This is a genomic window from Paenibacillus sp. MB22_1, assembly GCF_047200555.1.
Classification (GTDB): Bacteria; Bacillota; Bacilli; order Paenibacillales; family Paenibacillaceae; genus Fontibacillus; species Fontibacillus phoenicis.
Map to the genome: position 1 here is coordinate 1,207,653 of NZ_JBLADV010000001.1, position 57,671 is coordinate 1,265,323.

General features: G+C 50.4%; 51 protein-coding genes and 4 pseudogenes (2 of these 55 cut by a window edge). 41 read left to right on the forward strand and 14 right to left on the reverse strand.

Features of this window, described 5'->3' with window-relative positions; all coding sequences use genetic code 11:
• Nucleotides 1-587: the 5' portion of an LLM class flavin-dependent oxidoreductase gene (locus ACL02P_RS05585; protein ID WP_260070788.1), read on the reverse strand. Its footprint begins 484 nt before the window's first position; only the first 587 of its 1,071 coding nucleotides appear in the window; its start codon is at nucleotides 585-587; its stop codon lies off the left edge, out of view.
• A 131-nt stretch (nucleotides 588-718) separates the two neighbouring features.
• On the opposite strand from ACL02P_RS05585, the gene ACL02P_RS05590 reads away from it, so the two are divergent.
• Nucleotides 719-1,072: a winged helix-turn-helix transcriptional regulator gene (locus ACL02P_RS05590; RefSeq protein ID WP_009226006.1), complete on the forward strand. Its 354-nt coding sequence runs from the start codon at nucleotides 719-721 to the stop codon at nucleotides 1,070-1,072.
• A 61-nt stretch (nucleotides 1,073-1,133) separates the two neighbouring features.
• On the opposite strand, the gene ACL02P_RS05595 is transcribed toward ACL02P_RS05590, so the two are convergent.
• A complete protein-coding gene (locus ACL02P_RS05595; protein WP_260070789.1) occupies nucleotides 1,134-3,293 on the reverse strand; it encodes an alpha-amylase family glycosyl hydrolase in 2,160 nt (719 codons plus the stop codon).
• A gap of 473 nt (nucleotides 3,294-3,766) precedes the next feature.
• On the opposite strand from ACL02P_RS05595, the gene ACL02P_RS05600 reads away from it, so the two are divergent.
• Nucleotides 3,767-5,338: a carbohydrate-binding protein gene (locus tag ACL02P_RS05600; RefSeq protein WP_009226008.1), complete on the forward strand. Its 1,572-nt coding sequence runs from the start codon at nucleotides 3,767-3,769 to the stop codon at nucleotides 5,336-5,338.
• Nucleotides 5,339-5,391: 53 nt separating this feature from the next.
• Here the strand turns inward: ACL02P_RS05600 and ACL02P_RS05605 are convergent, their stop codons facing one another.
• Both ACL02P_RS05605 and ACL02P_RS05610 read right to left on the reverse strand, forming a co-directional pair.
• Nucleotides 5,392-5,874: an N-acetyltransferase family protein gene (locus ACL02P_RS05605; RefSeq protein WP_412836927.1), complete on the reverse strand. Its 483-nt coding sequence runs from the start codon at nucleotides 5,872-5,874 to the stop codon at nucleotides 5,392-5,394.
• A gap of 98 nt (nucleotides 5,875-5,972) precedes the next feature.
• Nucleotides 5,973-6,191 (reverse strand): helix-turn-helix domain-containing protein, encoded by a 219-nt coding sequence (locus ACL02P_RS05610; protein ID WP_009226010.1) that lies wholly within the window; start codon nucleotides 6,189-6,191, stop codon nucleotides 5,973-5,975.
• A gap of 142 nt (nucleotides 6,192-6,333) precedes the next feature.
• On the opposite strand from ACL02P_RS05610, the gene ACL02P_RS05615 reads away from it, so the two are divergent.
• Nucleotides 6,334-6,489 carry a DUF6809 family protein gene (locus ACL02P_RS05615; RefSeq protein ID WP_412836928.1) on the forward strand — a complete coding sequence of 52 codons (156 nt, stop codon included), beginning with the start codon at nucleotides 6,334-6,336 and terminating at the stop codon, nucleotides 6,487-6,489.
• A 68-nt stretch (nucleotides 6,490-6,557) separates the two neighbouring features.
• Here ACL02P_RS05615 and ACL02P_RS05620 read toward each other — a convergent pair.
• Nucleotides 6,558-7,238: pseudogene (locus tag ACL02P_RS05620) on the reverse strand (transposase); the annotation flags it as partial.
• 197 nt (nucleotides 7,239-7,435) lie between these two features.
• On the opposite strand from ACL02P_RS05620, the gene ACL02P_RS05625 reads away from it, so the two are divergent.
• Nucleotides 7,436-8,584: an ISL3 family transposase gene (locus ACL02P_RS05625; protein WP_412837322.1), complete on the forward strand. Its 1,149-nt coding sequence runs from the start codon at nucleotides 7,436-7,438 to the stop codon at nucleotides 8,582-8,584.
• Between the two features lie 126 nt (nucleotides 8,585-8,710).
• Here the strand turns inward: ACL02P_RS05625 and ACL02P_RS05630 are convergent.
• From ACL02P_RS05630 to ACL02P_RS05645, 4 genes and pseudogenes are all read right to left on the reverse strand, one after another.
• Nucleotides 8,711-9,253 (reverse strand): annotated as a pseudogene (locus ACL02P_RS05630) (transposase); the annotation flags it as partial.
• A 185-nt stretch (nucleotides 9,254-9,438) separates the two neighbouring features.
• A complete protein-coding gene (locus ACL02P_RS05635; protein WP_009227136.1) occupies nucleotides 9,439-10,698 on the reverse strand; it encodes a trypsin-like serine protease in 1,260 nt (419 codons plus the stop codon).
• Between the two features lie 274 nt (nucleotides 10,699-10,972).
• Entirely contained in the window at nucleotides 10,973-11,452 is a 480-nt protein-coding gene (locus ACL02P_RS05640) for a hypothetical protein (protein ID WP_157273566.1), read from the reverse strand.
• A 201-nt stretch (nucleotides 11,453-11,653) separates the two neighbouring features.
• Nucleotides 11,654-13,299 (reverse strand): annotated as a pseudogene (locus ACL02P_RS05645) (IS1634 family transposase).
• A 181-nt stretch (nucleotides 13,300-13,480) separates the two neighbouring features.
• Between ACL02P_RS05645 and ACL02P_RS05650 the strand changes: the two are divergent.
• Nucleotides 13,481-13,711: a hypothetical protein gene (locus ACL02P_RS05650; protein ID WP_009227133.1), complete on the forward strand. Its 231-nt coding sequence runs from the start codon at nucleotides 13,481-13,483 to the stop codon at nucleotides 13,709-13,711.
• A gap of 136 nt (nucleotides 13,712-13,847) precedes the next feature.
• Here the strand turns inward: ACL02P_RS05650 and ACL02P_RS05655 are convergent, their stop codons facing one another.
• Nucleotides 13,848-15,041 carry a transposase gene (locus tag ACL02P_RS05655; RefSeq protein WP_016311143.1) on the reverse strand — a complete coding sequence of 398 codons (1,194 nt, stop codon included), beginning with the start codon at nucleotides 15,039-15,041 and terminating at the stop codon, nucleotides 13,848-13,850.
• A gap of 159 nt (nucleotides 15,042-15,200) precedes the next feature.
• Here ACL02P_RS05655 and ACL02P_RS05660 point away from each other — a divergent pair, with 159 nt between their 5' ends.
• The 22 genes and pseudogenes from ACL02P_RS05660 (at nucleotide 15,201) to ACL02P_RS05765 (ending at nucleotide 37,759) form a co-directional block, all read left to right on the forward strand.
• Entirely contained in the window at nucleotides 15,201-15,446 is a 246-nt protein-coding gene (locus ACL02P_RS05660) for a hypothetical protein (RefSeq protein ID WP_127576060.1), read from the forward strand.
• Complete coding sequence (locus ACL02P_RS05665; RefSeq protein WP_127576059.1) at nucleotides 15,443-15,820, forward strand: retropepsin-like aspartic protease; 378 nt, start codon at nucleotides 15,443-15,445, stop codon at nucleotides 15,818-15,820. The genes ACL02P_RS05660 and ACL02P_RS05665 overlap by 4 nt, the downstream gene beginning before the upstream one ends.
• Before the next feature lie 114 nt (nucleotides 15,821-15,934).
• Nucleotides 15,935-16,216, forward strand: coding sequence for a hypothetical protein (locus tag ACL02P_RS05670; protein WP_412836929.1), 282 nt, complete (start codon nucleotides 15,935-15,937; stop codon nucleotides 16,214-16,216).
• A gap of 161 nt (nucleotides 16,217-16,377) precedes the next feature.
• On the forward strand, nucleotides 16,378-17,130 hold the full coding sequence (locus ACL02P_RS05675; protein ID WP_412836930.1) for a sugar phosphate isomerase/epimerase family protein: 753 nt from the start codon (nucleotides 16,378-16,380) through the stop codon (nucleotides 17,128-17,130).
• 178 nt (nucleotides 17,131-17,308) lie between these two features.
• Nucleotides 17,309-18,175: an AraC family transcriptional regulator gene (locus ACL02P_RS05680; RefSeq protein WP_009226548.1), complete on the forward strand. Its 867-nt coding sequence runs from the start codon at nucleotides 17,309-17,311 to the stop codon at nucleotides 18,173-18,175.
• Nucleotides 18,176-18,337: 162 nt separating this feature from the next.
• The gene (locus ACL02P_RS05685; RefSeq protein ID WP_009226549.1) at nucleotides 18,338-19,411 is read left to right on the forward strand and encodes a Gfo/Idh/MocA family protein; all 1,074 of its coding nucleotides are present in this window, start codon (nucleotides 18,338-18,340) and stop codon (nucleotides 19,409-19,411) included.
• An 18-nt stretch (nucleotides 19,412-19,429) separates the two neighbouring features.
• The gene (locus ACL02P_RS05690; RefSeq protein ID WP_009226550.1) at nucleotides 19,430-20,140 is read left to right on the forward strand and encodes a ThuA domain-containing protein; all 711 of its coding nucleotides are present in this window, start codon (nucleotides 19,430-19,432) and stop codon (nucleotides 20,138-20,140) included.
• A gap of 25 nt (nucleotides 20,141-20,165) precedes the next feature.
• Nucleotides 20,166-21,134 carry a sugar phosphate isomerase/epimerase family protein gene (locus ACL02P_RS05695; RefSeq protein WP_085170310.1) on the forward strand — a complete coding sequence of 323 codons (969 nt, stop codon included), beginning with the start codon at nucleotides 20,166-20,168 and terminating at the stop codon, nucleotides 21,132-21,134.
• A gap of 13 nt (nucleotides 21,135-21,147) precedes the next feature.
• A complete protein-coding gene (locus ACL02P_RS05700) occupies nucleotides 21,148-22,185 on the forward strand; it encodes a Gfo/Idh/MocA family protein (protein WP_009226552.1) in 1,038 nt (345 codons plus the stop codon).
• 582 nt (nucleotides 22,186-22,767) lie between these two features.
• A complete protein-coding gene (locus ACL02P_RS05705; RefSeq protein ID WP_412836931.1) occupies nucleotides 22,768-24,423 on the forward strand; it encodes an ABC transporter substrate-binding protein in 1,656 nt (551 codons plus the stop codon).
• 61 nt (nucleotides 24,424-24,484) lie between these two features.
• Entirely contained in the window at nucleotides 24,485-25,408 is a 924-nt protein-coding gene (locus ACL02P_RS05710; RefSeq protein WP_009226554.1) for an ABC transporter permease, read from the forward strand.
• A 10-nt stretch (nucleotides 25,409-25,418) separates the two neighbouring features.
• Nucleotides 25,419-26,300, forward strand: a complete 882-nt coding sequence (locus ACL02P_RS05715; protein WP_036646363.1) for a carbohydrate ABC transporter permease — start codon at nucleotides 25,419-25,421, stop codon at nucleotides 26,298-26,300.
• A 45-nt stretch (nucleotides 26,301-26,345) separates the two neighbouring features.
• A pseudogene (locus ACL02P_RS05720) lies at nucleotides 26,346-27,475 on the forward strand (glycoside hydrolase family 88 protein).
• Nucleotides 27,476-27,727: 252 nt separating this feature from the next.
• Nucleotides 27,728-30,100, forward strand: a complete 2,373-nt coding sequence (locus ACL02P_RS05725) for a helix-turn-helix domain-containing protein (protein WP_260071573.1) — start codon at nucleotides 27,728-27,730, stop codon at nucleotides 30,098-30,100.
• Nucleotides 30,097-31,767: an ABC transporter substrate-binding protein gene (locus tag ACL02P_RS05730; protein ID WP_412836932.1), complete on the forward strand. Its 1,671-nt coding sequence runs from the start codon at nucleotides 30,097-30,099 to the stop codon at nucleotides 31,765-31,767. The genes ACL02P_RS05725 and ACL02P_RS05730 overlap by 4 nt, the downstream gene beginning before the upstream one ends.
• A gap of 114 nt (nucleotides 31,768-31,881) precedes the next feature.
• Entirely contained in the window at nucleotides 31,882-32,823 is a 942-nt protein-coding gene (locus ACL02P_RS05735; protein ID WP_412836933.1) for a glycosyl hydrolase family 28-related protein, read from the forward strand.
• Entirely contained in the window at nucleotides 32,753-34,540 is a 1,788-nt protein-coding gene (locus ACL02P_RS05740; protein WP_412836934.1) for a discoidin domain-containing protein, read from the forward strand. Before ACL02P_RS05735 ends, ACL02P_RS05740 begins: the two co-directional genes overlap by 71 nt.
• Nucleotides 34,541-34,708: 168 nt before the next feature.
• On the forward strand, nucleotides 34,709-35,629 hold the full coding sequence (locus tag ACL02P_RS05745; RefSeq protein WP_412836935.1) for a hypothetical protein: 921 nt from the start codon (nucleotides 34,709-34,711) through the stop codon (nucleotides 35,627-35,629).
• 51 nt (nucleotides 35,630-35,680) lie between these two features.
• Nucleotides 35,681-36,025: a substrate-binding domain-containing protein gene (locus tag ACL02P_RS05750; protein WP_412836936.1), complete on the forward strand. Its 345-nt coding sequence runs from the start codon at nucleotides 35,681-35,683 to the stop codon at nucleotides 36,023-36,025.
• 44 nt (nucleotides 36,026-36,069) lie between these two features.
• The gene (locus ACL02P_RS05755) at nucleotides 36,070-36,219 is read left to right on the forward strand and encodes a hypothetical protein (protein WP_412836937.1); all 150 of its coding nucleotides are present in this window, start codon (nucleotides 36,070-36,072) and stop codon (nucleotides 36,217-36,219) included.
• Nucleotides 36,201-36,500, forward strand: a complete 300-nt coding sequence (locus tag ACL02P_RS05760; RefSeq protein WP_412836938.1) for a hypothetical protein — start codon at nucleotides 36,201-36,203, stop codon at nucleotides 36,498-36,500. Before ACL02P_RS05755 ends, ACL02P_RS05760 begins: the two co-directional genes overlap by 19 nt.
• On the forward strand, nucleotides 36,497-37,759 hold the full coding sequence (locus ACL02P_RS05765; protein ID WP_339299031.1) for an MFS transporter: 1,263 nt from the start codon (nucleotides 36,497-36,499) through the stop codon (nucleotides 37,757-37,759). Before ACL02P_RS05760 ends, ACL02P_RS05765 begins: the two co-directional genes overlap by 4 nt.
• A 126-nt stretch (nucleotides 37,760-37,885) precedes the next feature.
• On the opposite strand, the gene ACL02P_RS05770 is transcribed toward ACL02P_RS05765, so the two are convergent.
• Nucleotides 37,886-38,629 (reverse strand): GT-D fold domain-containing glycosyltransferase, encoded by a 744-nt coding sequence (locus ACL02P_RS05770; RefSeq protein ID WP_412836939.1) that lies wholly within the window; start codon nucleotides 38,627-38,629, stop codon nucleotides 37,886-37,888.
• Nucleotides 38,630-38,832: 203 nt separating this feature from the next.
• Here ACL02P_RS05770 and ACL02P_RS05775 point away from each other — a divergent pair, with 203 nt between their 5' ends.
• The 4 genes from ACL02P_RS05775 to ACL02P_RS05790 all read left to right on the forward strand — a co-directional run bounded on the left by ACL02P_RS05775 (nucleotide 38,833) and on the right by ACL02P_RS05790 (nucleotide 42,264).
• Nucleotides 38,833-39,522 (forward strand): glycosyltransferase, encoded by a 690-nt coding sequence (locus ACL02P_RS05775; protein WP_412836940.1) that lies wholly within the window; start codon nucleotides 38,833-38,835, stop codon nucleotides 39,520-39,522.
• Nucleotides 39,523-39,558: 36 nt separating this feature from the next.
• Complete coding sequence (locus ACL02P_RS05780; RefSeq protein ID WP_009226573.1) at nucleotides 39,559-40,299, forward strand: class I SAM-dependent methyltransferase; 741 nt, start codon at nucleotides 39,559-39,561, stop codon at nucleotides 40,297-40,299.
• Nucleotides 40,300-40,423: 124 nt separating this feature from the next.
• A complete protein-coding gene (locus ACL02P_RS05785) occupies nucleotides 40,424-41,452 on the forward strand; it encodes an ATP-binding cassette domain-containing protein (RefSeq protein WP_323076606.1) in 1,029 nt (342 codons plus the stop codon).
• On the forward strand, nucleotides 41,449-42,264 hold the full coding sequence (locus tag ACL02P_RS05790; RefSeq protein ID WP_009226575.1) for an ABC transporter permease: 816 nt from the start codon (nucleotides 41,449-41,451) through the stop codon (nucleotides 42,262-42,264). The genes ACL02P_RS05785 and ACL02P_RS05790 overlap by 4 nt, the downstream gene beginning before the upstream one ends.
• A gap of 68 nt (nucleotides 42,265-42,332) precedes the next feature.
• On the opposite strand, the gene ACL02P_RS05795 is transcribed toward ACL02P_RS05790, so the two are convergent.
• The 3 genes from ACL02P_RS05795 to ACL02P_RS05805 are packed head-to-tail and all read right to left on the reverse strand — an operon-like array spanning nucleotide 42,333 to nucleotide 44,503.
• Nucleotides 42,333-43,511, reverse strand: coding sequence for a MalY/PatB family protein (locus ACL02P_RS05795; RefSeq protein ID WP_036646379.1), 1,179 nt, complete (start codon nucleotides 43,509-43,511; stop codon nucleotides 42,333-42,335).
• 54 nt (nucleotides 43,512-43,565) lie between these two features.
• Nucleotides 43,566-44,138, reverse strand: coding sequence for a beta-class carbonic anhydrase (locus tag ACL02P_RS05800; RefSeq protein WP_009226577.1), 573 nt, complete (start codon nucleotides 44,136-44,138; stop codon nucleotides 43,566-43,568).
• A gap of 41 nt (nucleotides 44,139-44,179) precedes the next feature.
• The gene (locus ACL02P_RS05805; protein ID WP_009226578.1) at nucleotides 44,180-44,503 is read right to left on the reverse strand and encodes an iron-sulfur cluster biosynthesis family protein; all 324 of its coding nucleotides are present in this window, start codon (nucleotides 44,501-44,503) and stop codon (nucleotides 44,180-44,182) included.
• 142 nt (nucleotides 44,504-44,645) lie between these two features.
• Here ACL02P_RS05805 and ACL02P_RS05810 point away from each other — a divergent pair, with 142 nt between their 5' ends.
• From ACL02P_RS05810 to mutL, 10 genes are all read left to right on the forward strand, one after another.
• The gene (locus tag ACL02P_RS05810) at nucleotides 44,646-46,163 is read left to right on the forward strand and encodes a carboxypeptidase M32 (protein WP_412836941.1); all 1,518 of its coding nucleotides are present in this window, start codon (nucleotides 44,646-44,648) and stop codon (nucleotides 46,161-46,163) included.
• A 196-nt stretch (nucleotides 46,164-46,359) separates the two neighbouring features.
• Nucleotides 46,360-47,361, forward strand: a complete 1,002-nt coding sequence (locus ACL02P_RS05815) for an ABC transporter substrate-binding protein (protein ID WP_036646375.1) — start codon at nucleotides 46,360-46,362, stop codon at nucleotides 47,359-47,361.
• A gap of 34 nt (nucleotides 47,362-47,395) precedes the next feature.
• Nucleotides 47,396-48,175 carry an ABC transporter ATP-binding protein gene (locus ACL02P_RS05820; protein WP_009226581.1) on the forward strand — a complete coding sequence of 260 codons (780 nt, stop codon included), beginning with the start codon at nucleotides 47,396-47,398 and terminating at the stop codon, nucleotides 48,173-48,175.
• A gap of 90 nt (nucleotides 48,176-48,265) precedes the next feature.
• A complete protein-coding gene (locus ACL02P_RS05825) occupies nucleotides 48,266-49,012 on the forward strand; it encodes an ABC transporter permease (RefSeq protein ID WP_085982556.1) in 747 nt (248 codons plus the stop codon).
• 273 nt (nucleotides 49,013-49,285) lie between these two features.
• Nucleotides 49,286-49,777, forward strand: coding sequence for a hypothetical protein (locus tag ACL02P_RS05830; RefSeq protein WP_009226583.1), 492 nt, complete (start codon nucleotides 49,286-49,288; stop codon nucleotides 49,775-49,777).
• A 460-nt stretch (nucleotides 49,778-50,237) separates the two neighbouring features.
• Nucleotides 50,238-51,233: an aromatic acid exporter family protein gene (locus ACL02P_RS05835; RefSeq protein WP_028540110.1), complete on the forward strand. Its 996-nt coding sequence runs from the start codon at nucleotides 50,238-50,240 to the stop codon at nucleotides 51,231-51,233.
• Nucleotides 51,234-51,297: 64 nt separating this feature from the next.
• Nucleotides 51,298-51,843: an outer spore coat protein CotE gene (gene cotE, locus ACL02P_RS05840; protein WP_016312022.1), complete on the forward strand. Its 546-nt coding sequence runs from the start codon at nucleotides 51,298-51,300 to the stop codon at nucleotides 51,841-51,843.
• A 145-nt stretch (nucleotides 51,844-51,988) separates the two neighbouring features.
• The gene (locus ACL02P_RS05845; protein ID WP_412836942.1) at nucleotides 51,989-53,509 is read left to right on the forward strand and encodes a putative amidoligase domain-containing protein; all 1,521 of its coding nucleotides are present in this window, start codon (nucleotides 51,989-51,991) and stop codon (nucleotides 53,507-53,509) included.
• 74 nt (nucleotides 53,510-53,583) lie between these two features.
• Nucleotides 53,584-56,439: a DNA mismatch repair protein MutS gene (gene mutS, locus ACL02P_RS05850; protein WP_009226587.1), complete on the forward strand. Its 2,856-nt coding sequence runs from the start codon at nucleotides 53,584-53,586 to the stop codon at nucleotides 56,437-56,439.
• Nucleotides 56,440-56,810: 371 nt separating this feature from the next.
• Nucleotides 56,811-57,671, forward strand: partial view of a DNA mismatch repair endonuclease MutL gene (gene mutL / locus ACL02P_RS05855; protein ID WP_412836943.1) — the beginning only. It continues 1,242 nt past the right edge of the window; only the first 861 of its 2,103 coding nucleotides appear in the window; the start codon lies at nucleotides 56,811-56,813; the stop codon falls past the right edge of the window.

Sequence of the window (57,671 nt, forward strand, 5' to 3'; positions counted from 1 at the left end):
CTGGCCGGACTTCCCCCAACCGCTCGCCAAATCGGCAGGGAGCCGCTTTGCGGACGAGGGATGATCTTGGCATTTCGTAATGGGGCGCGAAACTCTCCGCTCCAGTTGACGATCTGTTGTTCATTGATCAACCGCAGAAGATCGAATTTCTCTTCGAATAATTCCTCGTAATCGTGAACATCGTAACCTAACAAATCAAATAGTCCAACTCTGGAGGCGCGCCCTGCCACGATTTCTACCCGGCCGCCCGAGATGAGGTCGATCGTGGAAAAATCTTCATACACGCGCACCGGATCCGAAGTGCTAATGATGGTGGAGGTGCTGCCGAGCTTGATTTTGCTCGTGGCTTGAGCAATAGCGGCAAGCACCACTGTGTGCGCTTGGGTTGCGAAATATTCCTGGTGGCTTTCTCCGACACTGAAAAAGTCCAGTCCCGCTTGCTCAGCAAGCTTGGCGTACTCGATGATTTGCCGAATTCGTTCTTGGGCTGAAATTCGTTGTCCATTATTCGGATCGGGCAAATGATCGCCCAAGGTGTATATGCCAAACTCCAGGCCTTTGCTGGGATCAATACGGTATTGGTTCACGAAAATTCACCCCTTGTTTTTTGGTGATGTAGATGTTGTCTATGCACTAATTATAATTTGCTTACGAAAATATAGTAAGTACGCACTTTTTAGTGGTATAGTTACTTATAAGAAACCAAGGAGGTTGTGCTATGGAGAAGATACCTGAGCTTTGTCGCGTCGGTGACGCTTTGGAAATTTTGGTGGGAAAGTGGAAGCCGGTGATTTTGTTGGTGTTACTGCAAGAAGGCACGAAAAGATTCAGCGACTTAAAGCGCAAGCTGCCAGACATTTCACAAAAAATGCTGACTCAGAAGCTGCGTGAATTGGAGGAAGAGGGAATCATCGAACGGATCGTCTATCCCGAGGTTCCGCCCCGTGTAGAGTATTCGATTACGGAGTGTGGAAGAAGTCTGGAGCCGCTTCTAGACGCAATGCACAGTTGGGGGGTAAGCCATGTGCAGCGGAAGGAGGAGAACCATCGGCAGGTAATTGAAGAGAAATAAATGAGCAGATAAAGAACGAGCAGCCAAGGAATGATCCAAGGCTGCTCGTTTTCAATGCTTCTTATGGCTGCCAGTTGACCTCAACCGTGCCGACACCGCTCGTTGGCGTTGTGAAGCTGTGGTTCGCGCCGCCTTCCCAGGTCACGGCTGTCCCGTTCTTTTTAATAAACTTGAACTCCAAGGTTGTTCCGGCTGGCACGCTAACATCGTAGTACCAGGTCGGATACGTCCTGATGATCTGATTAAAGAACGGACCCATCGCTTTGTTCGGATCCCAGTTGCCAAGTTCGGCGATGTTGCCTGTAAGGTAGACATTTTCGCCTAATTGTGTGTTGGCATTGTTGATGATGAAACGGACCGAGACTTGATCCCCTGTCAGCAGGTTAAAGCTGCTGTAGCTGTTGCTGTCTACGGAGGAAGCGCTGCGGACTTTGATGTTATATTGCCCTGGGGTGATTGCCGGAACCGTCACTTGGATCTGGGAATCTTCCCACTGCAAAATCTGGCTGCCGGTGACTGCCGTCGTGCCAAAGAAGACCGTCCCTTTCGTACTGCCAAAGCCTCGGCCATCAATCGTCAGCGTCGTGCCTGCTTTGCCCAGGTCCGTTCCGATATTGCCAATCACCGGTGCGGACTCGTTCGCTGCAAATTGCCATACGGCGACGGCCCCTGCAGGCAGGTTAAAGGCGGAGACGGCTCCCGTGGAACTTACCGTAATACTGCCGCCGTTAAGCAGTCCGCTCAACTCGTCTGCGTAAGTACCGGCCGGAAGGGAGGTCTGCAAGCCGGTGATCGAGGTGGCGTTGGTTGTGCTGCGGTTAATTGCGACTAGCGCTACGCTGCTGCCGAACTTACGCTCGAAGATAAATACATCATTATTGATCCAGCGTTCCTGCGTACTTCCATATGCCAGTGCCGGATTCGATTTGCGAAGCGGTGCCAGCTTGCCGATGACCTGATAGGCGGTGGTTGAAGTTGAAAATCCACTCATAAAACCACGGTTGGCCGGATCCCCGTTACCCGTCATATATTGCTCCGTCCCGTAATAGATGGCCGGAACGCCGCGTGACATCAGCGTGAAGGCCAACGCTTGCTCCAAGCGACGGTCATTATTACCCAGCTTAAAACGATCCATATCATGGTTGTCGATAAACGTGACTTGGTCATGAATATGTTTGTAGTTAGCTGCTGTTGTGGTTAGCATGTTATTTAAACCGTACATATTATCTGAATTGTCGCGGAAGACCTGCCGGACCTTTTGCCCAAATTGGAAGTCGAGCAGACTCATCCCGGATTCATTGGCGAATCGGATGTTGTTCGGATCATTTTCGCCAACGCCAAGGAACCATTCCCCAAAGGTAAACACCGGTTTATACCCTGCGATCGAAGCGACCCAGTTTTTCTGCCAGCCCTCCGGCATATGCTTCACCGCATCCACCCGGATGCCATCGATCCCCATATTCAGCCAGAGCTTAATCGCGTCCTTGAAGTAAGTATCCGTTACGTTGTTGTGGTGATTGATGTCGGCCAGATCATAAAGATTCCGATAGATGCCATCCTCGAGCGAGGAGAAATTCGTGCCCTGATTATGATGGAAAATTCCGTTGGTGTCCCCCGTGTACCCAGCGATCAGGTTGCCATTATCGTACAGCCGACCGTTCTCGGCGAAGGAAGGTTGTGTCTCCGAAGCAGGGGAGGTGTGGTTAGGTGCGAAATCAATAATGATCTTGATATTGTGGGCATGTGCCGTGTTGATGAGCTCCTGAAAATCGCTCATGCTGCCAAACGCCGGATTCGTCCGTTTGAAGTCGCGAGCCCAATACCCGTGATAGGATGTGCTGTTGACACCGGAGTAGTCGATGACGCTGTAAATATTTTCGACCGGTTGAGAGATCCATAAAGCGCTTACACCCATTCCGGCAAAATAACCCTCGTTAATCTTGTTAATGATTCCCCGCCAGTCTCCCCCGCAATAAAGCTTCAGATTCGTACAGCCGGGAGAATAGGCCGCGCCGGATGGATTGTTGGAAGGATCTCCATCCGCGAAGCGGTCGGTCACGATTTGATAGATTACATCGGTTGAGAAGCCCTGTTTGTTAAGAACCGACGTATCGGGAGCGGCGCTTACCGTAGGTACGGCGATTGAGGGGATGAGCCATGCTGTAAAGAGACAGGTGGAAGCAAGCAGTGTGATAATAGATTTTTTTAAAAACGGTTTCATAGATCAAACCACCTTTCCAGCTTATTCTACTGTTCTGAACATAGACATCATTTGAACTTCAAGCCAACCGCTGTAGGATCGTTCGGTTCCTCCTTTCCCGCCGCTACAAAACAAAAAACCCCGCAATCTTCAACGGAAGATTACGGGGTTGTTCCTGATAGGGAGGATCAGGAAAGCAGCGCCCTCAAATTGTGGGATCAACTACCATCCTTATGTCATCATAGATGGCAAAATAAGGATGTAATTTCATATTATATCAAGGCGCCAAAACTGTCAAATCCTAGGTTTTCTCTCTTATTTTCCTCGTTTCGCCGCAATCCTCAAAGTCTTAAGTCTATTCATTCTCAAAATCTATAAAAAATATACAAAATCTAGCAGGAAATATGGATGAATATGTTAAATAAGATATCTATTGCAATCTCACATTTTATGGTATTTGGGAGATTGACGATTCAAGCGAAGGAGGAAGATTTATGGTTCAGGCCAGATTTTTATGGAGGACAAAGATTTGGTTGCTTGCCTTAGCTCTCGTAGTTCCGCTGCTTTCAATCTTAGCGTATGTTGACGGCAAGCAGGTTGGAGCAGCAGGAGAGCGAATACTCGTAGGATATTGGCATAATTTCGATAACGGTTCTACGAATATTCGGCTGCGGGATGTTTCACCGGATTTTGATGTCATTCAGGTTGCGTTCGCTGAACCGATTGGAGGACCCACCAGCGGGAATATGGCATTTACGCCGTATAATGCTTCCGTCAACGACTTCAAGGCGGATATCCGTGAGCTGCAAGGGAAGGGCAAAAAGGTCCTCATTTCCGTGGGCGGCGCCAATGGAACCGTGGACCTGTCTACGGAGCAAGCGCGGCAAACTTTTGTTCAGACGATGAAGAGTATTATCGATACTTACGGTTTTAACGGGCTGGACATTGATCTTGAAGGAAGCTCTTTATCCTTAAACGGGGGAGATGTGGATTTTCGAAATCCGACGACGCCGAGAATCCTGAATTTGATTTCCGCTGTACGTGAAATTTTGAACAGCTATGGTCCGGACTTCATGTTAACCATGGCGCCGGAGACGGCTTATGTTCAGGGCGGTTATGTAGCCTATGGCGGTCCTTGGGGCGCTTATCTGCCGGTCATTTACGCCGTCCGGGATCAACTGGATTATCTCCATGTGCAGCATTATAACTCCGGTCCGATGACCGCTCTAGACGGCAGGACTTACGTTCAAGGTACGGCAGACTTCCAAGTGGCTATGGCTGAAATGTTGCTGCAAGGATTTAATGTCGGCGGTAATGCGAACTATAAGTTTCCGGCTCTTCGCCCGGACCAACTGCTCATCGGCCTTCCGGCGACGCAAGCGGCGGCGGGGGGAGGTTATACGACGCCAGCTAATGTACACAAGGCATTGGATTACCTGATTAAAGGCCAATCGTTTGGCGGAAGCTATACCTTACGTCAACCGCAAGGTTATCCCGGCTTTAAAGGGTTGATGACCTGGTCGATCAACTGGGACAAGGCGGCGAACTTTGAATTTTCTCGGTCTCATCGTGCGTATTTAGACAATTTGGGGACGAACCCAGGGCCAGGTCCAGATCCGGACCCCAATCCAACTCCCGACACAACGCCGCCAACCGCCCCAACTCAGCTTCGGGTCACCGCGGTTACGCCAAACAGTATTACTCTGGAGTGGGCGGCTTCCACTGATAATGTGGGCGTTGTTGGTTATACCATCTCCTATGGTTCCAGCAGCGTGAATGCGACGAATACCACGGCAACCATTAGCGGATTGTCACCGAACACGACGTATATTTTTACCGTCACAGCGAAAGATGCTGCCGGCAACGTCTCCTCAGGAGCTATTGTCCAAGGGACAACCGCGCCGTCCGACTCTCCGGGCGAAGCCCAACCTTGGCAACCTTGGGTATCCTATAACGTCAACGACCAAGTATCCTACAACGGAAGCATTTATATCTGCATTCAAGCCCATACGTCTCTTCCGGGATGGGAGCCTGCGAATGTGCCTGCTTTGTGGAAGTTGAAATAAGGGAGCAAGAGAAACCCACGTCTTGGATTAAGGCGTGGGTTTCGTTTTTGGATCTATATCAAATCAAGTTTCATTGTCCAGGAGGTTCCGGAGATCCCAAAGTAGGTAAAGCCTAATTTCTGATAGAGTTCCACGGCAGGAGTATTGGTTGGGTCAACGCTTAGGGACAGCGAACGGTATCCGTCAAGCGCTGCTTGCTTGATGATTTCATTCATTAAAATCCTCCCGATTCCCATCCCTCGAAAATCCGGATGTATAGCGATCCCGAGTTCCGGCGTCTCGTTATCGACGTAGCCATACCCTGGATTCGTTTCGTCGAACAGTCTATACCATACCGCCCCCGCAAGTTGATCGTCCTTCACGGCGACGAAAGCTCGGTCTCCTTTTCGCCCCCAACCTTCGTGATACTTCTTCAGATGCGGCGCATTCAATAGCTCATCCTTCGGCGGCTTCCCCTGAGGGATATGAATCGACTCGTAGTGCATATCCGTGAAGAAATCGAACTCATGGGGTTGCAGCGGTCTGATTGTAATCATGGGTTCACCTCGGGGTGTGGGTTTGGTAATACAGGCTCAAAAATCTCTTGCGTAAGTGCAGCATCAGAGTATTAAAAGCGGTATTCACGAGTACATAGTTATTTTTCATTAGAACGCTTTGAGTTGTTTGTTTGACCCAGAATGTAATCAATACTAACGTTGTAGAAATTGGCTAACTTAATCAATACAGAGCTCGGAACATCCAAGTTCCCGTTTTCGTACCGCGAATAGGTTGCTTGTGAAATGTTTAAATGCTCAGCTAATTGCTGCTGTGTCAAATCTCTATCTACTCTTAAATCCCTTATCCTCTTATACATTCATATATCACCCATGCTAAGTTTACTCTATGCGAAAATTGCATATTGAGATTTATGCATTTTTCGCATAAAATCTATTCATATACCAAATATTTCAAAGGAGATTGATTATAGTAACTTCGCACTTGAAGGGGAGAGAGGTATGAAAAGTATTGTAGAAGAGATATTCTACGGCAACTTGAGACCTGAAGAACGAATTGTTCCTAGAGATCCCGACTATCGACCACTAAATAGAGTGTTTTGCATAATTCCGTTTCAGAGAAGAAGCGATAGCATATTCACTGTCGTTAAGGGGTAATTTTCGAAAATGGTATTATATGGATGAAGAAAAGGGCAGACTTGCAGAATTTTAGAACAGCTCGTTTTTTAAGCGGCAGCCCGTTTTGAATGATGAGAAACGGCGAGCGCAGATGCAAGCAGAACAATGGCATTCAAATACTGGTGAGTTGTGACTTTCTGAATGCCCCGGACATGTGCGGCGTCTGCCGTCAAATAGGTTTTCAATCGGGAGTTGCAGCGTTCTACGCTGGTTCGTTCATTGTAAAGTTCCTTCCAACGCTTTGTATCCCGATGAGGGATGCTGTATCGCCGGAGATCATCCTTCGCATTTACTTTGACGACCATTCCATAGTTTGAAGACGAGCAGGCAGCCATGCCAAGCGGACAGTCGACTTTACCCGTGGCATGCGGGCAGCGAAATTTATGCATATCGCCGTCAACTCCCCAGTATGTCATCGCATAACCCATGGAACAGCACGGTGTTCCGTTCGAGGTCATGCCAGCAGGCGGTTCCTTCTCCCCCCGAAGATTAAGGGGAATGATGGCTTGTGCCTTGACGTTGCGGGCGGCCTCATAAACTTTCATTTGGTCGTAGCCCGCATCGAGTATGAAAAATCGTGTGCTCGTCCTGGACGCTGTTTTCTCGATCAGGCCCGGCGCCATTTCTCCATCATTGACATGCGCCGGCGTTACTTCCAAGGCGATCGGCAATTCACTTTTCGTATCGACCGCCAGATGAATTTTGTAACCAAACCATGTGATTTTATTGCGCTTCCTCGCTATAGTTCATGGCTAATGTCTGCTTAATAGAAATTTAGTCAATACTGCTCTGTAAGATGATTAATAGGGCGGGATGACTAGTGTGGACTACATTAAGCAGTAGTGACAATATGATTTCAGAGATGTTCAAAGTGGCGTTACAGTTGGAAGAACCATGGAAATTGACGCATGTTGAGTTTGACGATATGGATCAAGCTTGGCACCTGTTTATCGACTTTGCACGAGGAGCAACCTTCGCTTGTCCCTTATGCGGGATCGCTTGTAAAGCATATGACTCCGAGAAGAAGACCTGGCGACACTTGGACTTCTGGAATTGGAAAACATATATGCACGCCAGAATGCCACGAGTAAAATGCAAGGCGTGTAACAAGATAACGCAAGTATCGGTGAAGTGGGCCAGACCGCTTTCTCATTTCACTTTGCTCTTTGAAGCATGGGCGATGCGATTGATGGCGGAAATGCCCGTCAATGCGGCAGCCCGTGAGCTGAGAGAACATGACACACGGATGTGGCGCATCTTCCATCACTACGTCGATAAAGCGATGGCAGAGCTTGATATATCCAAGGTGAAACGGATTGCGATTGACGAGACGTCATCTAGGCGAGGGCACCGCTACATTACCCTGTTTGTTGATGTTGATCGCAAAACCGTGCTGTTTGCAACTGAAGGCAAAGGAATGGATACGTTGGAGCGCTTTAAGTCGTATCTGACAACAAAAGGTGCTGCCGCGCAGCAGATTGAAGAAGTATGCTGCGATATGTCACCCGCCTTTATTCGAGGGATTGAGGAATATTTCCCTGATGCCGAGATCACCTTTGACAAATTTCATGTGATGAAGCTGGTGGGCGAAGCCCTAGATGAGGTTCGAATTCAAGAGCAGAAGCAAATGCCAGAACTGAAGCGAACGAAATACATCTGGTTGAAGAACGAAGCAAACCTCAAAGCGGAGCAGAAAGAAACCTTACTGCGCCTAAAGGACAGCAACCTGCAGACTGGGCGGGCTTACCGTCTTAAGCTGGCCTTACAGGATCTCTGGACTACCCCGCATATTTTGGCGGATGTGTATTTGCGGGAATGGATCGGCTGGGCCACTCGATCAAAGCTCTCGCCCATGATTAGCTTAGCCAAGACGATCAAGCAACATGAGGAAGGCATATTACGCTGGTTCCACAGCAAGATGACGAACGGTTTGCTCGAAGGTATTAATAGTCTGGTGCAAGCAGCCAAACGGCGAGCCAGAGGTTACCGCAACGTAGAAAATCTGATCGCCATGGTCTACATGACCGCGAATAAGCTCCGACTTCCAACGCTCGGAGCACGCCGAGCTCAATAACCCTTACCGCCTTAATACCACGCTTCAGAGATTGAAACAGCGGTCAAGTGCTCTTCATGAGGGCTGTTTCAATCTCTGAAATTCTCTTAGAGGCGGAAGGGTTATAAAACTAATATTTGCGCCTCTACCCACCCAGTAGAGCGAAGAGCCTTTATTGCCGAAGGAATCAATTTTTGCGCCCCAGTTCGCATTACCCGTTTGCTCGCTTTTGCGTTTGGGCTGCTTTTTCTCGTAAGCGCGGAGAGCGGCGCTGTCTATGGCGACGTTACTGCCTTCTATGATACCTTCCTGCTGACAGCGTGTGACCAAATCCTCAAAAAGCCGTTTTGCCAAGTCCTTTCTCGTCAGTTCTGAGAAAACTCGGCTTAATGTGGATATGGAAGGAGCTTCTCGATCCAGCGGAAGACCACACTGATAACGAAACCGGAGATCCGTATCCAAACGCTTATGCAACCCTGAAAAGGTACTTATTCCTTCAAGCGGCGCAGCCAAGAGTGCTCGTAGAATACCTTGTCTGCAGTATCCCTCAGCGCCTCGGGGTGAACGGCTTCTCAGTTCCTTGGCATACGGTCTCAGATCGAGAGAACTGAAGAAGATCGGCAATCTCTCCTTGGGTTGAATTTTTAAAAGTTCTTCGAAGGAAAACAGACATTCTTGGAGAATATACAAAGTGACTTCCTCCATCCTTGAGGTTTTTGGGTTTAGTCACTTGAAAACTTCTCCAAGTTGGGGTGAAGTCCCTTTTTTATGTCCGAAAATCCTTACGGCTCAAGGCCTCAGATTACTGCAAAACGCTCAATATAAAAAATCGTCAGCCAAAAATTCGGCTGACGATTTTCGTCATAATCCCGTATTTAGTTGTTCGGGTCAACTGCTTTTCTTGTATCACTAGTATAAAGTGTTACAGAACCTCCAGCGGACAATGCCGGTCCGATTTTCGTAAAATATCCCCATGTTCCTTCCGGGTCTCCTGATACATTTCTTCCGGATACGATACCAATCAATTCAGTCGTTCTATATGCATTAAATACAATTCCTCCGCTGTCTCCACCTAAAACCAAACCGCCACCATCTTTTTTTGCTTGTATCATATCATTGAGAGTAATGGAACCATATGTCACTGGCGTACTTGTATTGGTAACAGTTCCACACGTGACTCCAGTGGTATAACCCGACTTACAAATCAACTGACCTTTCAGCACAGTCGATGTGGTTGTGTACTTATTATCATATTCTGCGTTGGCAGTATCATTGTAATAATATTTATTTCCAATATACTTGCTAGTATTCGTTAGCAAAATTAAGCCAACATCTGTTCCACCATCACGATACGCCGAAAAGTGCTGTGTTCCAATATTTGCTCCCCCTTGGGTAACTGTACTGCCTACACTAGTGATACAATGTCCTGCTGTAATAAGAAATTCTCTTGTATCTTTTGTAGCCGTCGCTGTTGTACTACATGGCCCAGAGGAAATTTTTATTCCACCACCCATTTCAGTAAATTCTGCATCTCTCGCTTTAGCGGGTTCATTAACAATGACTCCTTTTTGAACTTCTACTAAATCACCGTATTCCGATGTTAATTGTGCCGAAAATTGTTCATCAATTTGATCGATAAACAATTTAACCTTTTGTTCTTTTACATCTGTTTCAATTGAAAAAGTTTTCGGCGCAAACCCTTTATAACCAGTTTTCAATTTTCGAAGTACATCATTTTCGACAGCAAGTAATTCATTTTTTGAATATTTAACTTTCTGCACTGTAAGTAGATTTGCGGGAATAGCTTCCTTTACTTCATTAATAAATGAAGCCGTTCGGGCATCCTCTCTTGAAACGGCAGCTACAAACTGAAATTTTGGTTCGTTTTCGATATAAAACTCTCCTACTTCATTGAAACCTTCTGGACTCCCATAATGTCTGTTAATAATGTTGAAAATAGAATCAAGATAAGTTTTCTCGTACTGGAGTTGCTCTTTCTGTTTCTCATTTAACGGCAAGACGACGTTTTCGTTTTCACTAGGTGGATTTACGTGATTGCTGTCTTCTGCAAATGCAACTGACTGAAATGCTAGAACAACAACAAGAATCACTGATAAAAAATACTTCTTCATCATTTCCTCCTCCTAGATAATGGAATAAGTCCTTTCTGTTTCTAGTATTATACAAACGCCTCCTAATTTGAATAGTGAATAACTACTAATATTATGGGATTTTGTTACTAGGCTCGAATGGCTCTGAAAGGAAATGGTTTTATGTAAAATAGTAGGTCTTTTCTGGAATTACGTTTCCAGAGGAAGAGGAACAACGACACAAATTAGGAGGAGATAAGATCTCCCCCTTCAAAAATTATCTTGCGTTCATTTTCGACACCACATTTTCATTGAAACATTAGTGTTTTAGTTGATATTCCTTCTCGACCCGGTCAATCAGTTTGTTCAATTTCTTGTGATTTTCTGGAGGTTCAAGTTTGAAAAACACCCCTGAATCGAGAACCTTAAAAAACTGACCATTCCCACCGAACTCAAGCGCTTTTACGGATCCGTCCTTCATGTTAAGTTTAACTAAACGATAGTAATCCGCTGTAGCATTTCCGGTAAGATGAGTTGAGTTATTCAAGAGGCTTACAAGATTATATATGTCCGTCTCCGCATCGATCACTCCACTAACCGGGTCGTTCACACCAGTGGAAATAGTCACACTAGAAATATCCTCTTTCTTTATCATAAATTTTTCCTCATTTGAGTTAATTGCACCTTGAGGCGAAGAATTGGTATTAGGCGTTTTTGACAACGGTAAATTTCCACAGGAAGCTAAAAAAATTGAAACAATTGATATTATTGCAATGGCAAGCAAATTGCGTTTCCCCATATCCTCATCCCCCATGTCTTATTTGAATGTTTGCACTACCTTTTGACGGATTAATTCCTCTATATGTTGCATCCTTGTTTGTAGTCAAGTCGGGTACCCGGATTCGACAGTCTGTAGATGCACTAACCGCCGTAAGCCCAGTCAGGACAAGGGAAACAGCGATTGTGGATAATTGCGTGTGGTGCCTACGGATTTCGGATATCAAATCAGCGAAATATCCCATATTTTCCGGGGTTCTTCAATTTTCAGGGCAGAAACAATTGCTCGATGTTCGTCCGTCAATTCGGTTCGTTGGCACAGCTTTCCGGCGTCGAGTCGGTATTCGATCAAATGCATCGTCTGCATAGACGAGCGCACTTCGCGCCATGTTTTGCCGGTCTGGTTCTCGATGATTCGGATGAGCATGAGTCCGAGCCAGCATAACAGGACATGAGCCCGAATCCGCTCCTCCTTGCGGTGATAAACAGGACGCAACTCCAGAGATTGCTTCAGCGTTCGAAAGGCTGCTTCCACCTTCAGAAGCTGCTTGTAGCCGAGTGCAACGTCTTCGTAGACAGCGTGTCATCCGATGTTCGCAGCAAGTACTTGCCATCCAGACGTTCCATCGCTTTGACGGCATTCAGGTCAATGCGCAAATTGCCGCGTTTGTCGATTTTCAGATACCGCCTGAAAGTCGGGTGGCTGTGCAATCGGCAATGCGCCTTCGTATGCGCTTCGCCATCGAGCTCTTTCAGCCGGTTCAATTCTGCACGCAATCGCTCCAGATGTTCTTCACGCTTGGCTGCATCCCGCTTGGCTTCTTCCGGATTACGGACCAGCACATAACGTGTCCGAGCTTCACCGTCGCCGATCACGACCTCCTTGACTTCCAGATTGTCGCAAATCGTCTTGAAGCGTCCGGGATGGGCAAGAGCCGCTTCGACCGCCGGTTTCCCCGACGTCATCTTTTCCCCCGCGATGTAATGTCCGCCGGTTTGCTGAAGCACGCGCAAGTTGTCTTCGGAACAGAAGCCGCGGTCGACGACCGTAATGACGCGTCCTAACTTCCAACCGGTCAAGTCTTTCTTGACTTCCGGGATCACGGTCATGTCCGACGTGTTGCCCGGCCAGACCCAGCAACGGATCGGAATGCCGTCGCGGGTAACGGCGAAGCCAATGACGACTTGCGGCAAGTCGGGGCGATGGTCTTTGGAGTATCCGGTTTTCCGAAAGTCGTTCTCTTCCGATTCTTCCGTTTCAAAGTACGTGGAGGTGGTATCGAAGAAGAGCAAGTCGACTTCGAGATTCAGCAAATCCGCAACGGTGTGAAATACTTCACGCTGAATCGCTTCATCCGACTCCAGCAGGAAATCCATTGCCCGGTAGCCATGCTGGACCTCGAATGTCGACAGATCGGGGATCACGACTTCTCGATCGACCCAGTCCTCGACCGCCAGTTTGCTACCGGGATCCAATACGCGATTGGCCACCATCGCAAAGATCGCACGCTCTACCGGCATGCGGAATTCCCGATCTGTCAACCGACTGGTTATTGCCTCTCCAATACCAAGCTTCTTCCAGAGCTGATCAAGCAGCCACGTACCGCCAATGGCTTTCGAAGTCAACATCGTAACGGAGGCAGACCGGGTTTGCTCGGAGCCGGAAGGAAGCGGCTCACCGATAAAGCGGTGAATGCTGGCCGCGAGTCGCTTCAGACCTTCGAAGTCTAACTCATCAGCGCGGCCAAAGTGGTACAGCACCTTGGCTTGCGGCGTGCCGGTAACCGGATTGCGCTCATTGTGGGCGAGTTGGACATAACGGGTAATTGTCCCATTTTTGTTTTTACGAGAAATTTGTCGTATGTACATAGCTACATGATACAATGTATACTACAAGAAATACAACGAAAAAGTCGACTTATCCACAGAAATTTAGTGCCTACAGTTTTTCGCGATTTCGAACGATTTAGTGCCTGTGGAGAAGTCTGAAAACCAGCGTCAAATCAGCATTCTTGTTATCCACAGCACCCGAATGGGTGCCTACTTTTAGGTGGATACTGTCGAACCCGGGGTTAAATATGAGGATAAATGGGTTGAAAGAAATCTTTTGTATGTAGCGATGAGCAGACCAACTCATTTGTTTGCTTTTGCAATGAACTCTGATTTTATCTCAGAGGAACAGATCAATACGTTTAAGCAAAAGGGCTGGAATATTATGTATGCAGAAGGTGAGCAAGCAGTATTACAAAATGAAAATGGTTTAGAAATGGTTCATATCTAATTTGAGTGTTTTGCATAATTCCGTTTCAGAGAAGAAGCGATAGCATATTCACTGTCGTTAAGGGGTAATTTTCGAAAATGGTATTATATGGATGAAGAAAAGGGCAGACTTGCAGAATTTTAGAACAGCTCGTTTTTTAAGCGGCAGCCCGTTTTGAATGATGAGAAACGGCGAGCGCAGATGCAAGCAGAACAATGGCATTCAAATACTGGTGAGTTGTGACTTTCTGAATGCCCCGGACATGTGCGGCGTCTGCCGTCAAATAGGTTTTCAATCGGGAGTTGCAGCGTTCTACGCTGGTTCGTTCATTGTAAAGTTCCTTCCAACGCTTTGTATCCCGATGAGGGATGCTGTATCGCCGGAGATCATCCTTCGCATTTACTTTGACGACCATTCCATAGTTTGAAGACGAGCAGGCAGCCATGCCAAGCGGACAGTCGACTTTACCCGTGGCATGCGGGCAGCGAAATTTATGCATATCGCCGTCAACTCCCCAGTATGTCATCGCATAACCCATGGAACAGCACGGTGTTCCGTTCGAGGTCATGCCAGCAGGCGGTTCCTTCTCCCCCCGAAGATTAAGGGGAATGATGGCTTGTGCCTTGACGTTGCGGGCGGCCTCATAAACTTTCATTTGGTCGTAGCCCGCATCGAGTATGAAAAATCGTGTGCTCGTCCTGGACGCTGTTTTCTCGATCAGGCCCGGCGCCATTTCTCCATCATTGACATGCGCCGGCGTTACTTCCAAGGCGATCGGCAATTCACTTTTCGTATCGACCGCCAGATGAATTTTGTAACCAAACCATGTGATTTTATTGCCGAAGGAATCAATTTTTGCGCCCCAGTTCGCATTACCCGTTTGCTCGCTTTTGCGTTTGGGCTGCTTTTTCTCGTAAGCGCGGAGAGCGGCGCTGTCTATGGCGACGTTACTGCCTTCTATGATACCTTCCTGCTGACAGCGTGTGACCAAATCCTCAAAAAGCCGTTTTGCCAAGTCCTTTCTCGTCAGTTCTGAGAAAACTCGGCTTAATGTGGATATGGAAGGAGCTTCTCGATCCAGCGGAAGACCACACTGATAACGAAACCGGAGATCCGTATCCAAACGCTTATGCAACCCTGAAAAGGTACTTATTCCTTCAAGCGGCGCAGCCAAGAGTGCTCGTAGAATACCTTGTCTGCAGTATCCCTCAGCGCCTCGGGGTGAACGGCTTCTCAGTTCCTTGGCATACGGTCTCAGATCGAGAGAGCTGAAGAAGATCGGCAATCTCTCCTTGGGTTGAATTTTTAAAAGTTCTTCGAAGGAAAACAGACATTCTTGGAGAATATACAAAGTGACTTCCTCCATCCTTGAGGTTTTTGGGTTTGGTCACTTGAAAACTTCTCCAAGTTGGGGTGAAGTCCCTTTTTTATGTCCGAAAATCCTTACGGCTCAAGGCCTCAGATTACTGCAAAACGCTCAATTAAGAAAAATTATTGGAGGAATTAACTTATGAAATGGGATGAAGTTAGAGCCATTTATCCAAATCAATTTGTTAAATTCGAAGTTCTCCAATTCAATAAAATTGACGATAAAGAAGTTGTTTCTGAAGTAGCTGTAATTGGACCTGTTCGTGACGAAGATGCTACTTATGAACTACTAAATAGCAAGGACAATACTTTGGTTTATCATACATCCAATGACAAGATTATTGTAAGGATTAGAAAAAGTATTGGGTTAAGGAGCAAGATAAAATGAAATTTGAATATCGAGATGGATTGCTCTTTACGACAATTTTACTTTCTTATGAAGGCCGCTCAAAGACGATTGATAATATCGTGATTGACACGGGAGCGAGTCACACATTAATTTCACAGGATGCTGTTGATGATTTAGGCATTCGAGTGCAGGCTGGGGATGAGATATATACCAGCTATGGAATTGGTGGAAAAGAGCATTCTTATGTTAAGAAAGTAGACTCCATTCAGATAGCTGAACTTAAAATAGAGAATGCATTCATTGACTTTATGTCGTTTCCATACGAGCACATTAATGGATTACTAGGACTTGATATATTAATGGAAGGAAAATTCAAAATTGACCTAAACACCTTAGAACTTCGTCTGCAATAAAGATGGAAGTTTTTTTGTTTTTGACGGTCGTCGGAACAATAGTATTCATTAATCGATCATTCTTTATTAATCATTCTCAAACTTGTATGATGAAGAAGAAAGGAGGAGCTTAGAATGGAGCGACCAAGGGAATTTGATCAGGAGACCGCACTGCAGCAAGCGATGGAATTGTTCTGGGAGAAAGGATTTGAGCGAACCTCCATTCAGGATTTGGTCGATCGGACTGCAAATGTAAAAGCACCAAAAGCAAGTCCTGCGGATATTGCGAAGATTGCCATCGACGGTGTTGAAGCAGACAACTACGAAATTGTCGCCGATGAATTTAGCCGTAACGTGCAACGTGACTTTGCTGGCGGCGTACAAGCTTTGTATCCCCAATTATTCCAACAAAATTAATATAAGGAAGTTCATGATATTCGGCTGCAACAAGGATTTCTTGTTGTGGCCTTTTATCATGTCGGTTATGAAAGCGCATTATTCAGGAGCTTTTCGGAAGAAAGCGGGAAGAATGTGGGAGGTGATTTCGCTATAATGGACTCGTGAAAGGAGGAGGTTCGATGAAACCCCAAATTGCCTTGCAATTATGGAGTATTCAGGATGCATGTAAAGCGGACTTTTATGGAGCGCTCAAAAAAGTAAAAGAAAGCGGTTATGACGGCGTTGAATTTGCCGGTTATCATGGGAAAAGTGCTGCTGAAGTCAAAGGTTACTTAGAGGAACTGGGATTGCAGGTCGCGGCTTCGCATCTTTCTTTTGAGGCTTTGGAACGAGATTTCGAGGGGACGTTGGCCTTCGAGAAGGAAATTGGAAATTCTCGGATTGTGATCCCCTATGCCAGCTTCCAGACCTTAGAAGCTTGGCACGCCTTCATTGAGGAAATGGAGGAGGTCGCAAAAAAGGCGGCAGAGGAAGGCTTCGAATTTTACTACCATAATCATGCCAATGAACTCACGGAGATCCCCGGCGTGGACATTCTGGATGAAATGGTGCAACGTACGGAACAAATCGACCTGGAAGTAGATCTATACTGGCTGGCGGATGCCGGTTTGGACGCGTTCTCATGGTTAGAGATGCATAAGGATCGGATTGGTCTTTTTCATATGAAAGATATGCAGGATTCTCCTCGGGAAAGCACGGAAATTGGTTCCGGTGTCCTGCCGATGAAGGAATTCGTCCATTTCGCCAAGGAGAACGAAATCCCTTGGTTAATTGTGGAGCAAGAGGAGTTTCAGAACTATCCGCCGCTAGAAGCTACAGCGATCGATTGTCAGCGGCTTCGGGTGATGGTTGATGAGGTCCATTCAGAATAGAAGGAATTATAGCAACCCACCTTAAGCTAGAAGCGGAAGGTGGGTTTTTCATGGACTTCCCTAACCATAAGTGTAAAAAGTAAAGGTAGATGCCGCTCTCGGGTTGTCCGGATGAGTTAAGCCCCTTATAATCATACTGAACAGGACAAAATCCAACGTACAGGGAGTCATCAGGGTTATGAGCGAGTACTTGGAAATCCCGGAGTTTCAGGATTCCATTTTGTTTCGAACGTTCCTAAATGACGGAATGACGATTGTCTATCCGCATTGGCATAAAGAAATTGAAATCATCTATTCCCGCAAAGGCAAGGTGAACATCGGCGTTCGGGAAGAGATCGTCCAGTTGGAGGAAGGGGAGATCTTCTTTTTCCCTAGCGGGGAGGCTCATTATTTCTTGGCTTCGCCAGAGAGTGAACGGTATGTCTATCAGTTTAATCTGAAACTGTTTGATGAGAGAACCCTGCGCATTTCAGAGGACTCCTTATTAAATCTCTTTGAAACCGGCGAGCCGCTTAGCCGCAACTGGCCGCAGGGGTTAGCCCAGAAGGCGACGGAGCTGTTAATTCATTTATATGAAGTCGAACAGACAAAACCGATGGGCATGAATTATTTGACCCTCGGATATCTGTACCAATTAATCGGCGAGTTTTATTTGCATTTGCCAAGACGCCAAACTTCGAACTTGCCCAGCAAGCGATCCACGATTCAGCACAAAGAAACCTTGGATTTGCTGAATCAAGTCTTTGAATATGTGGAAAATCGTTATCGGGAAGTGATTACCCTAGAAGACGTGGCGAAATTCGTGGGCTTTAGTCCGTACTATTTCACTCGATTCTTTAAGGCGAATACGGGGCAGACGTTCATGCAGTTCCTGACGGAGTATCGGATCAATCAAGCAAAGTTTATTTTGGCCAACGAAAATATCCCTATGGCGGAAGTCGCCGATAAAGCCGGCTTCGCCAGCGTCAAAACGTTCCATCATGTGTTTAAAGATGAGGTTGGACAATCGCCGCTGCAGTATCGCAAAAATCTAATAGAGTCTTAAAGATCAAGGGCTTTTACGAGTTTATTCTCGGTAGAAGCCCTTGTTTGTTTTTTGAACCGGAGGGCAATATTCGGGAGTATCATGCGAGGAAATTGGGAAGAAAGCAGTTATAAATTTGGCTATAATGAATTCGACAATAGAAACGCTTTCAGGAGGGATAAGATGAAACTAAAAGTTGGTATTATCGGATGCGGTGGGATTGCAAACGGCAAGCATATGCCGGCTCTTTCCGAGGTGAAAGAAGTAGAAATGGTAGCCTTCTGCGATATTGTCGTGGAACGTGCGGAGGAAGCGAAGAAGAAATTTGGTACTGCGGATGCGCAGGTTTTTGATAACTATGAAACGATGTTAGCGAATACCGATTTGGATGTCGTTCATGTATGTACGCCAAACTCCTCGCATGCGGTCATTTCGATTGCAGCGATGGAAGCGGGCTGTCATGTGATGTGCGAGAAACCGATGGCGAAGACGGCTGAAGAAGCGAGAAGCATGGTCGAAGCGTCCAAGCGGACCGGCAAGAAATTAACGATCGGTTATCAGAACCGGTTCCGGACGGATTCGAGATATTTGCACCAAGTTTGTGAAGAGGGCGGTTTGGGTGAAATTTATTTTGCTAAAGCTCATGCGATTCGTCGCCGCGCGGTACCAACTTGGGGCGTATTCCTGGATGAGGAAGCGCAAGGCGGAGGTCCATTGATCGACATCGGTACCCACGCGCTTGACCTGACGCTCTGGATGATGAACAACTACAAGCCGAAGTACGTGGTGGGGAAAACGTATCATAAATTGTCCCAAACGAAAAATGCAGCGAATGCATGGGGACCTTGGGATCCGGAAAAATTCACTGTAGAAGACTCCGCATTTGGTTTTGTCGTGATGGAAAACGGGGCCACCATCTTCCTGGAATCCAGCTGGGCGTTAAACAGCCTGGACGTAAAGGAAGCAAAAACGACGCTGTGCGGAACCAAAGCAGGCGCCGATATGAACAATGGCCTGACCATCAACGGGGAAGACCACAGCCTGCTGTATGAGAAGAAGATCGAGCTGCAAACCGGCGGCGTTGCTTTCTACGACGGTGCAGGCGAAAGACCGGAGGTGCTTGAAGCCCAATCCTGGATTCAGGCGATCCTAAATGATACCGAGCCTGTCGTGAAACCGGAAGAAGCCTTGGTGGTTACGGAAATTCTAGAGGCGATTTACAAATCCTCGAAGACCGGCGAGCCGGTATACCTATAAGATCAAGGAGCGATATCCATGATTCAAGTCACCGTATGGAACGAATATCGGCATGAGAAGACCAATAAAGTCGTTCAAGAAGTATATCCGGAAGGGATTCACGGGCAAATTGCAAAGTTTCTCCGTGAGGACCAATTCAAAGTGAAGACGGCAACGTTGGACGAACCAGAGCATGGCTTGACGGAAGAAGTATTAGAGGATACGGATGTCCTGATCTGGTGGGGGCATATGGCCCATGATGAAGTTCAGGATGAAATCGTGGAACGCGTGCATAAGCGGGTGCTGGAAGGTATGGGGCTGGTTGTGCTGCATTCGGCACATTTCTCCAAAATTTTCAAGAGACTCATGGGAACCTCTTGCGACCTGAAATGGCGGGAAGACGGGAAGCATAGCCGCATTTGGAACGTGAACCCGAGCCACCCGATTGCCGAAGGTATCGGCGATTTTATCGAGTTGGAGAAGGAAGAGATGTACGGGGAGCATTTTGATATTCCGGCACCGGACGAGCTGATCTTTGTCAGCTGGTTCCCTGGAGGCGAAGTGTTCCGCAGCGGTTGTACGTTCCGGCGGGGGAACGGGAAGATCTTCTATTTCCAACCTGGCCATGAAACGTATCCGAGCTATTATAACGAGAAAGTGCAGAAGGTCATTAAGAACGGGATCCGCTGGTGCGCTCCAACCCAAAATCTGTATCCCGTTTACGGCCACTATGAAGCACGTGAAAAATAAGGTAAACCATTAGGAGTGAAGAGCGATGAAACTGGGTGTATTTACACCATTGTTTAATCATTTAAGCTTTGAAGAGATGATTGAGGAAGTGGCCAAGAAAGGATTGCAGACGGTTGAAATCGGGACCGGCGGTTATCCGGGCAACGCTCATTTGGATATTGATCAATTGCTGGCCAGCAGCGATGCGAGAAAAGAATATCTCGCCAAATTAGCGGACAAAGGCCTCGAAATTTCTGCGCTTAGCTGCCACAACAATCCGATCTCCCCGATCCCAGAAGTGGCTGCCGAGGCGGACACCTTGCTGCGCAAAACGATTAAACTGGCCAGCTTGCTGAACGTTCCGGTCGTCAACGGATTCTCCGGCGTATCGGGCGGGAAACCGGGGGATACCCAAGTGAACTGGCCGGTCTTGCCTTGGCCAACGGAATACGATGACAACTACAATTACCAATGGGAGCAGAAGCTGATCCCGTATTGGAAGGAGATCAACAAGGAAGCGGAAGCGGCCGGCGTGAAAATCGGGATCGAACTCCATGGCGGCTTCCTGGCTCATACGCCATACACCATGTTGAAATTGCGTGAAGCAACCGGTAAAGCGATCGGCTGTAACCTGGATCCAAGCCATTTGTGGTGGCAAGGAATTGATCCGGTTGCTGCGGTTAAGATCCTTGGGGAGGCTGGTGCGATCCACCACTTCCATGCGAAGGATACGTATCTGGATCAGGATAACATTAATATGTACGGGTTAACGGATATGCAGCCTTACGGCAATGTGAAGACGCGTGCCTGGACGTTCCGTTCGGTAGGCTGCGGCCATGACCTGAAGGTATGGTCGGATATCATCTCCGCATTGCGCGTATATGGATATGATTATGTGCTCAGCATCGAGCATGAAGATCCGATCATGTCGGTGGATGAAGGCCTCACTCGTGCCATTACTAACTTGAAATCCATCATGATCCATGAGCAGCCTTCTGCCATGTGGTGGGCGTAAAGGAGCAAGCAAGATGTCGAAGATCAACTTTGCCGTCATCGGCTATGGCGGGATGGGCTCTTACCATGCCCACAACCTCATTCCGGCAGAAAGCTCTCGCTTTCATGTCGTGGGAACCTATGATATTTCCGGAGAAAGACAGCAAATCTCCAAGGGCAAAGGCCTGCATATCTATGGCAGCCTGGAGGAAGTATTAGCCGATAACAACATCGAAGCGGTCTTAATCGCGACCCCTAATGATTCCCACAAGGAAATTGCGATTCGCTCGATGCGGGCCGGCAAACATGTCGTTTGCGAAAAGCCGGTGGCGATGAATACCGAAGAGCTGGATGACATTTTGGCGGTGGCTGAAGAGACGGGCAAGGTCTTTATGGTTCACCAAAATCGGCGATGGGACCCGGACTTCCTTATCATCCGCCAGTTGTATCAGAACCGGACGATTGGGGAGATTTTTCAAATCGAATCCCGCGTTCAGGGGGCGAACGGCATTCCAGGCGATTGGCGTCATTTGAAAAAGCATGGCGGCGGCATGCTCCTGGACTGGGGCGTCCATCTGCTGGACCAACTGCTGTGGCTGGTCGATAGCCCTGTGCAAAGTGTATTTTCCGATTTGAGCTATATCTTAGGTGATGAAGTCGATGACGGATTCATGTGCTACATTACTTTTGAAAATGGCGTGAAGGCGCTGGTCGAAGTCGGCACCACCAACTATACCAAGCTTCCGCGCTGGTACGTGAAAGGCCTTGAAGGGACTGCGAAGATTAACGACTGGGATTTGTCCGGCGAAATCATCGCGGCTACCGGCCGTGAGGATGTGGCGGCTCCAACCCCAATCCAAGCGGGCGTGGGACTCACCAAGACGATGGCGCCTCCTTCGGAGGAAGCTACGGAGAAATTGGCTTTCCCTGAACCTAAAGCAGATTTCGTACCGTTCTATCAGAACTTCTATGAAGTCGTACGCGAAGGCGCTGAGCCGATCGTGAAGAATCAGGAAGTTCGCAAGGTGATGAAGCTGATGGATGATATTTTACAGTCCTGTCATAAGGGATGACCATATAACAACACTAAAGGCTAGCCGTTCGCGGTTAGCCTTTTGCTGCTTGAATACATCTCGCAAGTTCTCGAATGCTCAATAGCGGTTCAAGTCTTTAAAGAGGGAGAAAAAAGCCTTAAACGTCGAAACCGTATTGTTTTGGGTCGTTCCAACAGGGACGGAAACGTCGGGAGAACGGGAACTCATCGGTTATGATCTTGACGGAAGCGACGGTTGGTTATTCACGTGGGACTTTGGCAGTCGCAGTATGCATGACCGTATCGTAGTTCAAGCCTTGGGCAGTGATCAGACATCCCAAGCTCAACAGATGATTTTGGTTACCGCCGAGTGAATTTGGATCGCGTGTTAGAGAACTTTGTTAAGAAATATTGTGGGGAACAAAATTAAGGTAGAAGCTCACTGAACCTAAGCGTTCGGTGGGCTTTTTTACATAGATCATCAACCGCATTTCATAAATCATCAATCTGCCCCAAACGAAATCAACATGCCATTGGAGGTTTTGCCCATAGGCCGCCCTGTGGATTGTTCGTATGCTGAGGATGGGTTAACTCCCATCACAATTCATGGAGGGGAAGGTATATGAAGACAAAATCCTTAGCCCGCTGGGTCTCAACCGGCCTAGCCATCGGCTTGCTTAGCACCATGCTGCTGGCATGCTCAAACGGGGGGCAGACAAACAGCGCAAAATCCAATGAAGGGGGAACAGATGCTGGCGGCAACACCTCGGTCACCGAAACGGGGGCGACTTATCCAATCCAAACCGATAAGAAGCTAACGTATTGGGGGGATTTGACCGGGAACCTGATCGGGATTGTGAATTCCCATAACGATGTTCCATTCTTTCAGAAGTGGCAGGAAAAAACCGGGGTTCCGCTCGAATTTACGGCACCGCCGGCAGGTCAAGCCCGCGAGGCGCTGAACGTCATGCTGGCATCAGGCGATCTGCCGGATATGATCGAATACAACTTCATGAGTTTTCCCGGCGGCCCGGAGAAAGCGATCAGTGACGGGTATATTTTGCGTCTGAACGATCTGGTCGACAAGTACGCGCCCAATCTGAAGAAGTATTTAGAGGAGCATCCAGATATCGATAAGATGGTGAAAACCGACAGCGGCAGTTACTACGTCTTTCCGTTTATCCGGGGCGATGAGTATCTGCAGGTCTTCCAGGGGCCGATGATCCGCAAGGACTGGCTAGATGAACTTGGACTGCCGGTGCCGGAAACAATCGACGAATGGACGACCACGCTCCGTGCGTTTAAGGAGAAAAAGGGAGCTGCCGCTCCGCTCTCGCTGGTCAGCAAGCCGCGCTTCTTTAATGAATCCTACAACGGAGCGTTCCTGGGTGCATATGGGGTGACTCAAGGGTTTTACCAAGAAGACGGGAAGATCAAGTTTGGTCCTGCGGAACCCGGATTCAAGGAGTATTTAAGATTGTTCCAATCTTGGTATAAAGAAGGGCTGCTCGATAAAAATATCGCGACGGTCGATGGTAAAGCGCTCGACAGCAACCTTGCTTCCGGAGCAACGGGTGCCACGATCGGCAACGCTGGCGGCGGGATGGGAAAATGGCAGCCGTTGATCGAGGCGAACGATCCGAAAGCAGTGCTTGTGGCAGCTCCTTATCCGGTGCTGAACAAGGGCGAGAAGCCCAAATTCGGGCAGCGGAACCAACCGTACTCCTCTGAAGGCACGGTCGCGATTACAACGGCCGCCAAGGATCCGGAGTTGGCAGTACGGATGCTGGATTACGGGTACAGTGAGGAAGGCCATATGTTCTTCAACTTTGGGGAAGAAGGCGTCAGCTACGAGTTGGTGGACGGATATCCGAAATACACCGACTTGCTCATGAAAAATCCAGATAAACTCGCGCCGGCGCAAGCGATTTCGTTATATGCCCGCGGCAGCTACAACGGACCGTTCGTACAAGACAAACGGTATGCGGAGCAATTCTTCGCCCTGCAAACCCAGCGGGATGCGATCGAAATTTGGAAGAACACCGATGTCGCGAAATACCAATTGCCGCCGATTACGCCAACGCCGGAGGAAAGCTCGGAATATGCCACGATTATGAACGACATCAACACGCTGGTGGATGAGATGACGATCAAGATCATTTTAGGGGAAGAATCCGTGGACCAATTTGAAAGCTATGTAGAAAAAATGAAGTCGCTTCGCCTGGACCGCGCCATCGAGATTCAAACTGCAGCGCTGGAGCGTTACAACAATCGATAAGGAGCATACGGGAGGGCGTATAGGCCCTCCCGATTTGAAATGAGGTGAACCCCTAAAGCGCATGAATAAACCCGTTTCCTTCAAACGCCGGTTGATCCGGGACTTTCGGTTAAACAAATATTTGTATCTCATGATGATTCCCGTTATCGCCTACTACGTGATTTTTCATTACGGTCCGATGTATGGCGCAATCATCGCTTTTAAGGATTTTTCCCCGGTTAAGGGGATCTTGGGGAGCGACTGGGTTGGTCTCAAGCATTTCGAAGAGTTCTTCGGGAGCTACTATTTCTTGCGAGTTCTCAAAAATACCGTACTCATCAGCTTATATACGCTGATCTTTGAGTTCCCCGCGCCGATCATCCTGGCTTTGCTGATCAATGAAGTGCGCCGCCGCCGCTTCAAACGGGTCGTGCAGACCATTACGTATATGCCGTATTTTATCTCCTTAGTTGTGATCTGCGGCATCATTACGGACTTTACGAATGCGGACGGCCTAATTAACCGGCTGTTTATGCTGCTTGGGTACGATGGTCAAGCGATGCTGCAGAAGCCGGAGCTGTTCCGGCCGATCTACGTGTTGTCGGAAATCTGGCAACGCATCGGCTGGGAATCGATCATCTATATTGCCGCGTTGATGAGCATCGATCTCGAGCAATACGAAGCCGCTCGAATTGACGGGGCCAGCCGGCTGAAGCAAATGTTCTATATCACCCTACCCGGCCTGGTACCTGTCATCACCATCATGTTTATTTTGCGGATTGGGAACTTGCTGAACGTTGGTTTTGAAAAAATCATTTTGCTCTACAATCCGATCACCTACGAAACGGCGGATGTTATTTCCACCTTTGTGTACCGCAAAGGGTTGCTGGAATTCGGCTGGAGCTATAGCTCGGCCGTGGGATTATTTAACTCGGTGATCAATCTCGCGCTGCTCATCTCCGCGAACTACATCAGCCGCAAAGTGAATGAAAACAGCTTATGGTGAGGTGGAAGCGATGAAGACGGAAAGCGGTTGGATGGATCGATTATTTAATGTGGTGAATTATACCCTGCTGATTTTGCTCGTGATCGCGACCTTGTATCCGTTGGTCTATGTTCTGTTAGCCTCCCTTAGTGATCCGGCGCGCCTGTTGGCTTATAAAGGACTGCTTTGGAAGCCGGTGGGTTTCAGCCTGGAAGCCTATCGGGCCGTGCTCGCCAACCCGGGGATCGGAATCGGGTTTCGTAATACGTTGTTTATCGTCGTGTTTGGAGTGACCGTGAATATTTTCATGACTGCCCTGGGCGCTTACGTATTGTCCCGCAAAAACGTGATGTGGAACAAGGTCTTTATGTTCATCATCGTGTTTACGATGTTTTTTGGCGGCGGCTTGATTCCGATGTACCTGATCGTCAAGGGCGTAGGTCTATTGGATTCGTTATGGTCCACGATCATCCCGTTTGCAGTCAGCACGTTTAATCTGATCATCATGCGGACGTCATTTATGGGCATCCCGGACAGCTTGGAGGAGTCGGCGAAGATCGATGGGGCGAATCACTTTACGATCCTGTTCCGAATTATCATCCCGCTCTCCATGCCCGTGATTGCCGTGATGATCTTGTATTATGCGGTGGACAAATGGAACGGGTGGTTCTATGCCTCGGTGTTCATCCGAAGCCGGGAGTTGTTCCCCTTACAGCTCGTGCTCCGCGAAATCCTGATCTCGAACTCGACGGACAGTATGTCGATCGGCGCCTCCGCCGGAGACCGGTTCCAGATCGGGGAGACGATCAAATATGCGACGATCATTGTGGCGACGTTTCCGATCATGTGCATATATCCGTTTTTACAGCGTTATTTCGTGAAAGGTGTTATGGTCGGATCGTTGAAGGGGTAATGGATGAGGGGGAAGTCCCACGAGTAAAGGTAGAGGAGGAGAAGCATGACAACGACCTTAAAAACGATCAGCCAGGAGATCTGGCCGCGGTTGGAGTCCAAGGTGTCGCTGATGCGGGATTCCTTGGGATCTAAGGCTCCGCATGTTGCAGGACAAAACAGAATTTATGACGATACGAAGCTGGACTGGTGGACCTCCGGATTCTGGCCGGGGATCCTATGGCTGATGTACGACATGACGGGTGAAGAAGGATGGCGGGAGGCAGCCTGGTCTTGGGATGAACGGTTGTTTGCGTTGTTCCAGCAGGAGAATGCTTTTGATCATGATGTAGGTTTTCATTTTTTGCCGACGGCGGTCTTTAAGTATAAGCTGACCGGCGACAAAGACGCCTTGCGGCGAGGCTTGTTTGCGGCAAACTTCCTGGCCGGCCGCTTCAACCCGAAGGGCAGCTACCACCGGGCTTGGAACGGCAGCAAGCAAACCGGCTGGTCGATCATCGATACGATGATGAATATCTCGCTGCTCTTCTGGGCTTCCGAGGAAAGCGGCGACCCACGGTTTGCGCATATCGCCAAGGCTCATGCGGATATGGTTGTGAAGCAATTCGTGCGGGCGGACGGGTCCACCCATCACATCGTGGTGTTTGACCCCGAAACGGGCGAACGCGTGGGGGCGTTAGGCGGACAAGGCCGGGTCCCGACTCGGCCTGGAGCCGGGGGAACGCCTGGGCGCTTTACGGCCTGACGAATACGTACCGTCATACCAACGACGCGGTGTACTTAAGTGCAGCCCAGCGGGTGGCAAATTTCTTTATCGCTAGCTTGCCTGAGGACAGCGTCCCGCCGTGGGATTTCCGGGCCATACTGGAAGCTGGGGACGACGAGATTCCCCGTGACACCTCGGCCGGAGCGATCGCTGCCTCCGGGTTGCTTGAGCTTGCCGACCAACTGGATGAACCGATTGGCCGACCGTACCGCTCTGCCGCCGAGCGAATCTTAAGCTCACTCGCTACGAATTATGCCACTTGGGACGATCCGAAGCATGAGGCCATCCTGCTTCAAGGTACGGGCCACAAGCCAGCTAATCAGAACGTGAACGTTTCGCTGATCTACGGGGATTATTACTTCGTTGAGGCGTTGGCGAAGCTCCAAGGATGGAAGCGGCGTATTTTCTAAAAAAACTTTATCTCGAAATTTAGCCCGAAGGACCACCTAGTCCCTCGGGCTATTTGCGTTTTGTTAGGTCGCAGGACTGCTCGCAAGCGGGAATTGTCAATCGAATTGAACTTTTTATCTATAGGCTTGGGCCGGGGAAACACGTTATAATTAGGTCTTGATCTGATGCACCGACAAACCAACAAAACCGACGAACCGATTAACCCACTAACCTGCTTATCTACAAATCAGAAGGATACGGGGGAGGAACGGATGTTGAACATTCAATCTTTGTGGCGGAAACGGGAAAGCGTGATCGTAACCTGGCTCGTTTCGTACAGTGCAGTGTTGTTTGTGCCGATTCTGTTCAGCCTCATCATTTACGCTCAGGCCAATACAGCGTTAAAGAGCGAAATTCACCGGGCGAACGATTCGTTGCTGAAGCAAATGCGCTATACGATCGATACGCAAATCGATTTGATGAAGCGGCTCATTATGGAGATGACTTGGAGTCCGAACCTGCAGACCTTGATGTATTCAAGTCAGTCTGACGCCGAAGCACCTTACACCGCTTACCAGCTCGTCAAGGAGTTTCGTCTGTTCAAGACGTCGTACGCCACGATCGATGAATTTTACGTCGTTTGGAAAAAAGGGGATGCGGTTCTCCGGGCGGGGAATATCCGGGATATCCCCACCGCCTTTCATACCATTCACGAGACCGGGGCCATCAGTTTAGAGACTTGGAAACGCCTAGTTTTGGAAGCGGATACAAAACACTTTGTTGTGCTCCCTTACCTCAATGCGGGGCACGCGGAATCCTCCATCGCTTATGTCACGCAGCTGCCAGCTGATCTGAACGGGCAAGAGACAGGTACGGTCGTGGTGATGACGGATACGAGCCGGTTCCAACAGGCCCTTGAGGGGATCTCCGGCTTCAGTGATGGTCTGCTGCTGATCCTAAATCAGAATGACGAGGTGCTGATGACCAATCGGGACCCTGCCGATGAGCTGCTTCCCTTTATGGATGGCAACCGCGTAAGGCTGGATCGGGCGAAGGTCGGGGAATCGGAGCTGTTCTATATGGATTCCGCGGTATCCGATCTCAAATATGCGTTGATCATCCCGAGCGGGTTGTATTGGGAAAAAGCCGTGAACGTCCGCAATTTTACGTATATCAGCATTCTGGTCAGCCTGCTTGGCGCCGGCGTGCTGACGTGGTTTTTCATGCGTCGCAACTATTCTCCGATCCAACAGCTGGTGGAATCGTTGTCGGACAAATCGACTCAAGCCATGCCTGGAGAGCCTAATGAGCTGCGGTTTATCCAGAACATGATCCAGCGGGCCCGGAGCGAGAAGAATGAGATTGCCCAGCAACTTCAGAAGCATCAGCAGGTGCTTCGCTCGAATTTGATTTATCGGCTGCTGAAAGGGAAAACCGATCCGCTGGTGCCGTATGAAGAATCGTTCCGCTCCTTTCAGATGCCGCTGTATTCACGGGATTTTGCCGTCATTTTATTCGTGATCGAAAATGAAGACCAACTCTATGACAAGCTGCCCGGCGTGGGATTAAGCGAACGGAGTAAGTTGATCCAGCTGATCATCTCCAATGTGGTCGAGGAGTTGGTTGCCGCTCGAGGACATGTAGGGTACGTTGCGGAGGTTGACGAGATGATCGTTTGCCTGGTGAATTTGCAGGCGGATTCCAAGACGTGGAGCGAGGATTTGAGAGAGATTGCGGCGGAAGCCCAGCGGTTCTTGGAGCGTTACGAGATGGAGCTGACCATTTCGTTCAGTGGCCGGCATCCATCATGGATTGGTATTCATGAGGCGTATCAAGAAGCGGTGGATGCGATGGAATACAAGATGGTATTGGGGAAGAAAGGAATTATTGCTTACGGCGAGATCCATCGTGAGACGGCAAATGGCATGTACGGGTATGATTATCCGCTGCAAACCGAGCAGCAGTTGATTAACTTCATCAAAGCCGGCGATGCCGAGCAAGCCGGCCGTTACATGAATGAGATCATGAAGCGGAATTTGGAGAAGCCGGTGATGTCGCTTAACGTGGCCAAATGCCTCATGTTTAATTTGGTAAGTACGATGATCAAGGTCATCCATGAACTAGGCGGACATGAGGATGATTGCCGGCTGGCCGATTATCCGCTGTGGATCGACGAGGTGCTGGCCTGCGATACGGTACAGGAAATGCAAAGCGCTCTGCAAGGCTTGTTGCATGAGGTCTGCGCATTTGCCGCCGACAAACGTGCAAGCCATCTGTTGAGAGAACGAGAGGACTCGCTTCGCAGCCTGATCGAGAAAGTGACGGCGTATATCGCGGCACGTTACAACGACGCCAACTTAAATGTGAATGCGATTGGCGATCATTTTGGCATGAAAGGCAGTTACCTCTCCAAGCTTTACAAGAATCAGACGGGAGAAGGCCTGCTGGACAGCATTCACCGATGCCGAATTGAGAAGGCGAAGGAGCTCATGCGGACGCAATCGGAATCGATCAGCGAGCTGTCTAAAGTGGTGGGATATAACGATGCAGCTACGTTTATTCGGGTATTTAAGAAGTACGAAGGCATCACGCCTGGCAGATATAAAGAGATCAGCGGCATGAATGGGAAGGAGGTTACGGTATGAGTGGAAATCGAAAAAAGGTTCGGACTCTTACAAACCGGGGGCTCGCGACGGTGTTGATTCTGGCGTTATTTGTCCTGCTGAGCTCTTGTGATTCCAGTGCGGGACCCTTCCGCGGGTCATCCGCCGCTTCGGCAGCGAATCCGCAGGAGGTACAACCGGGCGGAAATCATGCGCAGGATCAACGGTTGACGCTCACTTACTGGGCTGAGCTCAACGGAAATGCAGCCAGCATTAAATCCAAGTTCAGTGAGGTTCCTTTCTTCCAAGAATGGCAACGGAGAACCGGGGTCCAGCTCGATTTCATACAGCCTCCCGCCAATCAAGGGAAGGAGGCGATTAGCGTCCTGCTCGCTTCCGGCGAGCTGCCGGATCTGATCGAGTATGAATGGATCAATTATCCGGGCGGTCCGGAGAAGGCGATCAACGACGGGTATATTCTAAGGCTGAATGAAATCTTCGACCAATATACCCCTCATTTGAAAAAATATCTCCAAGCGCATCCCGAGATCGATCTCCAGGTTCGTACCGCAAGCGGAAGTTACTACGCCTTCCCATTTATTCAAGGGGATCAGCGGCTTCGTACTTACCAGGGTCCCATCATTCGCAAGGATTGGCTAGATGATCTTGGGCTAGAAATTCCGGAGACAATCGCGGAATGGCATGATGTGCTGAAGGCGTTCAAGGAACGCAAGGGGGCTGAGGCTCCGCTAACCTTTCTTGGCGTACCGAATCCGCTGTTTGGCATCGAAGGCGGAGGATTCGTTGGCGCCTTTGGGATTAAGAAGGATTTCTATCAAGAGCAGGGGAAGGTCAAATTTGGCGCCATCGAGCCGGAGTACAAGGCGTTTCTCGCTTTGTTCCGCGACTGGTATCAGCAAGGGCTTATCGATCCCAACCTTGCTGCAGTGGACTCGGAAACCCAAGATACGAGCATGATTCTCGGACGTAGCGGCGCCAGCATCTGGAACGCCGGAGCGGGAATCGGGACCTGGCTGCCGGTGATGAGAGCCCAGGACCCGAAGGTCGAACTGGCGCCGGCGCCATATCCGGTACTGAAGAAGGGTGATCGTCCGAAATTTGGTCAGCTCGCTCCGGTGGTGGGTGTCAGCGGCAGTGTTGCGATCTCAACAAGCAATCAGCATGTGGAGGAGTCGGCCCGGATGCTGGATTACGGTTACAGCCCGGAAGGTCATCTGCTGTTTAACTTCGGAATGGAAGGGGTCAGCTACGAAATGAAGGACGGGTATCCGGCCTATACCGACCTCATTTTAAACAATCCCAACCAGTGGGCTCCTTCACAAGCGCTGGCGATGTATACCCGTGCTAGTTATTTTGGTCCGTTCGTGCAGGATGTACGGTATATGGAGCAGTATTACTCGCTGCCGGAGCAACAGGAGGCTACCCGCCTATGGTCCGATACGGATGCCGCGCTCCACAACTTGCCGGTTCTGCCGAAAACCGAGGAGGAGAGCACGGAGTTTTCGGTCATTATGCAAGACGTGAACCGCTTCGTGGATGAGATGTCGCTTAAGATCATCTATGGGATGGAGCCGCTGGATGCGTTCGAAGGGTACGTGGAGCAAATTCATGCCATGGGGATCGACCGGGCGATTCAAATCCAACAGCAGTCCCTCGATCGGTATAACACGGCATTGTCTGCGAAGTGAATGGAGGGATTTGGAAAAAACGCAACGCGAGTGGCGTTTTTGAGCATCGATAAACAGGCTTCCTCCCACTACAATGGTGGGTGAATCCCATAAACAAAGGAGGAAGATGATGTGATGCGCAAAAGATGGTCGGCCATACTGCTCGCCCTGAACGTTGTCGCCGGACTCACAGTAACCGGGGGAGGAGCTATTCCAGCGTCAGCCGACGAAGCGAATCCGGCAGCCCATCAAGGTCCGTCCCTTGGCCGCGATGGGAGAAGCTTGCTTTATCCCAAGGGGTGGTATCCGGGATACCGGACGAGTGAGGGTCAGTTCCTGCATGATTTCTCCTATGCAGGCTACCGGAGAGGTGAGGTACCGATTCCTTCCGTGAACAAGCACCGGGGCATTAACGTGACGAAATCCCCATACCGCGCGGACCCTACTGGGCGCACGGACTCCACACGCGCCATTCAACAAGCGATTGATGATGCGGCGGCGCGCGGAGGAGGCGTTGTCTACCTTCCCAAAGGAACGTATCGTGTGACTCCGCAGGAAGGGAAGGATTTTGCTCTAAATATCAACTCCAGCGGGGTGGTGCTCAAGGGAGACGGGCAGCTTCAAACGCACATTTACAATGCGCAGGAAAATATGAAGCAAAAGGACATCATCCGAGTCGGCGGCGGGGATTGGAAACGGACCAGCACTTTGAGCAAGCTGCGCAAAACAGTATCCGAACCTACGGTGTTGCTGCCCGTAGAGAGCACGGATGGCTTCCAAGTGGATGATTTCGTTGTCATTACCTTTGAGACGACGGAAGGCTTCCTGAAGGAGCATGGGATGCAGAATAAATGGGCTTCCCGTTTAGGTAAGGTGGAGCCGATATTTTATCGGCAGATCGTAGCTGTTGATTCGAAGGCCAAAACTTTGACCCTGGATATCCCAACCCGGTATCCTCTAAAGCTTCGTGATGATATTACGATTACCAAAACGGAGGCATCAAATCATGGAGGTGGGCCTGGAGGACTTCTCCATCGCGAACGTCGAGAACTCGAAGCCGGGGCTCGGCGAAGATGACTTCAAGGTGGAAGGAACGGCAGGGTACGAAGCCGATAATGCCAAAGCGATCAACGTCATCGCTGCCGCAAACAGCTGGATCCGCAATGTTGGCACGTACAAGCCGCCGGGGAATGCGAACTACCACATTTTATCTAAAGGCATCATTTTGGATCGGACCAAAAATGTCACTGTCGACAAGGTTACCATGCAGTATCCGCAATACCGGGGAGCCAACGGGAACGGGTATCTATACCAATTCATCGGTAACGATAACCTGATTATGAACTGTCGTGCCGTCGGGGCGAGACATAGCTTCACCTATGCTAATTTCTCGGCGAATGGTAACGTGCTGCTGGATTCGTATTCCGAGAACTCATTGTACCTCACTGACTTCCACATGTATTTGAGTATGGCCAATTTGATTGACAATTTCACGGTGAACGGGGACGCGATTTCCGCGATCACGAGGGATTACGGATCGTCTGCGACGAACCGCCACGGTGTGGTAACAACCGAAAGCGTATTTTGGAACACGAAAGGGATTGCCGCCCATTCAAGTAAACCGGGGATCATCATCGAATCGGAGCAGTTTGGCAACGGGTATATTATCGGCACCCACGGGAAAGTGAACGGGGTGAAAGTGGATATCATCGGTTCGATTCCGGATGCGGATACCTCGCCGTTTGATTGGGTCGAAGGCGTCGGGCAAGGGGAGCGGCTGTTCCCGCAAAGCTTGTACAAGGATCAAACCAAGCAACGGTTGGATCACCGGGAACTGGGATTGCAGTCGATCCTTGTCAACGGGGAAGCTGTGCCGGGCGTGCAGTTTTTGCGGACGCAATATGATTATGTACTGCCATATGGTACCACAGAAACCCCAATCCTTTCGGCAAAGGCAACGTCGAAGGATGCCCGTGTCAAGATCGTCCAACCGAAAGGGACAAGCGGAACCGGCGTTATTACGATTACCCGGCGCGGAAAGACGCAAACGGTGCGGGTGAAGTTTAGTGTGGCGAAGACGCCTGTGCTGCCGGAGAATATTACGATTGCCCCGGACAAAAGCGTACCGGGCTGGCGTTCTGCCGGTTATGCGATCAGCGCAGGCAAGAGCGGACGTCTTCAATCTTTCCTGACGCTCGATAACGGGGAAGTCTTAAACACCTCCGAGTTAAATATCCCGGTGACGTACCGGGTTAGTGACGAACAGGTGGGTTATATCGAAGGAAATACATTTTATGCCGAACGGCCCGGTGTCGCAGACATCATTGCCAGCTGCCAGCTACAAGGCGTGGTCGTCGAAGCGCGCCAGACCTTTGAGGTGCTGGAGCCGATACCCGAGCCTGCGGGACCTTTAGCCGCCATCGCCAAAGTAACGGCCAGCGCAGATGACGGCAATGTGCCCAGCAACACGCTGGACCGTGATCCGGACACCCGTTGGTCTGCAGATGGGAAAGGACAGTTTTTGCAGGTGGAGCTGGAAGAGGTCACGATCGTGGATGGGGTAAGCCTGTGGTTTTATAACGGACACACCCGCTCGAACTATTTTGATCTGGAGGTTTCCGTGGATGGTGTTCATTTCGAATCTGTTCTAACCGGGATGGCCAGCAAGAAACAGTCGGAACTGGAGACGTTTGAGTTTACTCCGACCCCGGCCAAATACATCCGATATGTGGGTCAAGGCAACGAGATCAATACCTGGAACAGCTTGCTTGAAATTTGGGTTCACGCCGAATAATGTCGAATAATCAGGGCTTGAATCCCTCTACAATAGGCCGAACAGATCATTTGCGCTCATCCTTTTTATGATAATCTCATTCTGAATCGAATCGCCCTGTAAGGAGTACGGCCAATTGTTTATCGCATCGCAGGGAAATCAGAGAAGGAATGGAGTGTAGAGGACCGAGTGAAGAACAAGGCAATCCTGCTGTTGTTGGCAGTCTGTTTGACGGGGGTTTTTGGAGTTTCGTCTCCGGCCCAAGCAGAGGCGCGGCCAACCAAAGCGATTTGGGCATGGGATTTTTATGATGCGGCTTCCAATTCGCAAAAGATCACGTCTTTGTTGGAGTTTCTGAAGGAGCAGGACATCAACCTGCTGTTTATCGGAACAAGCAGAACGCTGCCGGATCAGCCGGCAACCTATACGGAACTGATCTATCGGGCACATGCGGAGGGAATTCGCGTCTTTGCGCTGGTCGGAAGAGCAGAGTGGGCCTTGGAAGGCCGACATCGCGATGCACTCGCAGAGCTTCGGCAGGTGCTGTCGTTTAATGCTTCCCACCCGGCCAGCACCTTTGACGGCATTCAATTTGATATCGAGCCGCACACGTTGCCGGAATACCAAACGAAGCGAGGATCCATCAATTATCAATACCTGCAGGTCTTGAAGAAAATCGCGGCAGAAATTCGCGCCAGCGGCGATCCACTGGAGTTTAACGCGGCGATTCCTTGCTGGTATGCTACGGGAGAAAATCCGGTGATAGTGGAGACGGGCGGACAACGGAAGCCGTTAAGTTATTTCGTATTGGATATCGTGGACACTGTTTCCATCATGGCCTACCGCGACACAGCTGATCGGCAAATTCGCGCATCCTTGGCGGAAGCCGATTATGCTGCAAGCTTGGGTAAGAAGGTCTATATCGGTGCAGAAACCAGTCCGCCAAACGGATCTACGATTCCAAACGAGATTACGTACTATAACAAAGGCTTAGTTTACATGAACCAGCAAATTCAGGCCATCAACGCTTATTATGCGAAGCATGCAGGATTTGGCGGCATCGCCATCCATCAATACCCTGCATACCGAATCATGCTGCAAGGCCGGTAAGAAGCAATCGGGCAGGTGAAGGTTCATCGGCACACATACAGATTGCTGAAAATGAATAAGGATGAAAAAGATGAGACGTACTTCCCGGACTTTCGGAATCAAAGATATCCTGCGCTGTTTACGACAAACGACATGCTGGTGCTGGGCGCGATGAAGCTGTTGCTGGACCGAGGCGTTCAGATCCCTCAGGAGGTTGCCGTCTTGGGGTACGACGATGTCGAGCTTGGCCGCATGTATTCGCCGTCGCTGTCCACGGTCAGCGTGGATACCGCCGGCATCGGGAGGGATGCGGTGGAGCTGTTGGACAAGCTGATCCGCGGTGAAGCGGATTTGCCTAAGCTGGTGGAATACGAAAGTCATGTTGTCAAACGTCAATCAACGGAAGGAAGGGAGTGACCTGAATGGGATGGTATTGGAAAAAAGTAGGGTAAGGCGAATCATTGAGTTTGTGCTGCTCGCTGCTCACCGTGTTTGCGATATTTTTTGCCGGTCCGCTCTTGAACCTGCTGGTGCTGGCGTTTAGCGAGAAGTGGAACTATCCGGACGTCTTGCCGGCGACTTGGGGGTTCAAATGTGGAACTTCGTATTAGCCAAGGACGATATCGTCTCCTCGATTTCGTTGTCGTTCTTGATCGCGGCGATTGTAACGGCGTTATCGATCCTCATCTGCATCCCGACCGCATATGCGTTCGCCAGAATCCAGTTTCCGCTGAAGCGAATGTTCTTGTTCTCGTTCCTGCTGACGCATGGATGTAACCCCGGGATACGGGGTTCTTTTTTTAAAATTATTCTTTCCATTGATTTGGTTGTTTGGATTCGTTTACAGTATAATTATGCTGTAATTTTCCAAATCGAGAGGGGATGTCCGTGAATAACGTAGACAGGTCAAATCAAGCGACATCAAAGGAGCAGTGGAAAAGGAACATCATCCTGTTCCTGAGCAGTCAAACGATTTCGCTGTTTGGCTCCTCGCTGGTGCAGTACGCGATCATGTGGTACATTACGCTAAATACGAAATCGGGGATCATGATGACGTTATATATCATCTGCGGGTTTATCCCAACGTTCCTGTTATCCCCGGTGGCGGGCGTCTGGGCGGATCGCTACAACCGAAAATGGCTGATTATGCTGTCGGATGGCATGATCGCCTTCGCTACACTGATCCTCGCGCTCCTATTCCTGATGGGCTATGAGGAAGCTTGGCTGCTCTTTGTTATGGCTGCGATCCGGGCGCTTGGCTCGGGCGTGCAGACGCCGGCAGTTGGGGCGATTTTGCCGCAAATCGTACCGTCCGACCAATTAACGAAAGTGAACGGGATTAACGGAAGCATTCAAGCAGTCATTATGTTCGTGTCCCCGATTGTCAGCGCTGCGCTGCTCACTGTGGCGACGATCGAAACGATTTTCTTCATCGATGTGGTCACGGCGGCGATCGCGATTTTGACACTGCTGCTTTATTTTCGGATTCCGACCCATCAACGAGCTTCAGGTCCGCAATCAACTGGTTATTTTCACGACCTGAAAGAAGGTCTGGCCTATATCCGTCGACAAGCCTATCTAAAATCCTTCTTTGCTTTTATGGCGGTCTTTTTTATTCTGATGGCCCCGGCCGCGTTTTTGACCCCGCTTCAGGTGACCCGCACTTACGGCGAAGAGGTCTGGCGGCTTACCGCAATTGAAATCGCCTTTTCCATCGGAATGATGGCGGGAGGGGGATTGATTGCCGCGTGGGGCGGTTTTAAGAATAAAGTGCACACGATGACTTTGGCTACGGTATTGATGGGGTTATGTACATTTTTGCTTGGCGTCGTCCCCGTCTTTTGGATCTATCTGGCGTTTATGACCTTGTTTGGGATCGCAATGCCAACCTTTAATACCCCTACGATGACGATGATTCAGGAAAAGGTCGACGAAAGCTATATGGGAAGAATCTTTGGCGTATTCAGCATGATCTCCACGTCGATGATGCCGATCGGGATGCTGATCTTCGGGCCCATTGCCGATGCGATTGCGATCGAATGGCTGCTCATCGCGACGGGACTGCTGATTTTGCTCCTATCGCTCTTTCTCGGACGGAATCAAGCGTTGCTGGAAGCTGGCAAACCGGCAATCCAGGAAGGCACAACCTAATCTTGAGAAGGCAGGCTCAATGAGCCCTGCCTTTTTATTTTTGTCACCCGGATCAGGAGGCGAAGCAAGCGCTGCGGATTGGAAAGTAATCTGGCTGAGCCAGAGCCAAACAAAGGCGCCCACAACTTAATTGGGGCGCCCATTTAATATGATATTGCTTGCTTTGCCAAAATCGAGAGCGACTTTGCCTGTAATCGAGGCAATCTGTTGAGCTAGAACCACTGCGCTGACCCCACATGAAATCAGTGCCACATCAAAGCTGTCCTTATGAGCGGTAATCCACTTGATCGTATTCCGGTACTCCGGCCATTGGTCAAAAGGCAGGGCGTGCACGATTTTTTGGTTATAGGGTTCTTTTTTAAGCCGTTCCTTGATCTTAGCGGCTTCCCGTGTGATGACCATAATTCGCAGGCCGGAGAGGAGTGACCAAAATTCCTCCATTTTGGCCAATTCCCGGTTCACCCCGGCATGGCAAATCACAGGCGGCTGAATCTTGTAATAGGAGAAAACCTTATCGGTTAAGGGTCTTTTTAAATAATCCGGGGCATTGATCGTGTTGTCTCCGGCGGGCAGGATTCCTACAACGGTCGCCTTTTTTACGGAAGAAATCACGGCGTTGCGCAGTGGTAAATTTGGAAGGGTCAGGCCTTTTTCTCCTCGGTTCGCTTTGATTGCCCACCGTTCCTGAAGCACTTTAGACATGGGCCAGACATGATGCTGAGACATGACCAAGTTCTCGCCATCACCAATCCTTACTAACGAAAACGGCTTCTGTTTCTCGATGGCGTCTCTGATTCTCTTTAGCAAATCTTGGGCTTCCAAGTAGATTTGTTGCATCGGACGTTTCATTCCTTTCGCGTGCTTAATCATTTCAGTCTATGATGGCGAATAGGGTTTGAATTGTGTGCTTGTACCGCTAGAAAAAGAGGAGGGTACTAGACTATTTTCAGCAAGCCAATGGAATACGTCCTGTCCGTTCTTTGTCTCTAACATATAGTAAAAAATAGACAGCCCCGGTTTTACAAAATTAGATAAAGCTGAGTGAGCGGAGCTGTATACAAGGAGGAGTACAGATGACAAAAAGGATCGTAATCGAAAGCAATTTTAATACGTTTGGATTTAGTCCGCATCGTCTCACCCGTCCTTGGTTGGAGAATAGAATCAAGATTTTCTGCGAATTTACTCTGAAGTCGCTGTTAATTCAAACCAATCAAGACTTTTTGGCGATATTCAAGGTCGTGCCTGAGACAGAGAAAACGATAAAAGATATTTTGGCCAAATACCCTCGTCTACCGCAAAATATCATGTTTGTAACCCATAAAGAGGGGATGGAACGGATTAAAGCCTTTGCTGGAACTTATGAGAATTTGTATTTAGTTCGTATGGAATCTGACGATATGTACCACAAATCCTATATCCAACAGCTGCATGATCATCGGCCGAAGGCAGGTACCCTCGCTTTGATCAATCAAAACGGTTACGCGTTCGACTCGATTCATGGAGAAATGGTACCGATGTTTCGAAAATCACCTCCATATTATGTGTTCTTGTATAAGACATCGGAGTTTTTGTCCGGATATCGTATCAAGCTGCCAGGCCGTGCTACGCACGGTAACGTCATAGAATTACCTCATGAAATCTTAACTCCTCGTAATTTCGTAGAAGTAATTCACCGCTATAACTCGATCCCCAGAACCCTCCCGGTAAAAGGACGACTGACGAAGGAGGAACAGAAAAAAGTTTTGAAAGAATTCATGGGATAACCGCGGGTTCCCTCGAACTAGAGGAGGTGAAGGAATATGGTAAATCAGGATCGGGTCAACGAGCGCTATTATGGCCAGGTAAACTCGGAAAAGTCCCATGAAGCAACAAGAGCACGTATCCACTGGATTTGCCGTCAAGTCACTGGCAGAAGAGTACTTGACGTAGGGTGCAGCCAAGGGATTACTTCGATCCTCCTGGGCCGAGAAGGACGCAGGGTTCTAGGGTTAGATTTGGAAGAAGGAGCTATCCATTATGCGAAAAGGGAGTTGTCCCGGGAATCTAAGCCTGTCCGGTCCAAAGTTCAGTTTAAAGTAGCCGATGTCACTGAATTCCAAGGTCATAAGCTATTTGATACGGTCATTCTAGGACAAATTCTGGAGCATTTTGCGAATCCCGGAGTTTTGATCAGTCATGCTTATCGATTGCTGGCAGACGGCGGAACCCTCATCGTAACGGTGCCTTACGGATATCATCCCTTCCACGATCATAAGCAGACCTTCTATGCGGGGAACCTAGGCATCTGCCTGGATCCCTGGTTCGAGATCACGAAATTGGAAGTGCAGCATAATTATTTGTGCTGCGTGGCTGTGAAACAAAAAGAGATTCGGAGACAAATCCTTCCTGATGCTTCCATGATGAAGAACTGGATCCTTTTTGACAGCGAGCGGTTTACTGAGATTGAACGCCAGCACCTGCAAGTCATGGAGCAGCGAAAAAAAGCGCTGGGGCAAGCTTACGAGCAACTGAAAGAACTGCGTAAAACGAAGCCCAATTAAGCCCCCAAGAGATGAACACACCCGAACAAGGGTGTGTTTTTTTTTCGTTTAAATTCAGTTTAACTACCTCCGTTAATCTCCTAACTGTAAATCACATTGGTTGAAGGATAGGAGGACTTAACAGATGATTACGAAAACTTCCGCCTTCACGGGGGGCGCAACTAAACTGGCGATTGAAGCTGAGGGACTCGTGAAAATATTTGGAACGAACCGGGCGGTAGACGGAGTGAACCTGAAGGTGGGGAGCGGGATGATTTATGGCGTCCTGGGACCTAACGGGGCAGGGAAAACGACGACGATCCGCATGCTGGCGACATTGCTGCGTCCAGACGCGGGTTCCGCCCGCATTTTTGGGCACGATGTCGTCAAGGAGCAGCATATTGTCCGTCAGCTGATCGGCGTGACCGGACAATACGCCTCGGTGGATGAAACGCTGAGCGCTACGGAAAATCTCGTCATTTTCTCCAGGCTGTTAGGCTTGGGGCGCAGCGAGGCTCGCCGGAAAGCAGCGGAGCTGCTGGAGGAGTTTGGGTTGTCGGAAGCGGCCAAGCGCCCGCTAAAGCACTTCTCCGGCGGGATGCGCCGGCGGCTGGATTTGGCAGCGAGCCTGATTGCCCAGCCGCCGCTCATTTTCCTGGATGAACCGACGACAGGGCTGGATCCGCGAACGCGGTCGCAGATGTGGGATACGATTCGCCGTCTTGTTGCGACCGGATCGACGGTGTTGTTAACCACCCAGTATCTGGATGAAGCCGACCAACTGGCAGACCGGATCGCCGTGATTGATCGCGGGCAGGTCATCGCAGAAGGCACTGTCGACGAGTTAAAGACCTCGGTGGGAGCCTCGTCGCTGCAGTTAAGAATTAAGAATCCACTTCATTTGGCAGAAACTCGCCGCATTGTGGAGCAGGTGCTGAAAGTGCCTTCCACCCTCACAGCAGAGGCAGGAAAAATTACCGCCCCGATGGCGGAGGCCGATCTGGTGACCGACCTCTTGATCGCCTTGCGCGAAGCGGACGTGGATTTGGCGGAATTAAGCGTTCAGAAACCAACGTTGGACGAAGTCTTTTTGACACTGACCGGGCGGGGCGTTGAAGAGAACACCGCAGGTCCTCAGGCTTATGTTCTTGATCAGAAGGGGGTAATCGCATGAGCAACACGGTTGTTAACGCTAAGGCCGCACGGCCATTAAAGAATCAAACCAGCTTCCGTCAATCGCTTCGTCACTCGTTGACCATGGCGTATCGAGGATTGTTAAAAATCAAGCGGACACCGGAGCAACTATTTGACGTGACGCTCCAGCCGATTATTTTCACGCTGATGTTTACGTATATTTTCGGCGGGGCGATCTCGGGGGATGTGATGAGCTACTTGCCGGTCATTATTCCAGGGATTCTGGTGCAAACCGTCATTTCCACCTCTGTCGTTACCGGAGTACAACTGCGCGAGGATATGGAGAAGGGCGTTTTCGACCGCTTTAAGTCGCTGCCGATTGCTCGGATCGCGCCATTGGCCGGAGCCTTGCTGGCCGATACGGTCCGCTATACGATTGCGACCGTCCTGACGTTTGCTATGGGATACATGATGGGCTTTCGTCCGGATGGGGGATTTGGTTATGTCGCTCTTGCGGCGCTGCTGGTGATCGTTTGTTCTTGGGCAGTTAGCTGGATCTTTGCTTTCTTTGGCGTTATCGCGCGAACCGCATCCAGCGTACAAGGGATATCGATGATCGTGTTGTTTCCGTTGACGTTCCTGTCCAATGCGTTTGTTCCGGTTGAAACGATGCCAAAATGGCTGCAATGGTTTGCCAACATCAATCCGATTTCGCATTTGGTGACAGCGGTTCGGGAGCTGGTGAATCATGGAACCATTGGTGGAGATATGCTGAGCTCTCTTATCGGAGCAGCCGTTATTGTAGCGGTTTTTGCACCGATTACGGTCCGCGCTTACATGCGTCGCACTTAAAAAAACAAGCCGGAAGACGAGAGGTCTTCCGGCTTGAGTGTTTTCGCTGGTTATTTCGTTCCCAGCGATTAGGCTTGATGAGCGGCAACTGCTGCGCAGAAACGCTCCAGTGCTTCTTCCAGCAACGAGCGTGGGCAAGCCAGGTTGATCCGCAGGAATCCTTCGCCGTTCTCGCCGTAGATGGAGCCTTCCGTGAAGGCGATTTTGGCTTCCTTATACATCACTTGCTTCATCTCAGCTTTTTTCCATCCCAGTGCACGGCAATCCACCCATAATAAGTAGGTGCCTTCGGATAGAACGGGGGCCACCGCTGGCAGATGCTCGGCGAGATAAGCGACGGCGAAGTCACGGTTGGCACGAATATAGGCTAGGACGGCGTCAAGCCAATCCTCGCTTTGCGTATACGCTGCGATGGTCGCCGTAGGACCGAAAAAGTTCAGCGAACCGATGGCTTGCGCTTTGATCCGTTCGGCAAATTGTTTGCGGATGGCCACGTTTGGAATGATCGTATAAGCCGTCGCGAGGCCAGGGATGTTAAACGTCTTGGAAGGAGCCGCGCAGGTAATTGTGATTCCGGCAAAGGGTTCAGACAACGATGCAAACGGCACATGACGGTATTCGGCGAAGACCAAATCGCAGTGAATTTCGTCCGAGACGACCTTCACTCCATATTTCAGGCACAGCTCGCCAACCCGTTCCAGCTCCTCACGGGTCCAGACCCGTCCACCGGGATTATGGGGGCTACACAGCAGCATCAGCTTCGCGCCGCCTTGCATCAACGATTCCAGATGATCGTAGTCCATCCGGTAACGTCCATCCTCGAGAACCAACGGATTTTCGGCAACTTCGCGTCCGTTATTGCGAATGACATCATAGAACGGATTATAGACCGGGGATTGCAGGATAACCCGATCTCCCGGTTCGGTTAATACCTGAACGGCTACGCTGAGCGCAGGCACGACGCCTGGAGTGTCGGTCAACCAGGACGGATGAACGTTCCAGCCATGCCGGCGCTCCAGCCAGCCGGTGATAGCCTCCAGGTATTCTTTGGGCCGGGAGGTGTAGCCGTAAATCCCCAGCCTGGCCCGTTCCGTGACGGCTTGGACAATGGCCGGCGCACAACGGAAATCCATGTCCGCTACCCACAAAGGCAATACGTCCGGATTCCCAAACAGCTCCTTTCCAAGATCCCATTTCTCGGAGTAGGTTCCTCTCCGCGGCACACGTTCGTCGAAATTATACGTCATCTCTTTGTTCCTTTCCTTTCCCATAGATGCAGGTTATCTCTAGTCGTGTCGGGCTTATTTCGGAAGAGGCTGGTACCCGTCGATAATCAGTTCCAGCTCGCCTGTCGTGGAATCAATCAGCAACCCGTGAACAGGAACATCTGCAGGAAGGAGCGGGTGCCTCTTAACGATATTGACGGTCCGAATGATCCCTTCCTTCTCGTTATCGAAACCGCGCAGCCATTTGTTTAGCTTGATGCCGGAATTCTCGATCGTGTTCAACGTGTCGTCGCTGATACCCCGTTCCCGCATGGAGCCAATCATCCGGTCCGAATTGAGCGCAGCCATACCGCAGCCGGTATGACCAACGATGAATACTTCCTGGGCATGTAATTCGTAGATCGCAACGAGAAGACTACGCATGACGCTCCCAAAAGGCTGGGAAATGATTGCGCCGGCGTTCTTGATCAGCTTCACATCGCCGTTGCGCAGGTTCATCGCTTTCGGGAGCAATTCGACGAGCCGCGTATCCATACAGGTCACGATCGCCATTTTCTTCTCAGGAAATTTATCCGTTACATATTTCTCGTATTCCTTCTCCTCGACAAATTTACGGTTGAACTCCAGTATCGACTGCAATTGATTCATGTTACTACCTCCTTGTTTGTTGTTGGCACGAATACGGCGAATTACCGGCGGTCTACCAATGGAATATTGGATTTGTAAAACTGGGACGGCCCATCCAAGCGGAACGTCCCGGTTGCTTCTTCCCCTTTCAAGGACAGCTCCTCTTCAAAAAAAACAGCCTGCATTTTGTCAATCCAAAATGGGTAGGCTTCATTGTCCATGGGAATATCATATGGACCCGGTTCGGATACGATGTTCAGTACGGGAACACCGCTCATGCCGCAGCCGCAGTTTTCCGTATCGTAGACGAGGCGGAGCAAGCCAGGCTGGCCAGCTAACTTGTCGTCGATCATTTTTTTGGCCGTTGCGTTAAGCGTGATTTTCATAAGGAAGAGGCAACTCCTTTACATCAAAATAAAATTTCAATAAAAATTAACGAATTCGTCTACTTAAAATTTGATTATACGTTTAGTTAAAAGTATCATCAAGAGTAGCAACTATATTTCACCAGTAAAGGCGGGAGTTGTCATGAAACAGGAAACGGTTGAGAAATGGGAGCTCTTTCGGGAGCTTCTGCAGAAGATTCATGCATACGGGGAAGCGGTCGCGCTGATGAACTGGGATTTACGCACCGGTGCACCGCGCAAAGGGGCGGAGACCCGGGCAGCGACCATCGGATTGTTGTCCACGGAAGCTTTTAAGCTGCAAACGTCAGCCGAGATGGGCGAGTACTTAGCTTATTTGAACCAGCCTGCCGTCCTGGAGGAATTGGATGATGTGAAGCGTCGGATGGTGCTCGATGTGCAGGAGGAATACGACCGAAGCGTCAAGATTCCGCCACAGAAATTCCGCGAATATACGGAGCTGACAGCCCATGCCGAAACGGTGTGGGAAGACTTTAAGGAGAACAGCGATTTCGCCGGCTTTGAACCTTATTTAACGAAAATCGTGGCAAAGATTCAGGAGTTTATCGACTACTGGGGTCCGAAGGCTACGCGTTATGATACGTTACTACATATGTATGAACCGGACCTGACTACGGAGAAACTCGATCAAGTTTTTGGCCAGCTGCGCGATCGACTCGTTCCCTTGGTTGAGGCGGTAGCTGGAGCGAAGAATAAGCCGGAAGCTCCATTCCTGAACCAGCTGTATGATAACCAGCAGCAAGCGAAGTTTAGCCGGTTCCTGCTCGAACAAATCGGCTACGATTTTGAAGCCGGACGGATTGACGAAACGGTTCACCCGTTCCAAACCACGATCAACCATGGCGACGTGCGGATCACTACGAACTACAAGCAGGATGATGTCGCCAGTGCCATCTTCAGTTCCTTGCATGAAGGCGGGCATGCGCTTTACGAGCAGAACGTATCGAAAGAGCTGGCTGGAACGCCGCTGGGCCAAGGAACGTCGATGGGGATCCATGAGTCCCAGTCCCGTTTCTGGGAGAACTTCGTTGGGCGCAGCCTGCAATTCTGGCAACGGTATTTCGGCGAGTTGCAGCAGCATTTTCCAGAACAGCTTCAAGGGGTTACGCCGGAGCAGTTCTTCCGCGGCATCAATCGTGTAGAGAACTCCTTAATCCGGATTGAAGCGGATGAGCTGACTTATAACTTGCATATTATTATCCGTTATGAGATTGAGAAGATGCTCTTTAATGAAGGGTTGCCGGTCAGCGAGCTGCCGAAAGTCTGGAATGAGAAATACCGCGACTATCTCGGCTTGACTCCGCCTAACGACGGGCTTGGCGTTCTGCAGGACGTACACTGGTCGGCCGGTCTGTTTGGGTACTTCCCATCCTATGCGCTTGGCAACATGTATGCTGCCCAAATCGCCAATACGCTGCGGAAAGAGCTGCCGCAATTTGAAGAGCTCGTCGCCGAAGGCAACTTCCAGCCCATCAAGGAATGGCTGACTGACAAAATCTACAAATACGGCAAGAGCCGCAAACCGTCCGAGCTGATCCTTGCGGTCACCGGCGAGGAGCTAAACCCGGACTATCTTGCAGATTATTTGGAGCAAAAATTCAAAAGCATTTACGGCATCTAAAGCGATATCGATCAACAGCTGTCCCTAAGGCGGATTTCATCCGCGCTTAGGGGCGGCTTTTTTTGTGCATCAAACTTGGAGTGCCCCGGCACGGCTTAACCTTTTGTTAGGCTATCGCATAGTATTTAGTATCTTCTGGCCAACCGATAGACAACGATTGGCTATGAAACCCCATTTAGAAGGAGAGGTGAATGGCATGAACAACGTAAGAAAGGGGTTATGGATCGCGCTCATCGTCCTCCTGACCGCAGCGCTAAGCGCTTGTGGAGGAAGCGGCAAAGCACAAAAGGTCAAAATCGGGGAAGTCACCCGTTCCGTATTTTATGCCCCTCAGTACGTCGCATTGGAAAAAGGTTTCTTTAAAGAAGAAGGACTGGACGTGGAGCTGCAAACAACGGCGGGTGGTGACAAAACGATGACGGCATTGCTGTCGGGGGCCATCGACGTGGCGTTGGTCGGAGCCGAGACGTCGATTTACGTGTATCAGCAAGGCTCCACAGATCCCGTGATCAACTTCGCTCAATTGACGCAAACCGACGGTACCTTCCTGGTTGCCCGGGACTCCGCCGAATTTGATTGGGAGATGTTGAAGGGGAGCGTCTTTCTGGGTCAACGGAAGGGAGGCATGCCGCAAATGGCCGGCGAGTTCACCCTGCGCAAGCACGGGATCGATCCACATCAGGATCTGGAGTTAATCCAGAATGTGGACTTCGCCAACATCACGGCTGCATTCATATCGGGAACGGGACAATTCGTTCAGCTGTTTGAACCCCAAGCCTCCATCGTGGAGAAGGAAGGGAAAGGATACGTCGTCGCTTCCTTTGGTACGGAGAGCGGCAGGCTGCCCTATACGGTATTTATGACCAAGCAGAGCTATATCAAGGATCATTCGGAAATCGTCCAGAAGTTTACGAATGCGATTCATAAAGCCCAACGCTGGGTTCAATCGCATACGCCGGAAGAAATTGCCGAGACGGTTGCGCCTTATTTTAAAGATACGGACATGGAGATCTTGGTCAGCTCGATCAAGCGGTATCAGGAGCAGGGAAGCTATGCAGAAACGCCGGCTTTGGCGGAGGACGCCTGGAACAACCTGCTTGACGTGATGGAAAGCGCCGGAGAACTCAATGAACGGGTGGAAGCGGATAAGCTGGTGGATAACAGCTTTGCCGAGCAAGCCGTCAAATCCGTCAAATAACATGAACGTGAACGGAAAAGGAGCGTGAGCGCTTTTGCCATCTGTCGTGGAACTGAAAAACCTAGATCTGGTCTACGTGACGGACCGGGAGGCCGTCCTCGCCTTGCAAGGGATGAATTTAGCGGTAGAGCCTGGCGAATTCATCAGTTTGGTTGGTCCCAGCGGTTGCGGAAAGACCACGCTTCTTTCCGTCATGGCTGGTCTGCTGGCCCCATCCCGGGGAGAGGTGCTCCTGCACGGCAAACCGGTAACGGGCCCCACCCCGCAGGTGGGGTATATGCTGCAGCAGGATTACTTGTTCCCGTGGCGGACGATTCTGAGCAATACCGTACTGGGGTTGGAACTGACCGGAAGGTTAACGCCGGAAAGTGTGGAGCACGCGCGGGCGTTGCTGGCCGAAATGGGGCTCGGCGATACCGCGAAATTGTATCCCCATCAGCTGTCGGGCGGAATGCGCCAACGGGTGGCCCTTGTGCGAACGCTGGCGACCGATCCGGAGCTGCTGCTGCTGGATGAGCCGTTCTCAGCGCTGGACTACCAGACGAAGCTACAGCTGGAGGATTTGGTGTGGGGGACGCTAAAGCAGCGGAAGAAAACGGGCGTATTGGTGACCCACGATCTATCGGAGGCGATCGCGGTCAGCGATCGGGTGATCGTGCTGGCCCCCAGACCAGGGCGAATTCGCAGCATGTACGAGATCCCGGAGGCGATCCGAAACGCGCAGCCGTTCTACGCCCGGGAAGCCGAGGGATTCAACGAACTGTTCCATGAAATCTGGCGGGACTTGGAAACGTCAGAAAGGGAGGAGGGATAGCTCTTGGCACAGCCCAGAACCAAACCGAATACCCCTCAGGAAGCCTGGCTGCAGGAGAAATGGCAACTGCACCGCAAGCGCAAGCGGCGGATGAGCAACTACGTGGTGGGCGTTCAGGCCTTGATCCTCGTGTTGTTCGTCGGACTTTGGGAACTCGCGGGCCGACTGCGATGGATCGATGTGCTGATCTTCAGTTACCCGTCCAAGGTTGGACAGCAGATTGTCAAAGATGCGGTCAGCGGGGAATTATGGCCGCATCTGGCGATGACGGTTGGGGAAACGGCAGTCGGTTTTCTGCTTGGGACGCTGATCGGCACCTTGTTGGCCGTCCTGATCTGGTGGTCGCCGTTTCTCTCCCGCGTACTGGACCCTTATATGGTCGTATTCAACAGCATGCCGAAGGTGGCGCTCGGCCCGATCTTTATCGTCCTGTTCGGCGCCGGCTTTACCGCCATCGTCGTTACGACGCTGTCGATCACCGTGATTGTAACCACCTTGGTCGTGTTCAACAGCTTCAATGAGGTGGACGCGAACTTGGTCAAGGTGATCCGCACGTTTGGCGGCACGCGGCGCGCCGTGTTTATGAAGGCGATTCTGCCCGCCTCGTTCCCCACCATCGTGTCTACGTTGAAGGTGAACGTAGGGATGGCCTGGGTCGGCGTCATCGTCGGGGAGTTCCTCGTTGCCAAAATCGGGCTCGGTTACCTGATCGTCTACGGGTTTCAAGTGTTTAACTTCACCCTGGTGCTGTCGAGCCTGGTCATCATCGCCATCGTGGCGACGGCGATGTATCAGTTGGTCGTCTATATCGAAAGGAAGCTGGTGAGGGAGCGGTAACGCTCCCTACAAGATTTCCCCATTATCAGGAAATCAAAAGTCAAAATAAGCGCACCGGGGGCTGGCATATGTTGAATTATCGCGTTAGGAACAAGTTCACTGGTCAATAAACAACTCAAAACTAAGAAAAAAGAGGGAAATATAGAAAAATATAAACTTCGGTTTCTTAAAAATGAAAAAAATGTAACCATCATAATTGGCTAATATTGTATGATATCTACACAAACCGTTTATTTACATAAATTTGAATTTTTTTCGGAGGTTTACAAGTCTGTGAAGAAAACAAAGGTATCAGCTGTTTGGATCGCATCGGCTTTGTTATCTCTTGCCCCGGTTGCATCTGCGTCTGAAAATGTTGCTCCGGTATCCGCTCAATCTGTGGTGTCATTGTCAGCTACGGAAGAAGTATCAAACATTAAACCTACAATTATTGATGACAACATGTTCTATCCAATGGATGCGCATCTCATTAATAATGTCACTCATACAGGTTCTTCGGCATATACTGGTAAATTTACTACAGCGCCCGAAAATGGTATCTATTTGAACGTTTGGGTTAAAAATAATGCTTCTTCATCTGTCTTTATTGATATCAGCCGTAATGGTCTGAAAATTACAGATGGTTATGAATTAAAGGTAGGAAGTCAAAAAACAATAAGCTTTGAAGATATGTTAGGTAATGGATTATCCGGAGATTGGGAAGTTTATATCTATAATAAAACTGGGGATAAATACAATCTTAATATCAATGCAAGACAGTTCTGATTCTAATTATTTAAGAAAACAGGAAGATCGCCCTATCCGGCCAGCTTGGTCAGGTAGTTGGCGATCTTCTTCTTTGCTGTCCTGTGCCAGGCATGTAGGGTCAGGCCCTTTTGCTTGTTCAGGTGCACTCCTCAAGCAAGGGACAGTCTTTGCAGCTCTTGGAGTCCGACTTGTGTTGACGTTACCCTGCCGGTCCGTGGTCGGTGATCAAAACGGCCTGCGACCATTCGAATTTCGAATGAGGATTTCACGGATCATTGTTGTGCAAGATCGCTTTGCAGCATGATCCCGTTCGATCAGATCAGGAGAAATGGGGAGAACCCTTACCGAAAGGGATCATCGTACAAAGCTTCCTCTTCCTTAGACAGCAAAGGTTGAGGGTGAAAGTGGGATTGTTTGGATTCCGAAAATCAAGTAGGATATTTTCATAGATCGGTTTCGACAAAAAGGATGGGATTCCATGGGGTTTCGGGTCATCAAAACGGCAATCGCCACGCTAATGGCAATATTTATTGCGGATGCCTTAGGGGTGCCTGGTGCCAATTCGGCGGGACTGCTGGCGATTTTAGGGGTCGACGTCACCCGCAAGCGCAGCCTGGCATCGATAACGGCACGTTTTTTTGCTTCAACTTTGGGGTTGTTGCTTGCTTTTGGCATCTTCTACTTCCTTGGGTTTCATATTTGGGTGCTGGCCATTTACATCCTCGTCGCTTTCCCATTGATCGCTCGCGCGGGCTTCAAGGAAGGGATTGTGACCAGCTCCGTTGTCGTGTTCCGCGTATTTAGCGGCGGGGAGATCTCCTGGCACGTGCTGTTAATCCAGGTGGAGCTGCTGATCATTGGGTTGGGTTCGGCCATGGTTGTCAATTTTCTGTACATGCCCAAAACGGAAGACAAGCTGCTGGAAACTCGGCGTGAGGTGGATGCTTTGTTTTCCGGCATATTTCAGGAGATTGCCGCTTCGTTGCGTGATCCCTACCGCTTATGGGATGGCAAGGAGATCACCGATGCGGCCCGAAAGATCGACGAGGGTTATGCGCTCGCGAAACGGGCAGCCGAGAACCAGATGATCTCGCCCAACGAGGCCTGGACGGCGTATTTTATCATGCGCAAAGAACAGTTAAGCCGGATCGAAGGGATGCTGGAGCTGATTTCGCAGGTGTACCATCGGATCCCGCAAGGCGAATTTGTGGCTGTATTGTTTGATCGGCTTAGCGTAGATGTGAATCAAGAGGAATATACGGGGATTACCGAGCAGATGCTCGCGGAGCTGGAGGAGGAGTTCAAGAAAATGGAAATGCCTTCAACCCGTGAGGAATTTGAAATGCGTTCAGCCATTTTGCAGTTATGCCGAGAACTTTCCTTATATCTAGCTGTCTCCAAAAAAAACAAGGCTCCCATTCCACGAATCGCGGAAAAACGGGGAGCAAAACGAAAACAGGCGTCAATAAAATAGTTGTCACCCTAGACGAATGTCCTGCATACACTTGTATTGAATGATGTATGGAGGAGGTTCTAACATGTCATTGAAATATCAAAGTAGAGAGATCATCACGAAAGCGATCTGCGGCAAAGGTCGTAAGTTCTCTACCGTAACACATACCGTGACTCCCCCTCATAAACCGTCGAGCATCCTGGGGGCCTGGATCATCAACCACCAGTACGAAGCGGTCGCAGCGGGAGACGGAATTGAAGTTATTGGTACTTACGATATTAACATCTGGTATTCGTACGACAAGAACTCGCAGACCGAGGTCGCTAAAGAAACGGTATCGTATGTTGAGAATGTACCGCTGAACTACTTGGATTCCAGACACCGTTCGTCGACGGTGGAAGTGTCCGCAGAAGCCACGCAGGAACCGAGCACCGTCGAAGCCACCGTATCGGGAGACGGCCGCGTATCCATTCGGGTGGAACGCGAATTCGCGGTGGAACTGGTTGCCGAAACGAAGTTGAACGTGCTGGTCGTGCCGAACAGCGGCATTGATGACAAGGACTACGATTTCGGCTCCGAGCTCGGCGATTATGAAGATTTGGATCCGGATCTCCTCGACGACGAACTGTAATTCGATCAGGAAGCAAGTAGGCAAAGGGGTAAGTATCAACAGTTTCAGTGTACACTGTAGCATATGCGGCAGGGGCGTCGTCGAAGAGGGCGGCTGCCCTCTTTTTGTTTTTATTTTTGAATAATACCTCTATCGAAGACGGGGGATGAACTCAGTGGTGAAGGATGAGCACCTCGTACTAAAAATGCGTCTGGGCTCCAGCACATTTAAAGCTCGGCTGCTGCAGGCGTTGGAACGTTTGGGCGGACCCTACCGGGTGTTGAAAGGACCGGAATCATCCAGCAGAGCGTTATTGCGTACATCTTCGAGTTTCGGCAGGAAGTCAGCGGGGGCAGGTGCCGCTTCGGGAAGGCGGCTCGTACGAACCGCTGCAGACGATTCCCAATGGATTTACTACGGACGTGAGGAAGCGTATTGGGGCGGCCGGGTCCAGGAAATCGTGTTGGGACGGCCGACACACTCGCTGGAAGACTGGCGGCGCCGGCTCGAAACCGCTGGGCTGAAGCCAACGCCTGAGGCAAGAACCGCTCAAACAGCTGCAAGCACTACTGCGTCATATCTCCGCCGCTATGCCGTTACGGTATTCCACTTGCGGGCCTGGGAGGTACGTCCGCTTGGTAAAGCGGGGCTAACGCTCCCGCTCTTGGGGGAAGCCTTGTCCCCGGAGTCACCGCTTTATAAACGCCTGAGGAACACGGCGGTTCGGGCGCTATACGCCGTGGGACTTGATTTTGGTGAAGTGGTGATCTCGGCCGGGGAAGAGGGGAAATTTACGGTGGATTCCATCACCCCGATCTCGGACCTCGGCAGCGCGGCAACCAAGGCCATTGCCCAGGCGATGCGAGTTACCCTGGAGGAACAGGAGAAGCTGCTGGACTCACCGACAGAGCGGTTGATTGGGATGGACCCCGAGTTTTTGCTGTTTGATCGTGCCCATGGGAAAGTGATTCCGGCTTCCCGTTTCTTGCACTTTCATGGGGAAGCGGGCTGCGATGTGTTGCGATATCGCGGGCAGCGGATATTTCCGCTGGCAGAGCTAAGGCCGCGCCCCGGCAAGGAACCGCGCGATGTTGTCGTTCATTTGCTGCGCGCATTTCATGAAGCCCGAGCTTCCATCGAAGATCAAGGGCTGATCTGGCAGGCGGGGGCGATGCCGCAACGCGGTTTTCCGTTGGGCGGACACCTGCATTTCAGCGGAGTGTCGTTAACTCCAGAGTTGCTGCGGACGCTCGACAATTACCTGGCGCTGCCGCTAGCTCTACTGGAGGATCCCCGAAGTGCGCCACGTAGACCGAAGTACGGGTTTCTCGGCGATTTTCGGTTCAAGGAGTACGGCGGCTTCGAATATCGCACCTTACCTAGCTTCCTAATCTCTCCGCTCGTCACCAAAGGGGTCGTGGCATTGGCGCGCTTCATTATCGAGCATGCGGAACGCTTAAAGGCACGACCGTTGGAGAAGGAGGCGGTTTGGACGGCGTTTTACACCGGCAGAAAGCAACCGCTTCGCGAAGCGTTACCCCGCCTGATCGCCGATATCCATGAAGTTCCCGACTATACGCGATATCAGGGATATATCGAACCTTTACTGAATGCCATTCAGTCCGGCTATGTCTGGGACGAATCTGCGGATATTCGCCCCGCCTGGAAATTGCAAAATCCTTCATAACCGGGTTGCCCTTTTCTGGTATAATAGGATTCTATGAAAGACCTGAATGTGCTTAGGTTAATTGGAGGGGAATCATGGCTACCTACACGCCGATGATTGAGCAGTATTTACGGATTAAGGCGGAAGCGCAGGATGCGTTTCTGTTTTTCCGGCTGGGCGATTTCTATGAAATGTTTTTTGAGGATGCAATCCTGGCTGCGAAGGAGCTTGAAATTACACTGACCGGGCGGGACGGGGGCGCCGAAGAGAAAATTCCGATGTGCGGTGTTCCCTACCATTCGGCGGACAATTATATTCATCGTTTGATTGAAAAAGGATACAAAGTTGCGATCTGCGAACAGATGGAGGACCCGTCGCAAACCAAAGGCATGGTTCGGCGTGAGATCGTCCGGGTCATCACCCCGGGGACGATCATGGAAGGGAAAACCGTCGGCGAACGGACGAACAACTACATCGTGTCGGTCACTGAACGGCAGGGGATGATGGCTCTGGCTGCCTGTGACCTGTCCACGGGGGAGCTGTACGCGACGTCGGCGCCGGCGAACAAAGAGTGGCTGCGCGACGAGATTGGCCTGTACGACCCGGCGGAAATCATCGGGGACAAGGAACTGCTGGATTGGATTGCGGGACAAGCTGCTCCGCTGAGCAAGCCCGTCGTGTATACGCCTTGGGCGAAAGCGAAGGAAGATACGGCACGATCGCTGTTTGGCGAGGCCGAATGGATTCGTCTGGAGCCGGAGCGGCGGGACAATATCGCTGTCCTGGTCGGTTATTTAAGCGAGACGCAGAAGCGCTCGCTGGGACAACTTACGAAAATATCGGCTTATGAGCCGGAGCATTTTATGATTTTGGACCCGTTTACACGACGGAATCTGGAATTGGTTGAGACGGTTCGCGAGCGTTCGAAAAAAGGATCGCTGCTGTGGCTGCTTGACCGCACGGAAACGTCAATGGGCTCCAGGCTGTTGCGGCGCTGGATCGACAAGCCGCTGCTGCAGAAGACGCGGATCGAGGAACGTCTGGAGGCAGTGGAGCATCTGCACAGCGCGTTTATTTTGCGCGAGGATTTGCGCGGCGCTTTGCAGGACATCTACGATCTAGAGCGGCTGGTGGGACGCGTCGCCTTCGGCAATGCGAACGGTCGGGATTTGGTCGCCCTCAAAACGTCGCTGCTTCAGGTGCCGGCGATCAAGACGCTGTGCGCAGACTCGGCCTCAACCACGTTGAAGCGGATTGCTTCGGCAATGGATGAGTGTGCGGATCTGGCCGACATGATTGATGCAGCGATCGCTGACGAACCGCCGGTGTCGGTGCGGGATGGAGGCCTTATTAAGGCTGGGTATCATGCAAGATTGGACGAGCTTCGCGAAGCCAGCGTTAACGGTAAACGCTGGATCGCCGAGCTGGAAGCGGCTGAACGGCAAGCAACGGGGATCAAATCGCTGAAGATCGGTTACAACAAAGTTTTTGGCTATTATATCGAAGTGACGCGCGCCAATCTGTCTGCATTGCCGGAAGGGCGGTATGAACGGAAGCAGACGCTGGCGAATGCAGAACGTTTTGTTACCCCGGAACTGAAGGAGAAGGAAGCGCTGATTCTCGAAGCTGAGGAGAAGATGGTCGATCTGGAATACACGCTGTTTAACGAGCTGCGTGAACGGATCGCTGCGGATATCCCTCGCTTGCAGAAGCTGGCTGAGCAAATCGCTGAAATCGATGTGTTGCGCTCGCTGGCGCAGGTAGCCTCGGACAACAGCTTTGTGAAGCCGAAGCTGACCGACGGCTACGATTTCATTGTGGAGCAAGGCCGGCATCCGGTGGTGGAAGCGGTGATGAAGGATACAGCATTTATCGCCAACAGTACGGAGCTCCGCAAGGACGAGGCGAGCATCCTGCTGATCACGGGTCCTAACATGGCTGGAAAGAGCACGTATATGCGGCAGGTTGCGCTGATTTCGATCCTGGCGCAAATCGGCAGCTTTGTGCCGGCGGCCAAAGCGGAGATTCCGCTGGTCGACCGCATTTTCACGCGGATTGGGGCAGCAGACGATCTGATTGGCGGGCAAAGCACCTTTATGGTGGAGATGGCCGATATTCAGATCATGACGGAAAAGGCCACCCCGCGCAGCTTGATCATCATCGACGAGCTGGGCCGGGGCACCTCGACCAGCGAAGGGATGGCGATTGCGCAGGCCGTGATCGAATACGTCCACGACCGGATTGGCTGCAAGGCGCTGGTGTCGACGCATTTCCATGAGCTGGCTTACCTGGAGCACAGCCTTCGCGGGCTGAATAACTACAGCATGGCGGTGCAGGAAAGCGGCGACAAGGTGCACTTCCTGCGCAAATTGATCCCCGGCGCGGCCGACACCAGCTACGGCATCTACTGCGCGCGGCTGGCCGGCCTGCCGGATGAGATCATCGGCCGGGCGTACGGGCTGCTGAAAGAGCTGGAGGAGAAAAGTCCGTTGGCGGACGGGGGCAGCGTTGCGGTGGCTGGTTTAACCTCTGGGACAGCAACGGTGGATGTGGCTGCAACAGCCGCAGCTTCTTCGCTGGCGGCTCAGCCGCTTGTGACGAAGGAGCAGAACGATCAAGTTGTGCGGGTAACGGCAGCAGCTGCAGGAACAGCTGTGGGTACGGCTTCAGCGGATGCTGCTGCAGCTTCGGCAGCAACAGAGGCTGTGGCTGAGATGGAAGCTGCGGCTACGGCTGAGCCGCTTGCCGGTGAAGTTGGCCCGGTCGTGCAGCTTTCGATGTTTGGCGACGATGAGCCGCTGGTTCAAGCAAAGCCAGCCGCTCAGGCGCCGGAAGATCCGGCAACACGTACGATCATTAACCTGATTAAAAATGCCGATTTGGTGAACATGACACCGCTGCAGGCTATGCAGCTGGTCAATGATCTGAAGATGAAGGCGAAGGATTTGTAAACGTACGGTAGATACTAGGAAGTCAGTTACAGAACGGAACAGGGGCAACGTTGTACGATGATTTTGAGGAACCAAACGGTTTATGTATGATGATATCTATGCATGGGCACCACCACGGCTTGGGAAACTGTCCGCTCGGTGCCATTGTGTATGAAATTTCGAATAGAATGAAGTTCAGTTCCGCGGTTTTAGCGGAATGTATATGAAAAATCGAATAGATTGGAGCGAAATCCCGGACATGCCCCGGATTATGTATGAAATTTCGAATAGAAACGGCGATTTGGTCGTTTTTTTCGGGAATATATATGAAATTTCATATAGATTTGTCCAGATTTCGCAAGAACGGTCAAACAAGGAGGGAGGGAATAGCTATGGCAAAAATCGCAATATTAGATGAGCATATCGCTAACCAGATTGCCGCTGGGGAAGTGGTCGAGCGCCCGGCTTCGGTGGTCAAGGAGCTGGTGGAGAACGCCATTGACGCAGGGGCTACCAAAATCGAGGTCGCCGTTGAAGAGGGTGGAATGCAGCTGATCCGCGTGACCGACAACGGCTCGGGGATTGAACCGGAGGATTGTGAAACAGCGTTTTACCGCCATGCGACAAGTAAAATTACCTCCGGACGCGACCTGTTCCAGATCCGGAGCCTCGGGTTCCGCGGTGAAGCCTTACCCAGTATCGCGGCGGTCGCCAAGGTTCGGCTGGTCTCTTCAAGCAACGATTCCGGGCTCGGGCGGGTGATTGAAATCGAAGGCGGCTCGTTGAAACTCAATGAGGACATCGCTGCCCCGCAAGGAACGGATATTGTGGTCAAGGAATTATTTTACAATACACCGGCAAGGCTGAAGTATATGAAGACGATCCAGACCGAGCTGGGGCATATCTCTGATACGATGTATCGTCAGGCGCTGGCTCATCCTGAGATTGCTTTTACGTTGCGGCATAACGGCAATACGTTGCTGCAAAGCCCGGGAGGCGGCGATCTGCTGCAGGTCATTGCGGCCGTCTATGGCGTGAATGCCTCCAAAGGAATGGTGCCGATTGAAGCGGAGGATCTGGATTACCGGGTGACGGGGTATATTGGGCGTCCGGATTTGGCGCGGTCCAGTCGCTCGGGCATGTCGACGATTGTGAACGGCCGGTATATCCGGAATCAAGGGCTTCATCAGGCGATTTTGCGCGCGTATCACACGCTGTTGCCGATTAATCGGTATCCGCTAGTGGTGCTCATG

What these genes read in the sequence shown, in the direction of transcription:
- ACL02P_RS05610 (WP_009226010.1), bottom strand. Translation starts at nt 6,191, where the DNA reads ATGTATAAGAGGATAAGGGATTTAAGAGTAGATAGAGATTTGACACAG.
- ACL02P_RS05595 (WP_260070789.1), bottom strand. Translation starts at nt 3,293, where the DNA reads ATGAAACCGTTTTTAAAAAAATCTATTATCACACTGCTTGCTTCCACC.
- ACL02P_RS05790 (WP_009226575.1), top strand. Translation starts at nt 41,449, where the DNA reads ATGAGCAACACGGTTGTTAACGCTAAGGCCGCACGGCCATTAAAGAAT.
- ACL02P_RS05825 (WP_085982556.1), top strand. Translation starts at nt 48,266, where the DNA reads ATGAGCAACTACGTGGTGGGCGTTCAGGCCTTGATCCTCGTGTTGTTC.
- ACL02P_RS05705 (WP_412836931.1), top strand. Translation starts at nt 22,768, where the DNA reads ATGAAGACAAAATCCTTAGCCCGCTGGGTCTCAACCGGCCTAGCCATC.
- ACL02P_RS05815 (WP_036646375.1), top strand. Translation starts at nt 46,360, where the DNA reads ATGAACAACGTAAGAAAGGGGTTATGGATCGCGCTCATCGTCCTCCTG.
- ACL02P_RS05845 (WP_412836942.1), top strand. Translation starts at nt 51,989, where the DNA reads ATGAACTCAGTGGTGAAGGATGAGCACCTCGTACTAAAAATGCGTCTG.
- ACL02P_RS05625 (WP_412837322.1), top strand. Translation starts at nt 7,436, where the DNA reads ATGGATCAAGCTTGGCACCTGTTTATCGACTTTGCACGAGGAGCAACC.
- ACL02P_RS05635 (WP_009227136.1), bottom strand. Translation starts at nt 10,698, where the DNA reads ATGATGAAGAAGTATTTTTTATCAGTGATTCTTGTTGTTGTTCTAGCA.
- ACL02P_RS05670 (WP_412836929.1), top strand. Translation starts at nt 15,935, where the DNA reads ATGGAGCGACCAAGGGAATTTGATCAGGAGACCGCACTGCAGCAAGCG.
- ACL02P_RS05700 (WP_009226552.1), top strand. Translation starts at nt 21,148, where the DNA reads ATGTCGAAGATCAACTTTGCCGTCATCGGCTATGGCGGGATGGGCTCT.
- ACL02P_RS05695 (WP_085170310.1), top strand. Translation starts at nt 20,166, where the DNA reads ATGAAACTGGGTGTATTTACACCATTGTTTAATCATTTAAGCTTTGAA.
- ACL02P_RS05715 (WP_036646363.1), top strand. Translation starts at nt 25,419, where the DNA reads ATGAAGACGGAAAGCGGTTGGATGGATCGATTATTTAATGTGGTGAAT.
- ACL02P_RS05690 (WP_009226550.1), top strand. Translation starts at nt 19,430, where the DNA reads ATGATTCAAGTCACCGTATGGAACGAATATCGGCATGAGAAGACCAAT.
- ACL02P_RS05600 (WP_009226008.1), top strand. Translation starts at nt 3,767, where the DNA reads ATGGTTCAGGCCAGATTTTTATGGAGGACAAAGATTTGGTTGCTTGCC.
- ACL02P_RS05770 (WP_412836939.1), bottom strand. Translation starts at nt 38,629, where the DNA reads ATGATTAAGCACGCGAAAGGAATGAAACGTCCGATGCAACAAATCTAC.
- ACL02P_RS05640 (WP_157273566.1), bottom strand. Translation starts at nt 11,452, where the DNA reads ATGGGGAAACGCAATTTGCTTGCCATTGCAATAATATCAATTGTTTCA.
- ACL02P_RS05835 (WP_028540110.1), top strand. Translation starts at nt 50,238, where the DNA reads ATGGGGTTTCGGGTCATCAAAACGGCAATCGCCACGCTAATGGCAATA.
- ACL02P_RS05725 (WP_260071573.1), top strand. Translation starts at nt 27,728, where the DNA reads ATGTTGAACATTCAATCTTTGTGGCGGAAACGGGAAAGCGTGATCGTA.
- ACL02P_RS05685 (WP_009226549.1), top strand. Translation starts at nt 18,338, where the DNA reads ATGAAACTAAAAGTTGGTATTATCGGATGCGGTGGGATTGCAAACGGC.
- ACL02P_RS05590 (WP_009226006.1), top strand. Translation starts at nt 719, where the DNA reads ATGGAGAAGATACCTGAGCTTTGTCGCGTCGGTGACGCTTTGGAAATT.
- mutS (WP_009226587.1), top strand. Translation starts at nt 53,584, where the DNA reads ATGGCTACCTACACGCCGATGATTGAGCAGTATTTACGGATTAAGGCG.
- ACL02P_RS05795 (WP_036646379.1), bottom strand. Translation starts at nt 43,511, where the DNA reads ATGACGTATAATTTCGACGAACGTGTGCCGCGGAGAGGAACCTACTCC.
- ACL02P_RS05750 (WP_412836936.1), top strand. Translation starts at nt 35,681, where the DNA reads ATGAATAAGGATGAAAAAGATGAGACGTACTTCCCGGACTTTCGGAAT.
- ACL02P_RS05740 (WP_412836934.1), top strand. Translation starts at nt 32,753, where the DNA reads ATGGAGGTGGGCCTGGAGGACTTCTCCATCGCGAACGTCGAGAACTCG.
- ACL02P_RS05615 (WP_412836928.1), top strand. Translation starts at nt 6,334, where the DNA reads ATGAAAAGTATTGTAGAAGAGATATTCTACGGCAACTTGAGACCTGAA.
- ACL02P_RS05780 (WP_009226573.1), top strand. Translation starts at nt 39,559, where the DNA reads ATGGTAAATCAGGATCGGGTCAACGAGCGCTATTATGGCCAGGTAAAC.
- ACL02P_RS05660 (WP_127576060.1), top strand. Translation starts at nt 15,201, where the DNA reads ATGAAATGGGATGAAGTTAGAGCCATTTATCCAAATCAATTTGTTAAA.
- ACL02P_RS05810 (WP_412836941.1), top strand. Translation starts at nt 44,646, where the DNA reads ATGAAACAGGAAACGGTTGAGAAATGGGAGCTCTTTCGGGAGCTTCTG.
- ACL02P_RS05605 (WP_412836927.1), bottom strand. Translation starts at nt 5,874, where the DNA reads ATGATTACAATCAGACCGCTGCAACCCCATGAGTTCGATTTCTTCACG.
- ACL02P_RS05785 (WP_323076606.1), top strand. Translation starts at nt 40,424, where the DNA reads ATGATTACGAAAACTTCCGCCTTCACGGGGGGCGCAACTAAACTGGCG.
- ACL02P_RS05805 (WP_009226578.1), bottom strand. Translation starts at nt 44,503, where the DNA reads ATGAAAATCACGCTTAACGCAACGGCCAAAAAAATGATCGACGACAAG.
- cotE (WP_016312022.1), top strand. Translation starts at nt 51,298, where the DNA reads ATGTCATTGAAATATCAAAGTAGAGAGATCATCACGAAAGCGATCTGC.
- ACL02P_RS05665 (WP_127576059.1), top strand. Translation starts at nt 15,443, where the DNA reads ATGAAATTTGAATATCGAGATGGATTGCTCTTTACGACAATTTTACTT.
- ACL02P_RS05710 (WP_009226554.1), top strand. Translation starts at nt 24,485, where the DNA reads ATGAATAAACCCGTTTCCTTCAAACGCCGGTTGATCCGGGACTTTCGG.
- ACL02P_RS05730 (WP_412836932.1), top strand. Translation starts at nt 30,097, where the DNA reads ATGAGTGGAAATCGAAAAAAGGTTCGGACTCTTACAAACCGGGGGCTC.
- ACL02P_RS05675 (WP_412836930.1), top strand. Translation starts at nt 16,378, where the DNA reads ATGAAACCCCAAATTGCCTTGCAATTATGGAGTATTCAGGATGCATGT.
- ACL02P_RS05760 (WP_412836938.1), top strand. Translation starts at nt 36,201, where the DNA reads ATGTGGAACTTCGTATTAGCCAAGGACGATATCGTCTCCTCGATTTCG.
- ACL02P_RS05775 (WP_412836940.1), top strand. Translation starts at nt 38,833, where the DNA reads ATGACAAAAAGGATCGTAATCGAAAGCAATTTTAATACGTTTGGATTT.
- ACL02P_RS05800 (WP_009226577.1), bottom strand. Translation starts at nt 44,138, where the DNA reads ATGAATCAATTGCAGTCGATACTGGAGTTCAACCGTAAATTTGTCGAG.
- ACL02P_RS05735 (WP_412836933.1), top strand. Translation starts at nt 31,882, where the DNA reads ATGCGCAAAAGATGGTCGGCCATACTGCTCGCCCTGAACGTTGTCGCC.
- ACL02P_RS05680 (WP_009226548.1), top strand. Translation starts at nt 17,309, where the DNA reads ATGAGCGAGTACTTGGAAATCCCGGAGTTTCAGGATTCCATTTTGTTT.